Source organism: Acidimicrobiales bacterium, assembly GCA_035531755.1.
In the GTDB taxonomy this organism is placed as follows: Bacteria; Actinomycetota; Acidimicrobiia; order Acidimicrobiales; family UBA8190; genus DATKSK01.
In genome coordinates this window covers 57,672-112,431 of sequence record DATKSK010000042.1, presented here as the reverse complement: position 1 = coordinate 112,431, position 54,760 = coordinate 57,672, and the positions used below count along the sequence as shown (strand labels likewise).

At 70.6% G+C, this 54,760-nt stretch carries 58 protein-coding genes and 3 tRNA genes (1 of these 61 running past the window's edge); 33 read left to right on the top strand and 28 right to left on the bottom strand.

All coding sequences use genetic code 11. The annotated features are described in order from the left end of the window. Nucleotides 1-103 precede the first annotated feature (103 nt). From dnaG to VMV22_09265, 7 genes are all read left to right on the top strand, one after another. Nucleotides 104-2,047, top strand: a complete 1,944-nt coding sequence (gene dnaG / locus VMV22_09295; protein HUY22524.1) for a DNA primase — start codon at nt 104-106, stop codon at nt 2,045-2,047. A 43-nt stretch (nt 2,048-2,090) separates the two neighbouring features. Beyond that, nucleotides 2,091-3,491, top strand: a complete 1,401-nt coding sequence (gene rpoD / locus VMV22_09290; GenBank protein ID HUY22523.1) for an RNA polymerase sigma factor RpoD — start codon at nt 2,091-2,093, stop codon at nt 3,489-3,491. A 51-nt stretch (nt 3,492-3,542) separates the two neighbouring features. Further along, nucleotides 3,543-3,615: transfer RNA gene (locus tag VMV22_09285), tRNA-Asn, on the top strand. 124 nt (nt 3,616-3,739) lie between these two features. Next, nucleotides 3,740-3,812: transfer RNA gene (locus VMV22_09280), tRNA-Ile, on the top strand. A 32-nt stretch (nt 3,813-3,844) separates the two neighbouring features. After that, on the top strand, nt 3,845-4,213 hold the full coding sequence (locus VMV22_09275; protein ID HUY22522.1) for a hypothetical protein: 369 nt from the start codon (nt 3,845-3,847) through the stop codon (nt 4,211-4,213). A gap of 59 nt (nt 4,214-4,272) precedes the next feature. Beyond that, entirely contained in the window at nt 4,273-4,983 is a 711-nt protein-coding gene (locus VMV22_09270) for a hypothetical protein (protein ID HUY22521.1), read from the top strand. Nucleotides 4,984-5,227: 244 nt separating this feature from the next. After that, on the top strand, nt 5,228-6,685 hold the full coding sequence (locus VMV22_09265; GenBank protein HUY22520.1) for an aldehyde dehydrogenase: 1,458 nt from the start codon (nt 5,228-5,230) through the stop codon (nt 6,683-6,685). A 52-nt stretch (nt 6,686-6,737) separates the two neighbouring features. On the opposite strand, the gene VMV22_09260 is transcribed toward VMV22_09265, so the two are convergent. Beyond that, on the bottom strand, nt 6,738-7,187 hold the full coding sequence (locus VMV22_09260) for a hypothetical protein (GenBank protein ID HUY22519.1): 450 nt from the start codon (nt 7,185-7,187) through the stop codon (nt 6,738-6,740). Further along, entirely contained in the window at nt 7,184-7,744 is a 561-nt protein-coding gene (locus VMV22_09255) for a hypothetical protein (protein ID HUY22518.1), read from the bottom strand. Before VMV22_09255 ends, VMV22_09260 begins: the two co-directional genes overlap by 4 nt. A 68-nt stretch (nt 7,745-7,812) precedes the next feature. Between VMV22_09255 and VMV22_09250 the strand changes: the two genes are divergently transcribed. Both VMV22_09250 and VMV22_09245 read left to right on the top strand, forming a co-directional pair. Next, the gene (locus tag VMV22_09250) at nt 7,813-8,652 is read left to right on the top strand and encodes an inositol monophosphatase (GenBank protein HUY22517.1); all 840 of its coding nucleotides are present in this window, start codon (nt 7,813-7,815) and stop codon (nt 8,650-8,652) included. Next, complete coding sequence (locus VMV22_09245) at nt 8,649-8,882, top strand: hypothetical protein (protein HUY22516.1); 234 nt, start codon at nt 8,649-8,651, stop codon at nt 8,880-8,882. The genes VMV22_09250 and VMV22_09245 overlap by 4 nt, the downstream gene beginning before the upstream one ends. A gap of 149 nt (nt 8,883-9,031) precedes the next feature. Here VMV22_09245 and VMV22_09240 read toward each other — a convergent pair whose 3' ends face one another. Continuing rightward, nucleotides 9,032-9,472, bottom strand: a complete 441-nt coding sequence (locus tag VMV22_09240) for a universal stress protein (GenBank protein ID HUY22515.1) — start codon at nt 9,470-9,472, stop codon at nt 9,032-9,034. 125 nt (nt 9,473-9,597) lie between these two features. Further along, nucleotides 9,598-10,338 carry a maleylpyruvate isomerase family mycothiol-dependent enzyme gene (locus VMV22_09235; protein HUY22514.1) on the bottom strand — a complete coding sequence of 247 codons (741 nt, stop codon included), beginning with the start codon at nt 10,336-10,338 and terminating at the stop codon, nt 9,598-9,600. 217 nt (nt 10,339-10,555) lie between these two features. Between VMV22_09235 and VMV22_09230 the strand changes: the two genes are divergently transcribed. Beyond that, nucleotides 10,556-10,629, top strand: a tRNA-Val gene (locus VMV22_09230). A 133-nt stretch (nt 10,630-10,762) separates the two neighbouring features. On the opposite strand, the gene VMV22_09225 is transcribed toward VMV22_09230, so the two are convergent. From VMV22_09225 to VMV22_09195, 7 genes are all read right to left on the bottom strand, one after another. Beyond that, nucleotides 10,763-11,530 carry a methyltransferase domain-containing protein gene (locus VMV22_09225; protein HUY22513.1) on the bottom strand — a complete coding sequence of 256 codons (768 nt, stop codon included), beginning with the start codon at nt 11,528-11,530 and terminating at the stop codon, nt 10,763-10,765. Between the two features lie 71 nt (nt 11,531-11,601). After that, nucleotides 11,602-12,255: a hypothetical protein gene (locus tag VMV22_09220; GenBank protein ID HUY22512.1), complete on the bottom strand. Its 654-nt coding sequence runs from the start codon at nt 12,253-12,255 to the stop codon at nt 11,602-11,604. Between the two features lie 121 nt (nt 12,256-12,376). Further along, nucleotides 12,377-12,739 (bottom strand): peroxiredoxin, encoded by a 363-nt coding sequence (locus VMV22_09215; protein HUY22511.1) that lies wholly within the window; start codon nt 12,737-12,739, stop codon nt 12,377-12,379. Nucleotides 12,740-12,781: 42 nt separating this feature from the next. Further along, on the bottom strand, nt 12,782-13,204 hold the full coding sequence (locus VMV22_09210) for a nuclear transport factor 2 family protein (GenBank protein ID HUY22510.1): 423 nt from the start codon (nt 13,202-13,204) through the stop codon (nt 12,782-12,784). 63 nt (nt 13,205-13,267) lie between these two features. Next, nucleotides 13,268-14,836: an HD domain-containing phosphohydrolase gene (locus VMV22_09205; protein ID HUY22509.1), complete on the bottom strand. Its 1,569-nt coding sequence runs from the start codon at nt 14,834-14,836 to the stop codon at nt 13,268-13,270. 210 nt (nt 14,837-15,046) lie between these two features. After that, a complete protein-coding gene (locus VMV22_09200; GenBank protein ID HUY22508.1) occupies nt 15,047-16,291 on the bottom strand; it encodes an MFS transporter in 1,245 nt (414 codons plus the stop codon). 26 nt (nt 16,292-16,317) lie between these two features. Continuing rightward, entirely contained in the window at nt 16,318-17,652 is a 1,335-nt protein-coding gene (locus VMV22_09195) for a rhodanese-like domain-containing protein (GenBank protein ID HUY22507.1), read from the bottom strand. A gap of 134 nt (nt 17,653-17,786) precedes the next feature. On the opposite strand from VMV22_09195, the gene VMV22_09190 reads away from it, so the two are divergent. From VMV22_09190 to VMV22_09165, 6 genes are all read left to right on the top strand, one after another. After that, on the top strand, nt 17,787-18,455 hold the full coding sequence (locus VMV22_09190; GenBank protein HUY22506.1) for a metalloregulator ArsR/SmtB family transcription factor: 669 nt from the start codon (nt 17,787-17,789) through the stop codon (nt 18,453-18,455). A 5-nt stretch (nt 18,456-18,460) separates the two neighbouring features. Next, a complete protein-coding gene (locus VMV22_09185) occupies nt 18,461-18,811 on the top strand; it encodes a DsrE family protein (protein ID HUY22505.1) in 351 nt (116 codons plus the stop codon). Nucleotides 18,812-18,827: 16 nt separating this feature from the next. Then, complete coding sequence (locus VMV22_09180; GenBank protein ID HUY22504.1) at nt 18,828-19,010, top strand: hypothetical protein; 183 nt, start codon at nt 18,828-18,830, stop codon at nt 19,008-19,010. 127 nt (nt 19,011-19,137) lie between these two features. Next, a complete protein-coding gene (locus VMV22_09175) occupies nt 19,138-19,467 on the top strand; it encodes a hypothetical protein (GenBank protein HUY22503.1) in 330 nt (109 codons plus the stop codon). A 65-nt stretch (nt 19,468-19,532) separates the two neighbouring features. Then, nucleotides 19,533-19,856: a metalloregulator ArsR/SmtB family transcription factor gene (locus VMV22_09170; protein ID HUY22502.1), complete on the top strand. Its 324-nt coding sequence runs from the start codon at nt 19,533-19,535 to the stop codon at nt 19,854-19,856. Beyond that, nucleotides 19,853-20,335 carry an SRPBCC family protein gene (locus VMV22_09165; GenBank protein ID HUY22501.1) on the top strand — a complete coding sequence of 161 codons (483 nt, stop codon included), beginning with the start codon at nt 19,853-19,855 and terminating at the stop codon, nt 20,333-20,335. The genes VMV22_09170 and VMV22_09165 overlap by 4 nt, the downstream gene beginning before the upstream one ends. A gap of 410 nt (nt 20,336-20,745) precedes the next feature. On the opposite strand, the gene VMV22_09160 is transcribed toward VMV22_09165, so the two are convergent. The 6 genes from VMV22_09160 to VMV22_09135 all read right to left on the bottom strand — a co-directional run bounded on the left by VMV22_09160 (nt 20,746) and on the right by VMV22_09135 (nt 27,269). After that, nucleotides 20,746-21,054, bottom strand: coding sequence for a type II toxin-antitoxin system PemK/MazF family toxin (locus tag VMV22_09160; protein HUY22500.1), 309 nt, complete (start codon nt 21,052-21,054; stop codon nt 20,746-20,748). Between the two features lie 734 nt (nt 21,055-21,788). Further along, nucleotides 21,789-22,547: a sulfite exporter TauE/SafE family protein gene (locus tag VMV22_09155; protein ID HUY22499.1), complete on the bottom strand. Its 759-nt coding sequence runs from the start codon at nt 22,545-22,547 to the stop codon at nt 21,789-21,791. 235 nt (nt 22,548-22,782) lie between these two features. After that, nucleotides 22,783-23,748 carry a sulfite exporter TauE/SafE family protein gene (locus VMV22_09150; GenBank protein HUY22498.1) on the bottom strand — a complete coding sequence of 322 codons (966 nt, stop codon included), beginning with the start codon at nt 23,746-23,748 and terminating at the stop codon, nt 22,783-22,785. An 846-nt stretch (nt 23,749-24,594) separates the two neighbouring features. After that, nucleotides 24,595-25,179, bottom strand: a complete 585-nt coding sequence (locus tag VMV22_09145) for a hypothetical protein (GenBank protein ID HUY22497.1) — start codon at nt 25,177-25,179, stop codon at nt 24,595-24,597. Beyond that, nucleotides 25,179-26,105, bottom strand: a complete 927-nt coding sequence (locus VMV22_09140; GenBank protein ID HUY22496.1) for a sulfurtransferase — start codon at nt 26,103-26,105, stop codon at nt 25,179-25,181. The genes VMV22_09145 and VMV22_09140 overlap by 1 nt, the downstream gene beginning before the upstream one ends. Before the next feature lie 696 nt (nt 26,106-26,801). Further along, nucleotides 26,802-27,269, bottom strand: coding sequence for a hypothetical protein (locus tag VMV22_09135; protein HUY22495.1), 468 nt, complete (start codon nt 27,267-27,269; stop codon nt 26,802-26,804). A gap of 535 nt (nt 27,270-27,804) precedes the next feature. Here VMV22_09135 and VMV22_09130 point away from each other — a divergent pair. From VMV22_09130 to VMV22_09120, 3 genes are all read left to right on the top strand, one after another. Next, nucleotides 27,805-29,313 (top strand): carboxyl transferase domain-containing protein, encoded by a 1,509-nt coding sequence (locus VMV22_09130; protein ID HUY22494.1) that lies wholly within the window; start codon nt 27,805-27,807, stop codon nt 29,311-29,313. Nucleotides 29,314-29,432: 119 nt separating this feature from the next. After that, nucleotides 29,433-30,254 carry an SDR family oxidoreductase gene (locus VMV22_09125; GenBank protein HUY22493.1) on the top strand — a complete coding sequence of 274 codons (822 nt, stop codon included), beginning with the start codon at nt 29,433-29,435 and terminating at the stop codon, nt 30,252-30,254. Between the two features lie 321 nt (nt 30,255-30,575). Next, a complete protein-coding gene (locus tag VMV22_09120; protein ID HUY22492.1) occupies nt 30,576-32,996 on the top strand; it encodes a CocE/NonD family hydrolase in 2,421 nt (806 codons plus the stop codon). A gap of 273 nt (nt 32,997-33,269) precedes the next feature. Here VMV22_09120 and VMV22_09115 read toward each other — a convergent pair whose 3' ends face one another. Together VMV22_09115 and VMV22_09110 are read right to left on the bottom strand one after the other, a co-directional pair. Next, nucleotides 33,270-34,049, bottom strand: a complete 780-nt coding sequence (locus VMV22_09115; protein ID HUY22491.1) for a VOC family protein — start codon at nt 34,047-34,049, stop codon at nt 33,270-33,272. A gap of 230 nt (nt 34,050-34,279) precedes the next feature. Then, nucleotides 34,280-34,579 (bottom strand): hypothetical protein, encoded by a 300-nt coding sequence (locus VMV22_09110; protein ID HUY22490.1) that lies wholly within the window; start codon nt 34,577-34,579, stop codon nt 34,280-34,282. Between the two features lie 500 nt (nt 34,580-35,079). Between VMV22_09110 and VMV22_09105 the strand changes: the two genes are divergently transcribed. The 3 genes from VMV22_09105 (at nt 35,080) to VMV22_09095 (ending at nt 36,693) form a co-directional block, all read left to right on the top strand. Beyond that, on the top strand, nt 35,080-35,316 hold the full coding sequence (locus tag VMV22_09105; protein ID HUY22489.1) for a hypothetical protein: 237 nt from the start codon (nt 35,080-35,082) through the stop codon (nt 35,314-35,316). Nucleotides 35,317-35,482: 166 nt separating this feature from the next. After that, nucleotides 35,483-36,034: a heme-binding beta-barrel domain-containing protein gene (locus tag VMV22_09100; GenBank protein ID HUY22488.1), complete on the top strand. Its 552-nt coding sequence runs from the start codon at nt 35,483-35,485 to the stop codon at nt 36,032-36,034. Between the two features lie 44 nt (nt 36,035-36,078). After that, nucleotides 36,079-36,693 (top strand): hypothetical protein, encoded by a 615-nt coding sequence (locus VMV22_09095; GenBank protein ID HUY22487.1) that lies wholly within the window; start codon nt 36,079-36,081, stop codon nt 36,691-36,693. Here the strand turns inward: VMV22_09095 and VMV22_09090 are convergent. Both VMV22_09090 and VMV22_09085 read right to left on the bottom strand, forming a co-directional pair. Beyond that, on the bottom strand, nt 36,668-37,324 hold the full coding sequence (locus VMV22_09090; GenBank protein ID HUY22486.1) for a hemerythrin domain-containing protein: 657 nt from the start codon (nt 37,322-37,324) through the stop codon (nt 36,668-36,670). The two genes, VMV22_09095 and VMV22_09090, sit on opposite strands and share 26 nt — an antisense overlap. A gap of 164 nt (nt 37,325-37,488) precedes the next feature. Next, nucleotides 37,489-38,031 (bottom strand): ElyC/SanA/YdcF family protein, encoded by a 543-nt coding sequence (locus tag VMV22_09085; GenBank protein HUY22485.1) that lies wholly within the window; start codon nt 38,029-38,031, stop codon nt 37,489-37,491. Between the two features lie 67 nt (nt 38,032-38,098). Between VMV22_09085 and VMV22_09080 the strand changes: the two genes are divergently transcribed. The 4 genes from VMV22_09080 (at nt 38,099) to VMV22_09065 (ending at nt 41,958) form a co-directional block, all read left to right on the top strand. Next, a complete protein-coding gene (locus VMV22_09080) occupies nt 38,099-38,965 on the top strand; it encodes a hypothetical protein (protein HUY22484.1) in 867 nt (288 codons plus the stop codon). Between the two features lie 388 nt (nt 38,966-39,353). After that, nucleotides 39,354-40,109: a hypothetical protein gene (locus VMV22_09075; protein ID HUY22483.1), complete on the top strand. Its 756-nt coding sequence runs from the start codon at nt 39,354-39,356 to the stop codon at nt 40,107-40,109. Between the two features lie 664 nt (nt 40,110-40,773). After that, on the top strand, nt 40,774-40,941 hold the full coding sequence (locus tag VMV22_09070) for a hypothetical protein (GenBank protein HUY22482.1): 168 nt from the start codon (nt 40,774-40,776) through the stop codon (nt 40,939-40,941). 651 nt (nt 40,942-41,592) lie between these two features. Next, nucleotides 41,593-41,958: a rhodanese-like domain-containing protein gene (locus VMV22_09065; protein HUY22481.1), complete on the top strand. Its 366-nt coding sequence runs from the start codon at nt 41,593-41,595 to the stop codon at nt 41,956-41,958. A gap of 19 nt (nt 41,959-41,977) precedes the next feature. Here the strand turns inward: VMV22_09065 and VMV22_09060 are convergent, their stop codons facing one another. Next, nucleotides 41,978-42,424 (bottom strand): transcriptional repressor, encoded by a 447-nt coding sequence (locus VMV22_09060; protein ID HUY22480.1) that lies wholly within the window; start codon nt 42,422-42,424, stop codon nt 41,978-41,980. A 360-nt stretch (nt 42,425-42,784) separates the two neighbouring features. Between VMV22_09060 and VMV22_09055 the strand changes: the two genes are divergently transcribed. From VMV22_09055 to VMV22_09045, 3 genes are read left to right on the top strand one after another with little or no spacing between them, the layout of a single operon-like run. After that, complete coding sequence (locus VMV22_09055; GenBank protein HUY22479.1) at nt 42,785-43,645, top strand: ATP-binding cassette domain-containing protein; 861 nt, start codon at nt 42,785-42,787, stop codon at nt 43,643-43,645. After that, a complete protein-coding gene (locus VMV22_09050) occupies nt 43,632-44,528 on the top strand; it encodes a metal ABC transporter permease (protein ID HUY22478.1) in 897 nt (298 codons plus the stop codon). Before VMV22_09055 ends, VMV22_09050 begins: the two co-directional genes overlap by 14 nt. After that, on the top strand, nt 44,525-45,493 hold the full coding sequence (locus tag VMV22_09045; GenBank protein HUY22477.1) for a metal ABC transporter permease: 969 nt from the start codon (nt 44,525-44,527) through the stop codon (nt 45,491-45,493). The genes VMV22_09050 and VMV22_09045 overlap by 4 nt, the downstream gene beginning before the upstream one ends. Here VMV22_09045 and VMV22_09040 read toward each other — a convergent pair. Together VMV22_09040 and VMV22_09035 are read right to left on the bottom strand one after the other, a co-directional pair. Then, complete coding sequence (locus tag VMV22_09040; protein ID HUY22476.1) at nt 45,451-45,912, bottom strand: DinB family protein; 462 nt, start codon at nt 45,910-45,912, stop codon at nt 45,451-45,453. The genes VMV22_09045 and VMV22_09040 overlap by 43 nt on opposite strands. A gap of 155 nt (nt 45,913-46,067) precedes the next feature. After that, nucleotides 46,068-47,201 (bottom strand): site-2 protease family protein, encoded by a 1,134-nt coding sequence (locus VMV22_09035; protein HUY22475.1) that lies wholly within the window; start codon nt 47,199-47,201, stop codon nt 46,068-46,070. Nucleotides 47,202-47,334: 133 nt separating this feature from the next. Between VMV22_09035 and VMV22_09030 the strand changes: the two genes are divergently transcribed. From VMV22_09030 to VMV22_09020, 3 genes are read left to right on the top strand one after another with little or no spacing between them, the layout of a single operon-like run. Continuing rightward, nucleotides 47,335-48,075, top strand: coding sequence for an NUDIX domain-containing protein (locus tag VMV22_09030; GenBank protein ID HUY22474.1), 741 nt, complete (start codon nt 47,335-47,337; stop codon nt 48,073-48,075). Between the two features lie 16 nt (nt 48,076-48,091). Beyond that, the gene (locus VMV22_09025) at nt 48,092-48,856 is read left to right on the top strand and encodes a C4-type zinc ribbon domain-containing protein (protein HUY22473.1); all 765 of its coding nucleotides are present in this window, start codon (nt 48,092-48,094) and stop codon (nt 48,854-48,856) included. 7 nt (nt 48,857-48,863) lie between these two features. Then, a complete protein-coding gene (locus VMV22_09020) occupies nt 48,864-49,460 on the top strand; it encodes a histidine phosphatase family protein (GenBank protein HUY22472.1) in 597 nt (198 codons plus the stop codon). Between the two features lie 18 nt (nt 49,461-49,478). Here the strand turns inward: VMV22_09020 and VMV22_09015 are convergent, their stop codons facing one another. From VMV22_09015 to VMV22_09005, 3 genes are all read right to left on the bottom strand, one after another. Next, nucleotides 49,479-51,011 carry a sulfatase-like hydrolase/transferase gene (locus VMV22_09015; GenBank protein HUY22471.1) on the bottom strand — a complete coding sequence of 511 codons (1,533 nt, stop codon included), beginning with the start codon at nt 51,009-51,011 and terminating at the stop codon, nt 49,479-49,481. 76 nt (nt 51,012-51,087) lie between these two features. Then, nucleotides 51,088-52,008 carry a haloalkane dehalogenase gene (locus tag VMV22_09010; GenBank protein HUY22470.1) on the bottom strand — a complete coding sequence of 307 codons (921 nt, stop codon included), beginning with the start codon at nt 52,006-52,008 and terminating at the stop codon, nt 51,088-51,090. Further along, nucleotides 52,005-52,676: a TetR family transcriptional regulator gene (locus VMV22_09005; protein ID HUY22469.1), complete on the bottom strand. Its 672-nt coding sequence runs from the start codon at nt 52,674-52,676 to the stop codon at nt 52,005-52,007. Before VMV22_09005 ends, VMV22_09010 begins: the two co-directional genes overlap by 4 nt. Before the next feature lie 165 nt (nt 52,677-52,841). Here VMV22_09005 and VMV22_09000 point away from each other — a divergent pair, with 165 nt between their 5' ends. Further along, complete coding sequence (locus tag VMV22_09000; protein ID HUY22468.1) at nt 52,842-53,813, top strand: NADPH:quinone oxidoreductase family protein; 972 nt, start codon at nt 52,842-52,844, stop codon at nt 53,811-53,813. Here VMV22_09000 and VMV22_08995 read toward each other — a convergent pair. Continuing rightward, nucleotides 53,785-54,760: the 3' portion of an alpha-amylase family glycosyl hydrolase gene (locus VMV22_08995; protein ID HUY22467.1), read on the bottom strand. It continues 812 nt past the right edge of the window; the window shows 976 of its 1,788 coding nt (coding positions 813-1,788); its start codon lies beyond the right edge, outside the window; its stop codon occupies nt 53,785-53,787. The genes VMV22_09000 and VMV22_08995 overlap by 29 nt on opposite strands.

Genomic DNA, 54,760 nt, shown 5'->3' with positions numbered 1-54,760 from the left:
GCGCCCCGGCGCCGCCCGGAAGGCCACCAGGCGCACCCGGTAGGCCGGGGCGCCGGGGGAGCGCCCGGCCACCGGTGACACCCGGGCGCGGTACCGTCCGGACGTGGCCATCCCCGACGAGGACGTCGCCCGTGTGCGCAGCGCCACCGACATCGTGGCGCTGATCAGCGAGCACGCCGCCCTGAAGAAGCAGGGCACGCGGTGGGTCGGCCTGTGCCCGTTCCACCAGGAGAAGTCCCCGTCGTTCAGCGTCAACGCCGAGATGGGCGTCTTCCACTGCTTCGGCTGCCAGCGCTCGGGGGACGCCATCACCTTCGTGCGCGAGACCGAGCACGTGGACTTCCCCGAGGCGGTGCGCCGCCTGGCCGACCGGGCCGGCGTCACCATCACCGAGGACCCCTCGGCGACGGCGGATCGCCAGCAGCGCGCCCCGCTGTACGACGCCGTGGCCAAGGCCGTCGCCTTCTACCACGAGCGTCTCCTGTCGGCCGCCGACGCCGGCAGGGCGCGCGACTACCTGCGCTCGCGCGGCTACGACGGGGAGGTCGTGCGGCGGTTCAGCCTCGGATGGGCGCCCGACGACTGGGACACGCTGGCCACGCACCTCAAGGTGTCGGAGAAGGTCCTCGTCGATTCGGGCCTCGGCTTCGTGAACCGCCGGGGCCGCCAGCAGGACGCCTTCCGGGCGAGGGTGCTCTTCCCCATCTTCGACCCCTCGGGTCGGCCCATCGCCCTCGGCGGCCGCATCCTCCCCACCACCGACGTCGACGTTGCGACCGGGGCCGCCGGCGCGGCGGCGGGGCCCGGACCGGGGCCCAAGTACAAGAACTCGCAGGACGGCCCCATCTACTCCAAGCGCCGCACCCTGTACGGCCTCAACTGGGCCAAGCAGGACGTCATCGCCAGCGGCGAGGTCATCGTGTGCGAGGGCTACACCGACGTCATCGCCTTCTTCCTCGCCGGCATGCCGCGTGCCGTGGCCACCTGCGGCACCGCCCTGGGCGAGGACCACTTCCGGCTCCTGCGCAACTTCGCCTCGCGCGTGGTGCTCGCCTACGACGCCGACGCCGCCGGCCAGGCCGGCGCGGGCCGCGTCTACGAGTGGGAGCGCCACCACGAGGTCGACGTCGCCGTCGCCGCCCTCCCGCCCGGGGCCGACCCCGCCGACCTGGCGCGCACCGACCCCGACGCCCTGCGGGCCGCCGTCGCCGCCGCCCAGCCGTTCCTGGCCTTCCGCATCGACCGGGTGCTGCAGGCGGCGGACCTGCGCACCGCCGAGGGCCGGGCCAAGGCGGCCGAGGCGGCTCTCACCGTCGTGGGTGAGCACCCCAACGAGCTCGTGCGCGACCAGTACCTGATGCACGTCGCCGACCGCTGCCGGTTGGAGCCCGCCGCGCTGCGCGCCCTGGCCGAGCGGGTGGCCGAGGGGGCGCGGGCGGGCGCGGAGGACGGGGCCGCCCGGGCCGGGGGTCGCGCCGGGGCCGCGGCCCGCACCGGGCCCACCGGGGGTCGTGCCGGTGGTCAGGCGTCGCCGTCGCGCCCTCCTCTCGGCGGGGTCGCCGGGCGGCCGGGGGCGGTCCGGGCCCGTGCCGACGGGGACGCGTCGCGCCCGGGGCTCGAGGCGCTGCGCCTGGCCGTGCACAGCCCCGAGCTCGTGGCGGCCCGGCTCGAGGCCGTCCTCTTCCCCGACGAGCTCCAGCGGGCCGCCTTCGAGGCGCTCGCCGGGGCCGACGACCTGCACGAGGCCGTCGAAGCCGCCGAGCACCACGACCCGCGTGTGGCCGCCATGCTGCGTCGCCTGGCGGTCGAGGAGCCGGCGTCGGATGCCGATGACGTCGTGGTGACCCTGGTGCGCAACGCCTCGCGTCGGGCGCTCGCCGTCGCCGAGGCGCAGGCCCGCCTGTCCCCGGACGCGGTGGGCGAGATCGCGCCCGTGATCGCCCGCGTGCGCCGTGACCTCGACGAACTCGACGAACGCGAGGGCGGTCTCGCAGCCGCGGACCGGTTGCTAGCCTGGCTCGTCGGAGGGGACGATTCGCATGAGTGAGGTTCACCCGCCAGCCGGCTCCGTCCGGCCGGCCCCAGACGGCGTGGCGGTCGAGGGGTTCGAGCAACTGCTCGCCGTCGGCCGCCGGCGGGGGTACCTGACCCAGGACGATCTGATCCTGGTCCTCCAGGCCGTCGAGCTCACGCACGACGTCATCGAGGACGTCGTGGCCCGCGTGCGCCTCGAGGGCATCGAGTACGTGGAGGAGACGCGCAGCGGCGCCGCCCCCGTCGTGCTCGAGGAAGCCGTCGCCGAAGCCGTCGCCGAAGTGGTGGCGGAGGAAGTGGTCGAAGCCCTGCCCGCCGATCTCGCCGCCGCCAAGCCGGCGGCGGCGCCCGAGGCCGGCGACGGGGACGTCACCGCCGACGGCGAGGACGGCACGGGACCGCTGCAGCGGCTGCGCCGGCGTGCCTTCAAGCGCGAGCCCGTCGACGAGGTCATGGACCGCCAGACGCCGCGCCCCGGGCGCGGCCGCATCGCGTCCTACGCGTCGCCCGACCACGGGGGCGGCACCGCCGCCGACCCCGTGCACACCTACCTGAAGGAGATAGGCAAGGTCCCCCTGCTCACCGCCGAGCTCGAGGTGGAGCTGGCCAAGCGCATCGAGGCGGGGAACGCCGCAGTCGAGGAGCTCGCCGGCGCCGAGGCCCCCGCCGGTGGGGGCAAGCTGCCCGCCGAGGAGCGCACCCGCATCCGTATGCAGGTCCGGCGGGGCCAGCAGGCCAAGGAGGCGCTGATCGAGGCCAACCTGCGCCTGGTCGTCTCGATCGCCAAGCGGTACCGCAACCGCGGGCTCGCCTTCCTGGATCTCATCCAGGAGGGGAACCTGGGCCTCATGCGGGCCGTGGAGAAGTTCGACTACACCAAGGGCTTCAAGTTCTCGACCTACGCCACGTGGTGGATCCGCCAGGCGATCACCCGGGCGCTCGCCGACCAGGGCCGCACGATCCGCATCCCCGTGCACATGGTGGAGACCATCAACAAGGTGGTGCGCGTGCAGCGGGGACTCCTCCAGGAGCTCGGCCGCGAACCGACAGTCGAGGAGATCGCCAGCCGCGTGGAGTTCCCCATCGAGCGCGTGCGCGAGATCCAGCGCATCAACCAGGATACGGTGTCGCTCGAGCAGCCGATGGGCGACGAGGAGGACTTCAGCCTGTCCGACCTCATCGAGGACCAGGGCGCCGAGGTGCCCGACGACGCCGCCACGCGCTCGATGCTGCATGAAGCGGTGCGCGATGCGCTGGCGACGCTGCCCCGGCGCGAGCGCGAGGTCATGGAGCTGCGCTTCGGGCTCGAGGACGGACGCGTGCGCACGCTCGAGGAGGTCGGCAAGGCCTTCGGCGTGACCCGCGAGCGGATCCGGCAGATCGAGGCCAAGACCCTCGCCAAGCTCCGCCACCCCAATGCGGCCCAGCCCCTGCGGGACTTCCTGGACGAGGTCTGAGCACCCGCGCTGCTATCTTCACGAGGCCGGACACCACCCGGCCAGCGCCATTCCGGGGTAGCTCAATCGGCAGAGCAAGCGGCTGTTAACCGCTAGGTTGAGAGTTCGAGTCTCTCCCCCGGAGCCGGGCCTCCAGCAGTCCTCCACGGCCGTGCCGACGCCCCCCCCAGCTGAAGGGCGCCCACCGGTCCAACCGGGGCCAGCTACGCTCCCACCGCCTGGCTGGCACCCCTCCGGGGGCAGGCAACGGGGCCGTAGCTCAGTGGTCAGAGCAGGGGACTCATAATCCCTGGGTCGGAGGTTCGATCCCTCCCGGCCCCACGGCGGGTCGTGTGGTCGCCGACGGGAGGGTCATGGACATCGAGGAGTTCTACGAGGCCGACGAGCGCCGCCGTCGGTCCGAGGAGATCGAGCTGGGTACCGAGTGGCACGACGCCCAGGGCGTTCGCTACGAGGTGTCCTGGGTCGCCGACACCGGGGAGCTCTACGTGATGCGCGAACCGGCGGGGCGCAGCGCCGAGGACCCCTTCGGGGACGTCTTCTCGGGGTCGGTGCCCGTGGACGCCCTGACCGTCGCCGTCGTGGGGTGGGTCCCCGACCGCGACCGGTTGGACCAGGTGCTCGCCGGATGGCAGGACGCCATGACCGGTGACGACAGCGTGTCGTGGCTCGCTTCCCGCCTGCGCGACGAGGGCGTGCTCAACGCGCCGCCGGCCGGCTGAGCGCCCGGACCGACACGATGCAGCCGACGCAGACAGTGCCGACGACGCCGATGCCGCCGATGCCGCTGACGACCCAGACGACGCAGACGAAGCAGCGGGCGCTGCCCCTCGCCCTGGTCGGGCTCCTCGGCCTCCTCGCCGTCGGCGCCATCGCCTTGTCGCTGGCGACGGCCCCGCCCGTCGACCAGCAGAACCTGCGCATCGCGGCCAAGGCCACCATGGCGGCGTCCGGGTTCGTCCTCACCGACACCAACTCGGTCACCCCGCTCTCCGGCCGTATCGGCGCCGCGTCCCCGCGCCAGGTGGTCCACGTCCTCTACCAGGCGCCCGACCGGGTGCGCGAGTCGGGGACCGGCCCCACCGGCACGCCCGTGACCGTGATCGTCATCGGACCGGTGGCGTACCGCTCCACCGGGTCGACGTGGTCGGCGAGCCCGCCGAGCGCGACGTTCGGGGCCCAGGCCATCGCGACGGTGCTGTCCCCGTGGGCGGCGGCCGCGGGTGCGACCACGGCCATCAAGCACGGGGACACCTTCGACTTCGTGCCGGCCGAGCTCGACAGCTACATCACCTCGGTCCTGGGCATGCCCCCCTCACAGCTGTCGTCGCTGCGGCTCACGGCGACGGTCCACGGCGACTTCGTGACCGACGAGAAGATCACGGCGGTGTACCGGGGCCAGCGGCTCACCGTCGATCTCGCCCTGTCACAGATCGGCTCGGCCCCGCCCGTGGTGGCTCCCCGCGCCTCGGCGTCGGTGCCGGCCCGCTGAGCACGGGGAGGGCCGGTCGGCTCTCCACCGGCCCGACCGGGGCCACCCTCCCGACCCGGCTCCGTATCTGACGCCCCGGCCCGTCGCCCCTCCCGCCGCCCCGACCCGGCGCCGCATCTGGCGGCCGGGCCCTGCACTGCATCTGGCGGCCGGGGCCCCGGTGAGGGTGCCCCCGGCTGTCGAAGCCCCCGGTGGATGGCTAGCATCGGCGGGAACGGAACAGGTTCCACTCGGAGGTGGGGACGTGAAGGTTTTCGACCGGCTGTTCATCGGTGGCGAGTGGGTGAGCTCTTCGGGCACCGGCACCATCGACGTGATCAACCCGACGACCGAAGAGGTCGCCGGTCGCGTCCCCGACGCCACCGAGGCGGACGTCGACAAGGCCGTCGCCCTGGCACGCGACGCCTTCGACAACGGCCCGTGGCCGCGCATGACCCCGGCCGAGCGGGCCGAGATCCTCACCAAGGTCTCCCAGGCCGTCCAGGCCGACATGCAGGGCTTCGCCGAGCTCATCACCATCGAGATGGGCTCGCCCGTCGCCTGGGGCACCATGGCCCAGGTGTTCGCGCCCACGATGATCATGGACTACTACGCCGGCCTGGCCTCGACGTTCCAGTTCGACGAGGTGCGCCAGGGCCTCATGGGCGAGGTCCTCGTGGCCAAGGAGCCGGTCGGCGTGGTGGCGGCCATCAGCCCGTGGAACGTGCCCATGTTCATCGCCGCCGCCAAGCTCTCCCCGGCGCTGGTGGCCGGGTGCACGGTGGTGTTCAAGCCGGCGCCGGAGACCCCGCTCGACGCCTTCCGCCTGGCCGAGCTGTTCGAGGCGGCGGGGCTGCCCAAGGGTGTGCTGAGCGTGCTCCCGGCCGGTCGCGAGGTGGGCGAGCACCTCGTCCGCCACCCCGGCATCAACAAGGTGTCGTTCACGGGCTCGACCGTGGCCGGCAAGAAGATCGGCGCCATCTGCGGCGAGCAGCTGAAGCGCTTCAGCCTCGAGCTCGGCGGCAAGTCGGCGGCCGTGCTCCTCGACGACGTCGACCTCGCCCAGGCCCTGCCGATGCTGCTGCCCAACGCGCTCATGAACAACGGCGAGGCGTGCATCGCCCAGACGAGGATCCTCGCCCCCCGCGACCGCTACCAGGAGGTCGTCGACGCCCTGGTGGAGTCGGTGTCGGCCATGAAGGTGGGTGACCCGCTCGACCCCACCGTCGAGGTGGGGCCGCTCGTGGCCGAGCGCCAGCGCGACCGGGTCGAGGGCTACATCAAGCTCGGGCAGGAGGAGGGGGCCAAGATCGCCATCGGCGGCGGGCGCCCCGCCATGGACAAGGGCTGGTTCGTCGAGCCCACGGTGTTCGTGAACGTGGACAACTCCATGCGCATCGCCCAGGAGGAGATCTTCGGGCCGGTGCTGGCGGTGATCCCCTACGACGGCGGCGACGCCGAGGCCGTGGCCATCGCCAACGACTCCAGCTACGGGCTGTGCGGCTCGGTGTGGACCGGCGACCCCGAGCGCGGCCTGAAGGTGGCCCGCGGCGTGCGGACGGGCACCTACATGCTGAACAGCCCCATCCCCATCGACTTCTCCACGCCCTTCGGCGGCTACAAGGAGTCGGGCATGGGCCGCGAGTTCGGCCCCGACGGCCTGGAGCTGTTCCTCGAGAAGAAGTCCATCAACCTGCCGGCCGGCTTCTCGCCCTCGGTCTGAGGCTCCGCCGGGTGGCCACGCCTGCGCGGCGGTCACCCAACCGGCGACGAGGTCAGCGTCCGGTAGGGGGCGGCCGGGTGGCCGGTGTCTGCGCCGTCGTCGTCGGGCCCGGCAGCGGCGCACCGCCGTTCTCGGCGGCGGCGCACTGCAGGCTCAGCGCGTGGACGAGCAGCGACTCGGGCAGATGGGCGCTCTCGGCCAGTGTGGACATGAGGCCCTGGTACTGCCCGGCCTCACCGGCGGCCGTGGCCGCCATGGGCAGCGCGTCGCGCAGCTGGCCCAGTGCTTCGGACTGCTCGGCGGCGGCGGCCTTGGGGTCGGCGGTGGTGAGCGAGGCCCGGTAGAGGGTGAGCGAGCGGTCGACGTGCTGGCAGGCCTGGCGGGCCAGGGCGGCGGCGTCGTAGCCGGCGCAGGCTGACAGCACGCCCGCCAGCACCGCCGTCGTGCACAGGGCGGCCGAGGCCCGGGCCACCCTCGCCGTGGCGGGGCGGCGGCGGGTCATCCGTCGAGCCAGCCCGGGGCGGCGTCGAGGAGGAACCGGCTGACCGCCAGGCAGCGGTCGAAGACGTCGCACAGCAACTCCTCGCCGCCGAGGACCCGGGCGAGCGAGACGGGGTAGCGGGCCACGATCGACAGCCGGCGCTCGGGGGCATCGGTCGCCGAGGCGAAGGAGTCGATGGCCGACACCTCGAGCGGGAGGTCGATCCCGCCCACCCCGGCCAGGTCGATGGCGAGGCGAAGGAGGTCCGGGCCCTTCGGCAGCGGTGGGAGGCCCCAGGTGAAGGTGAGCGGGAAGTGGTACTCGTCGGGCGGCTCGACCTCCTCGGGGAGGTCCACCACGGCGTCCTCGAACGACAGCAGGGTCCTCGGGTCGACCTCGAGCGCCAGATGGAGGTCGAGCGGACCGCCACAGCCCTCCTCGGGGTGGAGGTCCACCTCCCAGGTCTGGCGCAACGAATAGGTCTCGACGAAGTGGCGCTCGTCGTGCACGTGGAACCCGTGATCGACCGAATGGTCCTTCAGGTCGGCGACATACCCCGCCACGTCGATGACGGCCACAGGGGCCAGATCCTACCGGCTCGGCCGCCGGGCCCGATCGGCGGTCCGGGTGCCGATATGGTCGTGACGTGGACGATGACGCGCTCCTGGCCCTGTGCCACCGGGTGGCCGACGCCGTCCCTCCGGCTCTCGCCACGGTCGAGGACTGGCGGCCGGCGGGCGAGCGCCCCGGGCAGTACGCCATCGACCTGACCGCCGACCGGGCCGTCCTCGACGTGCTCGACGACGCCGGGATCGGCGTGGTCTCCGAGGAGAGCGGGGTGCACCGGCCCGACGCCGCGCTGGTGGCCGTGGTCGACCCGGTCGACGGCTCGACCAACGCGGCCCGGGGCATCCCCTGGTACGCCACGAGCATCTGCATCCTCGACGACGACGGCCCGCGGGTGTCGGTGGTGGCGAACCTGGCGAACGGCGTCCGCTACCACGCCGTGCGCGGCGGCGGGGCCTGGCGCGGCACCAGCCGGCTGGTGCCGTCGGGGTGCGACGCGCTGCGGCGCGCCGTGGTGGGGATCGCCGGGATGCCGGGCCGCCACCTGGGATGGGCGCAGTTCCGGGCCTTCGGCGCGGCCGCCCTCGAGCTGTGTGCCGTGGCCGACGGCACCCTCGACGCCTTCGTCGTCGGGACCAGGGCGTCGCTGGCGCCGTGGGACTACCTCGGGGCCCTGCTCGTGTGCTCGGAGTCCGGCGCCGTCCTCGGGGACCTGCGCGGCGACGAGCTCGTGACCACGGACCACGGCGCCCGCCGGGCGGTGGTGGCGGCTGCCACGCCGGTGCTGCTCGACGAGCTCACCCGGGCGGCCACCGCGGGGGCCGGCGGGGCCGCCGGGGCCGGCTCCGCCCCGGGCCCGTCGCGTCCGGGCGAGGCCGACGACCCACCCGGACAGGGCCCGGCACCGCCGGCGCCGTGACGTCGCGCGGGCGCCGACGCGGGTCGCGGGGACGGTCACGCCCGACGCCCCCGCGCCGGCCGCGCCTGGCGCACTGGCGGGCCGACGGCCAGCCCAAGGTGCGCTTCGCGTCGGAGCAGGACGCCAACCGGGCTGCGTTCGGGTATCGACTCGAGCACGGCACCGACCTCGCCGCCTACGAGTGCACGTTCTGCGGCGGGTGGCACCTCGGCAACAGCCCCGACGACTGAGTCAGCGGCGCACCGGACCTTCAGCGTCGACGACGCGAACGTGGCCGGCTCGCCCTACCCGGTGGGCCTTCGGGCCACAGAAGTGATGGCGGGTGTTAGTGGCCCGGGGCCCCCCGCCGCCCTGTGCGGTGCCCGGCGGTCGAGCCCGCTCAGGCGGTCTTGGCGATGAGCACGTTGCAGGGGGCGCGGTGGGCGATGCTGTTGGGCACCGACCCGATGATGCGCCGGGCGCCCTTCATGCCCTTGGAGCCCACCACGATCAGGTCGGCCCCGACGCCTTCCGCCACGGTCACGATGACGTCGGCGGCGGCGCCCGGCACGGCGTGCGACTCCACGGGGATCCCGTGCGCGCCCTTGGCCACCTCGGCCAGCAGCTCCTCGGTGGCGCTCTTCACGGCCGCGGCGCTCAGGGCGTTGTCGGCCACGGCGACCGCGCCGGCATGGGCCACGGCGATCGTGGTGGAGGGGTCTTTGAAGGCGGACACCAGGTGCAGCGTGGCGCCGCTCTGGCGTGCCAGCTCGATGGCCAGCGCCACGGCGGCCCCGGCAGTGCCCGATCCATCGGTTCCCACGACGATCTTGGAAAACATCAGGTGATCTCCCTCCGCCTGCGGCCGGGCTCAGTCTGGTGCCGACAGGGGCGGAGGGCAAGACGCACGGGCGCCGGCGGCGCCCGGTGGAGAGCCCGGGGCGCCGGCGGGGGCGTGAGCGCGCCCTACGGCGTCAGCGACAGCGCAGCCGCCACCTCGTCCGCGACCGCCCCGTCCGGGACGGGCCGACCGGCGACGGCCTCGACGAAGACGGCGTCGTCGAGGGTGTGGTCGACGCCGTTGACACGGACCGTCGTGGAACCGTCCCGGGGGCCCACCGCGACGTCGCCACCCGACTCCTTGACGGCGAACCGGCTGAAGCGTGCCCGCCACGCCCACCGGGCGCCCGCCTCCTGGGCTGTGATGGGGACGTGCATGTCGTCGGCGTGGATGGCGAGCTCGCTCGCCACGTGAAAGGCCTGCAGGCGGACCGGGTAGGGGCCGACGCTCGAGTCCATGTCCCCACCGTCGCGCCCGCGCATGCGATGCCGGGTGTCGGCGTCGGCCGTCCGCCACTCGGCGACGACCTCGTCGTTCGGGACCCCGTCGCGGTCGCGGACCCCGAGCTCGTTGGCCTCGCTGAGGCCGCTGACGCCGCGCGCCGCCATGGCCTCGAAGAGCTCGCGGGCTCGCCCGTCGAGACACGCATGGTGGTAGGTCTCCGTGGCGGCCAGGTGCGCGGCCACGTCGCGCACCGACCATCCGGCACAGCGCGACGGCCGGGCCCATTCGCCGGTGGGCAGTGACGACAGATAGGCGTCGATGCGCGCCGCCTCGGCGTCGAGGAGGTCGTAGGGATCGAGCCCGTTCAGATCCGATGTGTCCACCATGTCCGGTATCTCCTGGTCGCTGAGCGTTCTGCGCACAGCATGGTACCGAGTGGCCCTCGTCGAGCGCGTCGTGTCCGCTCCCACGCTTGCGGGAGCACGATCTCGATGCCGACCTGCTTGCGTGGGGCCCGGACAGCCTCTCCAAGGCCTGTTCTCACCGGCGAAGTCAAGTCACCTGTCAATCAGCGTAGCCACGCGTTCACGGCTCGGGGCAGGGGAGTAGGGCGCACCGCCAGCTAAACTCGCTCGCCTCGGGCGCTTAGCTCAGCTGGTTAGAGCAGCTGGCTTACAACCAGCAGGTCGGGGGTTCGAGTCCCTCAGCGCCCACTGGCTGGTTGTCGAAGACACAACGTTTCCTCTGGTCAGAGGCCCTTTTTCGTGTCTCATCGCTGAGGCAGGTTTGTTTCCTTATTCAAACCCCCGGGACAAATGAATTGGCCCACGAGGTGCTCGGGGATCCCTAGGACTTGCAAGCCAGGACCGAGACGCTCTTCACACCGAAGGTCTCTGTGGCTCCGTGCGCCGAGTCCGAAATGAAGTGGTATTCGGGATTCTCCTGCAGCTTGACGACGCCCAGCCCGGCATCCTCGATCGCGCGTCGGTAGTCGTCCTCCTGAATCGCACCCCCGATGCAAGACGCCCACAAGTCGACGTCGCAAACGATCGCCTCGGTGAGCTGTCTCTCCGTCACGATGTCGGAAATAGCCATCCGGCCTCCAGGCTTCAGGATCCGCGCGATTTCCCGGAAGACGGCCGCTTTGTCGTCGCACAGGTTAATGACCCCGTTGCTGATCACGACATCGGCCCACCCACCAGGGACCGGAGACTCCTCGATGTAGCCCCTCTCGAAGCGCACGCCGGGGTAGCCGTCCCGGGCCGCGAGGCGTCGCGCCTTGGTGAGCTGCTCAGCGGTCATATCGATTCCGGTCACTTCGCCGTCGGATCCTGCCTGCCTGGCTGCGATGAAGGCGTCCATGCCCGAACCACTCCCGAGGTCGACCACTCGCCCGCCCGCGGCGATGGCGGCCAACTCCAGGTGATAGCCCACTCCGGCGAACGACTCGATCGCTTCCGGAGGCACCCCGTCCAGATCCCCGGTCGGGTAGCCGAGGCGCTGCGCCAAGGCTCGTCCCATTTCGAAGTGGAAAGTGCCCTGCGGTTCCTCCGCGACGGCCTTGTACATGACTTTGACCTTGTCCCTGAGCTCACCGACGTCCACCTGTGCCATTGGTCTCCCTCCTGTGCGTTCCATTGCGACGTGTGTCACCAACCCAATGAGTCCTTCCAGATTCCGGCTGCTCAGCCCTCTGACAGCGTCTCGGCACGCGTCCGCGCGTACTCCTCGTGGTCGAGTATCTTCCACGCACCCTGGCCGACCGCCAGCACCCCGCGGGCGGGGAGCGCAACCTCTCCGATCTTTGGATTGGGGTTGACCTGAGCCGCATGACCGAGGTCCTCACCGTCGAAAATGGCGGTCGTATTGTCGATGAAGTACATGCGCTCGGGCATCAGGATCCCGGCGTGGCCGCTGGGCATCGATCCCGAGAAGCCGATGTCGCCCATGCCGAGGAGTCTTTGAGCCAACAGTCTGCGGGCCTGCACGAGGGAACTAGATCGCCATGTCCACATGGGCAGCAGCGGACTCATCGCGTTGAGGACGCGCAGGGTACGGGTTTCCGTGGCCTCGACGCTCCACTCGAGGTCGGGTTCGTCCATCATCACCCGCAACGACGTCGGCCCGGACCATTCGATATCGATGCGGGCGTGGCCGACGTGGCTGCAGGCGGGGCCGTAGTACCGGGGGCACGCGGTGTCGAGTCGCGAGCCGTCCACGAAGATCGACCACCGACCCTCAGGGTCGCGGTGCCAGAGAGTCCGGTACGGCGAGAAGTCGTTCTCGGGGAATACCCGCAGTGCCAGCACGTGCCCGGAATCAAAAGGCAGCCCGAACACTCCCCACCCCTTGACGTACTCGAAGCCTGGCCATGGGGGCTCGCCACGAAGAGCCGGCAGGTCACGCAACCTCGTCGCCAAATCGACCATCGTCGTTCACCCGACAACCCGGGGCTCTTGGCTAGTAACTGAAGGTCGTGGCGCCGTCGCCGATCCACTCCCACAGCTGCACGCTGCCCCCGAGCTCGGCGTTGGGGATCAAGTCTCCCTTGTCGAGCTGCTTGGCGCTGAAGCAGACTGGGCAGACGAGCAGGCGGCCCCCTGCCGTCGCATAGCGGCCCATGAGGTCGGGGATGCTGGGGCAGCCGTCGCACGCGGTGCCCACGGCGGTGCCACTCAGCGCCAGCCGGACGGCCTCCTTGGTGAGGAACGTGAGGGTGGGCCGTCCGCTTTCGGCTGCACCGACTGCCACGAGCAAGGCGACGGTGACGAGCTCGGCGTCCGCGAGCCCGGTGGTGAGGCTTATGGCTGCTTTGTTGCTCATGGTCGTCTTCCCTCTCTTGTGTGGTGGAGTCCGGGAGTTCCCTCAGCGCTGGCCGTCGAGCATGAACCCGGAGCACAGCAGGTCGAGGACGTCGATGCGCTCGGCTGCCCGCAGGTAGGCCTGCTGCTCGACGACGTGCCAGCCCTCGTTGCCCGTTGGCGGTGGGTTCAGCCGCAGCCGCCAGGAGACGTGGAGACGATCGCCGACGTCGCCCACGGTGCCGTCGAGGACTTCGAAACCCTGCGCGCCTCCGAACCAGAGCCGGAAGGCGTCCACGATTTTCGCCGGGCCCTGAAACTCATCGGGCCCGTACGGGAGCAGCGCCCGCATCGTCGCCTCTGGATTGAAGCAGCCGCCCATCTGGTCGAAGTCACGCTGGGCCAGGGCTTCGAGAAAGAGCCCACCGACCGCCCACTTCGTCGTCGACGAGACGCCCTGTAGCGGCTGTCGGGTCGTTTCACTCATGGGACCCGTTCTACGACGTCGCCGCCCGGGGTCGCATCGGGTCTTCGCCCTATTTCGCGGGCCTCAGTCGGTGACCTCGCCCACGGCGATCAGCCCATGGCGCATGGCGAACAGGGCGGCCCCGCCCCGGGAGCTCACGCCGAGCTTGGCGTAGATGTGCTCTACGTGGGCGCTGACCGTCTTGGTCGAGATGGTCAGCGTCGCCGCGATCTGCTTCTTGGTCATCCCCCGGGCGAGCAGCACCAGCACCTCGACCTCACGGGAACTGAGCCCGCCGGCGTGGCCCGCCTGATGCCGCACTCGGTGCCCGGCTGCCTCCAAGACGGCCCGGACTGCGTCGCCGTCGAGGCGCCCGGCGGTGACCTCGGCAGCGAGCATCTCCTGCGCTTCCCCCGGTGTCCACGCAGTGCGGTGAGGGCGGGGTTCGAGCAGTGCATGATAGACGTCGGCCGCCGCTATCACGCGGGCAGTCACGGGCAGGCTGTCGCCGGCAAGACCTGACGGGTAGCCGGACCCGTCCATCCGCTCGTGATGCATGGCGGCGAGCTGCCCGATGGCGGCCAGTGTGGCGGGTTTCGAGAAGGTGCGCGCCGTGAGATACGGGTGGGTGCGGACCCGTTCGAGTTCGGCCTCGCTGAGCCGCCCGGGCCGATCCAAGATGCCGGCAGAGACGCCGATGGTCCCGACATCGTGCACGAGGGCCGCTCGCCGGACGAGGGTGACGTCGTCACTCGGCAGGCCGACGGTGGCGGCCGCAGCGGCGGCAAGCCCCGCAACTCCACGGGAGTGCCCGAGCATGAACGGCGACTTCACATCCGCATAATCGGCAAAGGCCTCGAGCGCCTCGTCGAGTTCCTGGCCGGTGAGCACTTGCCCCAACTCGTCGCGCCCGCCGATGAGCGTGCTCCAACCGTCGAGCTCCTCGACTGAGGCCAGCAAGTCGCCGGCGTGGGCGCAGAAGTCGTCGACGAGGTCGGGGTCGAACTCCGTGCCTCGCCTCGAGCGGAGCATCTCCACCGCGGCGTCGACCCCTCCGATCCGGTACAGCATCTCCACGTCGTTGGCGACGTGGATGATCCGCATGATGCGGGCGATCTCCGGGCCCGCCAGCTGGGCCGGGGACCCCTTGCCGTCCCAGCGCTCGAACGCCTGCTGGAGTGGGTCGCGGACCTCGGGGCCGAGCCCGAGACGCAGCGACAGCTCGCCGGAGGTCTCGCAGTGCGACGCCATCGACTGGCGCACCTCGTTCGACCCGCCGGCGAGGAAGCGACCGATCATCGTGAGACGTCGAATCGGCGAGCTGCCGGCGGCAACGTGACCGATCATGAAGCGCATCATGGGCAGGCCCGTCATGTCGATCAGGTAGCTGTCGGCACGTATCGCCATGTCGTCGCCGAACCACTTGCCCATCTCGTGTGCGTCGGCGATGCACCCGACCCAGGCGAGGAGCGACACGTAGAAGATGGCCGCCAGCTCGTCGTCGGACAGACCCTCGAGCTCCGCCATCCGCATGGCGATGAGCGTCTGGCGGATGATGTGCTCCTGCGGTTGGCCCAGTCCCAGGTCCGTCGCCAGCGAAAGCGCCGACACCAGTTCAGCCAGCCGAACCCCGCTGCCTCCCGCGCCGGTCACTTCCCCAGCATACGGAATGGGCTCGAGTGCCCGCAGCGTCTATCGAGTTCAACCGGCGACCGGGAGCAAGGATCTCGCACCACAGCGGTGGACGACAGCCGGTAGCCTCCCGACCATGGGTGAAGCTCCTAGTTCCGGCACACGCGACCGAACCCCAGTCGTGGGGTCTCGGTAGATCGTTCATGGATCGACCTCAAGAGACGCTTGTCGTCAGCCTTTGGCGAGGACTTGATCAGACGTCGAAGCTGTTATGTGCGTCTCGTACATCCGGATGGCCACGACAACGCCGGAGACTGCGGTGATGGCCGCCACGACCCAAATGGCAACGGCCAGGCCGAAAGCGTCGGCGACGATCCCGGCGAGTAGTGCGCCCGCGGCGAAGCCGGCGTCTCGCCAGAGCCGGTAGATGCCGACAGCGGACGCCCGCCAGTTCGGGTGCGCTACATCCCCCACGGCGGCGAGGAGGGTCGGATAAACCATGGCAGTGCCGGCGCCGAGGAGGAGCGCGCCGCCGGCCCAAGGCCAGAAACCGTGCACCGCGGCGATGAGGCCGATGGCGACGGCCTGGGTCCACATACCCGTCGCGATGAGCCATTTCCGGCCAAGACGGTCCGACAGGGCGCCGGTTGCCAGCTGTCCGACGCCCCACACCGCCGGGTAGAGCGCGACGAGGATGCCGATGCGGCTGACCGACAGTCCCGCGGCAGCGAAATAAAGGGGAAAGATGCCCCACGCAAGCCCGTCGTTGAGGTTGTTGACAAGCCCGGCCTGGCTGGCAGACGACAGGGCCTTCTCCTTGAAGCTCGTGAGGAGGAAGACCTGGCCGGTGGTGAGTCCACCGTGCAGGTGGTCGGCGCCGAGGTGGCCTCGTGCTTCATGGCGGGCGTGCCCTTGGGTTTCGCGGACGAACAGGGTGGAGAGGCCGAGGCCGAGACCGGCGAAGGCGATCCCCAGGAAGAACGGATCGGGACGTAGCCCGGCGTGCGCCGCGATGAACCCAGTTGCAAGAGCGGTGACTGCCACGGCGCCATATCCGGCGGCCTCGTTGAATCCCATGGCCAGGCCACGCCGCTGTGGACCGACGAGGTCGATCTTCATGATGACGGTGGTCGACCATGTGAGTCCCTGGCTGACGCCCAACAGGACGTTGGCGACGATGATCCACGCCCACGCCGGTCCCCAGCCGAGCAGGAATGGGACGGGAATGGCGACGAGCCAACCGGTTACCAGAACCGGTTTGCGCCCTACCCGTTCGGAGAGGGTGCCGGCGAAGAAATTGGTAGTGGCCTTGACCACCCCGAAGGCGACGATGTAGGTGAGCGCGGCGCTGTAGGCGTGCAGATGGAACACCCGGGTTGCGATGAGCGGCAGGACGGTGCGCTCCTGGCCGAGCATCCCGCCGACCAGCGCGTTCACTCCTACGAGCAGCGAGAACTGGGCGAGGTTCTCTCGCATGCCGAGACGAAGCGGGCCTGTCGCTTTCATCGACCAGTGTGCAGGGGGTGGTGGTGGGCAACGGCCCAGTCGTCCGGTCCGCCAAGGGCGACGACGACTCCCCGCCGACCGGCCCGGGCGAGCAGGCTGGCGCCGGTCATGGCCCGCTCGCCGTGGCCACACATCACGGTGATCCCGCCGGCGTCGAACGCGTCGGTGAGCGCGCCAAGCTCGACGTGGAGGGCACTGGGCACGTGTCCGGCTTCGAACTCACTGTTCTGGCGGAGGTCGAGAACGGGGCCGGTCATCTCAGCGGCAGCCACCAGGGAGATCCGGTCGACCGGAAGGCGGGCGGACTCCCAGGCGGCCATGCCTCCGGCCAACTCACCAACGAGGCGTTCGTAGCCGACATTGTGCGCCTGGCGCACCAGGTCGACCCGGTCCTGGTCGGGATCGAGCACGAACACCAGGTCGCGCTCGGGCTCGGCGAGCCAGCCGAGCCAGGTGGCAAACGCCGGGCGCAGCTCAATGGAGAGGGCTCCGGGGATGTGGCCGCCGGCGAAAGAGGCGATGGGCCGGACGTCTACGAGGGTGGCACCTGCGTCGAGGAGCGGGCGGACTTGGTCGACCGAAAGAGCGGGGAGCGCGCAGGTCACCGGACCGTAGACCGTTGGCCCTTGGCGGTTGACCTCCCGCATGCGGAGGAAATAGGTCGGATAGCTGCCCAGCCCGGCGAGCAGCAGTTTCACGAAGGCGTCTTCGTCGGGTGCCGCGAGCAGCGGGTTGGCCCTCTTCTCGGCGCCAATGGTTGTTGTGCGCTCGCCGCCGACTGGTGCCGAGCAGAACGAGCCCGCCCCGTGCGTCGGGTAGACGGGCAGGTCATCGGGCAGGGTGAGAATGCGTTCGTGCAGCGAACGCCACAGCGCTCGGGCGAGGGACTCGGTGCGCTCGGGGGCGATGAGGTCAGTACGGGCCACGGAGCCCACAAGCAGCGACCCGCCCGAGAACAACCCGATCGGTCGCCTGTCGTCGAGGAGCAGGTAGGACAGGTGCTCCGGGGTGTGTCCCGGCGTGGCCAGCGCCCGCAGCGTCAGCCCGCCGAGATCGACCTCGTCGCCGTCGTCGAGACCCCGGTGCGGGAACTCGATCCCGCCCGCTGCTGAGGCCAACACCTGCGCGCCACGGGCGGCGAGTTCGCGGCTGCCGGAGACGAAATCGGCGTGGAGGTGGGTCTCGACGCTGTAGGCGATCGCCAGACCGTGCTGTTCGGCTGCAGCCAGATACGGGCCAGGATCGCGTTCGGGATCAAGCGCCAGCGCCCGGCCGTTGCCGAGGTCGACCAGGTACGAGGAGTTGCCGAGGCCTTCGTCGACCAGGGCCACGGGCTGAGGGTCTGAGGGCATCGCGTCTGTCCTTCTCCGTCAGGGGACCTTAGTTCTCTAGTGTTCCATAGATTGATGGAGTATTCTAGGAAAAGTTCGGCGCACTCAACCGGACGAGCGAAGGAGTGAGGGACGTGGATGGACGGGAGGCCAAGGATCGCTTGTACGAGCAGTTCGCCCGGACCGCTAAGGCGGCGGCCAGCCCGAAGCGGATCGAGCTGATGGAGGTGTTGGCCCAGGGTGAGCACACCGTTGAGGCGCTGGCTGAGGCGACCGGGATGGGCGTGACCAACACCTCGGCGCATCTGCAGGTCCTGCGTGGGGCCCGGCTGGTCGAGACCCGGAAGGACGGGACCAAGGTCTTCTACCGTCTTGCCAGCGACGAGGTCGCAGCCTTCGTGGTGACTCTTCGAGACCTCGCCCGCTCACGGTTGGCCGAGGTCGACCAGGTAGTGCGCGACTACTTCACCGCCCGGGACGCTCTGGAACCGGTGAGCCGGGACGAACTGATCGATCGGACCGCTCGCGGGGATGTTGTGATCCTCGATGTCCGCCCACCCGAGGAGTTCGTAGCCGGGCACATTCCTGGGGCGCTATCGGTTCCCCTCGACCGTCTCGACGCCACCCTGGTGCGGTTGCCTAAGCGGGCCCAGATCGTCGCCTACTGCCGCGGGCCGTACTGCGTGCTCGCTCCCCAGGCGGTCGAACAACTGCGGGCCAGGGGCTACAAGGCACGGCGGCTGGCCGAAGGGATGCCCGAGTGGCGCCTCGCCGGCCTCCCCGTTGCCGTGGGAGAGGAGTGAGACCTATGAAGACGCTGTTGATCCTCAACGATCCGGCCTATGGCACCGAACGGTCCTGGAACGGCTTGCGCCTGGCCGGTTCGCTGGCGAAACGAGACGACTCCGAGGTAAGGGTGTTCCTGCTCGGTGACGCGGTGGGCTGCGCGGTGTCGGGGCAGAAGGTTCCGGACGGCTACTACCACCTGGACCGCATGATCGAGTCCGCGTCGCGCCATGGCGCCGAGGTTGGCTGCTGCGGAACCTGCATGGATGCCCGGGGGATCGACGACGAGCATTTGACCAAAGGCGCCCACCGCTCCACCCTCGACGAGGTGACCGACTGGATGCTCTGGGCCGACAAGGTCGTCACCTTCTGATCAGAGGAGCTGCGTCATGACCGATCGCACAGTCGTCGTTCTCGGTGGCGGCACTGGTGGGCTTGTCGCCGCGAGGAGCCTGCATCGCCCCGGCGCAATCCCGGGCCTCGAGCGGATCGGTCCCGTCCTTGAAAATCTCGGTCGCGCCTGCCCCAGGTTCGCGGCATTCCAGGTGCTCGTCATCGACAAGGCGCCGTGATTGCTGCCGAGGAGAACCGGGCCATGACTGCTCCCGCCACCATGGGACGATTCCCCTACGTGACAGAGGTGTTGGCCGTAGGCGCCCACCTGACGACGAATCGTTCGGTCTGGGCGCCCTGCTCGCCATGTTCGTCGACCGGGGGAGCACGCGCCCAGGCATCTTCGCTCTGGCCGATCCAGTGAGCATCCGATCCTTGCTCGCTGATGCAGGCCTGGCCGGTGCGGTCCTGGCGCCGCTTGCCGACGCGATCCTCCTCGGAGGTGGAGGCTCGCTCGCTGAAGCAGTCAAGTCCCTCCGCGAAGGCAGCATGGGCCGCGCTGTGTTAGCCGGTGCCGATGAAGCAGCCCAAGATCAGGTAGTTGCGGCCGTCAGCGACGCACTGGCGCCGTACGTGACCGCCGAAGGCGTGCGGATCGGGACCGGGGCCTGGCTGGTCACGGCTCGCCGCCCGTGATCGTCGCCGCTCCGTCAGCCGGCGGGGCTTGACAACGTCAACCCGTTAGGCTGAACTAACGGTTCGTGAGTACTTACCAAGCGGACCAGGTATGGGGTGCGCTGGGAGACAGGACCCGACGAGCGATCGTCCTGCGCCTCGCCGAAGGGCCGATGGCCGTCGTCGAGCTCGCCGCCGACCTGCCGGTTAGCCGGCCCGCAGTGTCCCAGCACCTGAAAGTCCTGAAGGACGCGGGGCTGGTGGTCGAGCGAGCGGTCGGCACGCGCCGGATCTACCGCCTCAACGAGGCCGGGGTCGCTGCCCTGCGCGATCAGCTCGACACCTTCTGGACTCGGGCGCTGAGTGGCTACAAGGACCTCGTCGAACAACCACCGGAGGTGATGTCATGAACATGGCCGATGATGCCGTCGTCAATCACCAGATCGTTGTCGACATGTCGATCGAACGGGCCTTTGCGACATTTGTCGAGCGGTTCGGTGACTTCAAGCCTCCGGAACACAACCTTCTCGGCGCTGAGATCACGGAGACCCGGTTCGAGCCACGGGTTGGGGGTCACATATATGACCGTGCCGCGGACGGGAGCGAGTGTCGATGGGCCCGCATCCTCGCGTATGAACCACCAGATCGAGTCGTCTTCAGCTGGGACATCAGCCCGCAGTGGCAGCTCGAGGCAGACGAGAGCAACACCAGCGAGGTCGAGGTCAGGTTCGTCGCGGAGACCCCGGAGCGGACGCGTCTGGAGCTCGAGCACCGCCACCTCGATCGGCACGGACCGGGCTGGGAGTCTCTTCGCGAGGGCGTCGATAGCGATGGGGGATGGCCGCTCTACCTGGCTCGCTACGCGGACCTCGTCGCCGGGGATCGCTGAGTGCCGCCGATCACTGCCAGCATCGATGTCGACCGCCCGGCCGAGGAGGTGTTCGCTTACGCCACCGACCCGAGCCGCTTCTCGGAGTGGCAGAAAGGCGTCGTGGGCGGTCAGATGGACAGCGCCGGCGCCCCGAAGGTCGGGGACCACTGTCTCACGACGCGGCGGATCGGTTTCGCCAACCGACCGGTCGCTTCTGAGCTCGTTCGCCTCGATCCGCCGCGTCAATGGGGAGTTCGTGGCCTGAGCGGGCCCATTCGGGCCGTTGTCGACGTCACCGTGGAAGCGCGCTCTGACACCAGTGCACACCTGACGATCGCCCTCGACTTCTTGTCGTACGCGACGACCCACCTCGCTTGTGTGCCCGACGGGGACTCTCACACCCCACACCCCTCACCCCACACCTCACATCAGCAACCAAGCGCGTAGCTGACCGCCGAGCAGACCTTGCGCATGACGTCATCGCCGACTTGTCCGACCGGACCGGTGAGCGATGCCTGAGTGACCGTGTGAAGGCCGTCGCAGTTGATGACCGAGGGCCGGTCCAGGCCAACCTCGACGTGGTCGATGGCAACCTCCGCGGCCAGACCCCGGATCGATGTGGTGATCTCGGCCACGGTAACGAGCTCGCGGACGTCGAGGACCTCGGATCGCGTGAGCAGGAGAACGGGTCGCCTCTTGCGACCGACCTCCGCCAGCCAAAGCTCGCCGCGCCTCATGGCTCGCCCCACGCTTCAGCTTCGGTCCAGAAGGTGTCCGCACGTTCGGGGTGCCGTAGGTACGCCTCTCGGTCTGACCGCTCCAACGCGGCGCGCACCGCATCAGCGACTCCCTGGCGTGCTGCTGCCGAGATGTTGACGCCGAGCTGATGAGCCCGCTCAGCCAACTCCTCGTCCAGCGTGAAGGTGGTTCTCGATGAAGCCATACACTAATGCTATCAGCTAATGATAGCAATCGGTGTTGACGGCGCCGCACGCGGAGACGAAGCGGCTACCACAGGCCGAGCTGTTCGAGCTCCTATTGTCGATGCAGGGACATCGCAGGAGGTGACCGCCGCGGTCTTCGAAGAGCGCGTGGTGCTGGTCGGGCCGTTCGACGAGGTGCTGGCCCAGGTGAATGCGTCCTTGGCGGCTGAGGGATTCGGAACGCTCACGAGATCGACGTGCGAGCGACGCTCGAGCAGAAGGTCGGCAAGGAGATGGCGGACTACGTCATCGTGGGCGCGTGCAATCCCGATCTGGCCAGCCGGGCCCTCGATGCCGAGGCTCACCGCAGGCTGAGCACGAAGGATTCGATTCGCCTGGTATCACGGCTCCTTCACGAACGAGGTGGTCCCCGCGTGCCGAAGAGCCGAGCTCTGGCCGCGACTCGGACGAAGTCGGAATTCACCTCGTGCGCCGGGAGTAGGTGTTCGGCTCAGACTCCATCGAGCTCCGGGCGACGCCTGACGTTCTCAGCCGGCAGCGAGCCGGTAGATGACGAAGACGGCACCCGAGGCGACCAGGAACCAGCCAAACGCCTCGCGCACCGCACTCCCCGCCACGTGCTGGGCCAGGCGCCCGCTGATGGCGCTGGCCGGGACCGCGCCGAGAGCGAAGGCCCCGGCCACGGTCCAGTCGATGTGGCCAAGCGCCCAGTGCGTCGCCATGGTGGGAGCCGAGAGCACGGCGATGACCAGAAGGCTCGTGCCTGCCGCCTCACCCATGTCGAGCCCGAACACCAGCAGATACATTGGCACCAGGAGAAATCCCCCACCGTTGGCCAACAGGCCGGTGAACAGGCCCACACCGGCCGATGCCGCCATCAGGAGTGGGCGGTTCTTGCGTCGAGTCGCTCCGGCGCGACGCGATGCCTCCTTGATCGGCCGGACGACCCGCAACCCGATGATCACGAGCGCGACGCCCGAGGCCACCAGCAGCTTGGGCCCACCGACCACTCGGGACAGCAGCGCTCCGGCCACGGTGGCCGGGATGCCACCGACGAGTGACCACGCCGCGGCTTTCGGACGGGCCGTTCGGTTGCGGATATACGGGATGGCGGCGGCGAGCGCAGAGGGGATCGTGGCGGGAAGCGGTGATGCGATGGCGAGAAGCCCGGGCACGCCCAGGAGGGAGAGGAGCGGCGTGGCAATTGACGACCCACCGACGCCGAAGAACCCGGTCAGCAACCCGACTGCGGCTCCTGCCGCCACGAAGACGGGCCACGGTGCCACGGACGAAGACCCTAGTGCTTGCCGCGGCCATGAGCGTGGGGCTCTCGACGTACGGTGTGGCGAGGAAGCTCGCGAGCTCGATCGGCGGAAGCGGGATTTACGGCACCCAGGTTCGCACGGCTCATCTCAGGTTTCGCGGCGGTCAGCTGCTTGGACCGTCTTTTCCGACGCATAGCCTCATCAGCCTCGGCGACCGTGCCAACGCGTCGAAGGCCACGTGGGAAGCCCTCGTCGGTTACGAGGTGGCGGCCCCAACGCCGGGTGGGGGCTCGTCGCAGGGCTCCGCCTCCGGCGCGGGAAGATGGCGCAGCCGCTGCACGGTGCGAGTCACGACGACGATGGCGACAACGACGACGAGGACCACGAGCAGGGTACCGACGTTGATCTGGTCGAGGTTGTGGACGTGGATGCCGGTTGCGATTCCCGCTGTCATGACCGAGGGTGCCACCAGCCCGGCGGCACCGGCGGCGAGGAACAGAATGCCACCGCCGAGCAGTGTCCAGCCCGCCCCCTCCTGGGCGACGCGTTGGGCGACGCCCTCGGGCAGGCGCTGGTGGCGGATCAGCGAACCGATGACCGCTCCGGCGAGGACGAGCATGGCGGTGGTGCCGAGCCCGAACGCGGCCCCGGGCACCCAGCCGAGCGCGGCAGAAGGCATGGCCGGGGCCAGGACGGTGGCCATGATCAGCGCGAAGGCGCCGAGCCCCCACCCGGCGACAAAGCCATGGACGGCGGCCATGGCGGGAGTGGGTGCCCGCGCTGCCCACTCCGTGGTGTCGATCTGGCGATGACACCCGCCAAGGGAGGGAGGCCACAGGTGTAAATGCAGCGCGCAGCGCAGGCGCAGCACGTAGAACGCGGCCAGCACCATCACCGCCCCGACGACCACGTAGATCGCCGCGTTCCACGTCGCGTTGCCAGTTATCTTGAGCAGGCCGAGGTAGGCGAGCTCGGAGAGCAGCGCCCGTTGTGCCGTGAACGCCAGCGAGAAAGCGAGCGCCGAACGCATCCCCCGTCGGGCTGAGAACGATCCGAGCGCGTAGGAGAAGGTGATCGGCCACGTGTGCTCGTCAGGGGTGACCCCATGGACCACTCCCAGCAGGAAGGCGGTGAGGACGACCATTCCGAGCGAGAGTCCGTGGTGGGGACTCCACAGGTTCACCACTACCAGCACGTTCACGGTGCCTCCGGGCGCGACCAAGCTTGGTGCGGTCCGATCCTCCCCATCGCGACAGCGCCGAGCGGCTCGTCATCCCCTTGCCTTTTGGGGCCCTGCTCGGAGTCGACACGGCGACGCACATGATCTGCGCGCACGATTCGCAGCTCGTCCAGATCGTTGGCCACCTCCTCGGAGGTGACCAACACGGAGGGATCTTGCGGGCCCCCACAACCGTGAATCAGGTTGGTGGTGTCGTGGCCGACGACGAGAAGGGTGCCTCCGGGGGCCACGGCGCCCTGGGCGTGGCCAGCTCCCGGCGCCGCTCCGCTGCCGGCAGGGCGTTCGTCCACGTCGCGCTGTCCATGAGACCTACTTCGAGGTCCGTGCTGATGTCGAGGACCACCGCGCGCGGATCGGCTCTTGGGCCAACGCCTTGACGTGGAGAATCTGAACGTCGGGCCGTGGCAAGCAGGTCGTACTTCCATCAGGGTGGTCGGCGGACATCATGACCGACCCACGCGGCGCAGCGGTACGTGGAGCAGGGGAGCGACGAAACACACACCTGCCGACCCAGCGGCGAGCGGAACGAGTCCCACGACAACCAATGCCAGCCAGACGCCACCCAGCCAGGCGCCGGCAGCGATCAGGCCTGCGCCTACGAGAATTCTCGCAATCCTCCCGGCCGGCGCCTGCAGCAAGCGAACAAGTCCCATGGCCTGTCTCCCTCATGAATACCCTCGGGGGTATATAGGTGTAACGGCGCGGGGCCCTGGCCCATTCCCGTCCCCATCCACGAGTAGTGACTGACTGTCGTGCCATCACGGAGAGCAGGCGGAACCCGCGTAGCGCATCCGGACCAGCCTCGCCCAGTGACTCCCGGTCGGCCTGTTAGCGATCGAGCCGATCGAGGGGAACCCCGCAACTCACCCCGACACCTTCCATGGCCACTTCGAGAGGCACATCGAGCGCACTGGCGATCGTGGTCGTATAGCGCATGAGGGCCACCGCGGCCACGATCTCCACGATCTCCGCATCGGTCCAGCCCAGCCCCCGTAGCGTGTCGGTCATCTCGTCAGTTACCCCCGCTGGTCGCCGGCCGACGATCCGTGCGAAGTCCACCGCGGCGTTCTCCTTGTCGGTGAGGCGTGGAGATGGCTTGCCCTCGATGATGTCGACGCACTCTTTGCGGCTCCACTTCTTGCCCATCAGATCGAGCATGTGGGCAGCGGTGCAATACTCGCATTCGACCTCGTAGGCGGTGACCGCAAAGAACACCCGCTTCAACTCCTCGCGGATAGTCCCTTCCATCGCCGTGTTCAGGCTCAAGGTCCACAACGCGTCGGTCGTCTCCGGCAGATAGTTCAACGCTTGCTGGAGCCCGGGCACCATCTTGTAGTACGCCTTCACCCGCTCGAAGACCTCATGGCTCCGTCCCTCGGCCTGGTTGGGGTCGATCAGCTTCACGCGCGCCATCACTGTCTCCTCGATTCCTTCGGTTGATCACGATCATGCGTCGCACTTCTCGGGCCGGTCTCCACCGGCCGGCGGAGGTCGGCGCCCCATTCCATCCACGAGGCGTCGTAGAGGGCGGAGTTCTCGTGGCCCATGACGTAGAGGACAAAGAGCGCGAAGGCCGCGTACACCCCGCCACCGCAGTAGGTGATGACGCGGCGCCCGGGTCCCAGTCCGATCGGTTCCCACAGCCGGGCAAGCTCCGTGGCGGGCAACAGGGTCTGGGTGGACGGACTGACATTGGCCGGCGCGGGCACGTTGTAAGCGGTCGGGATATGACCGGCCCGGTGGTTCGGGTACAGGCGGGCCTCCCCTGTGAAGAACACCTCGGGTAACGCGTCGACGATGCAGATGTCGTCATCACCAATGGCTCGCATCACCTGGTCGGCGTCGACCCGCAGCTCGGGACGGACCCGCGCCCGAAATTCCGTTGGCGAGGGCTCGGGTATCTCACTTTCCATCGGGCGCCCTTCCGCCTCCCAGCGGGTGAGGCCGCCGTCGAGCAGCCGCACCTGCTCATGGCCGTAGTAGCGCAGGGCCCACCAGAGCCGCGCCGCCCAGGTTCCGCCTTTGTCGTCATAGACGACGACGGTGCTCTCATTGGCGATCCCGAGGCGGTCCATGAGGGCCTCGAAGCGTCCGGGTGGCACCACGACCACCGGGTCCTCGGGATCGGCGAGGTCGCCCATCACGTCGACGAATACCGCCCCCGGGATGTGAGCCTCGCCGTAGGCGTCCCGTTCGGCGACGGCCACCAGCACCCCCTCCGAGGTGGCCCGCAGGTCGAAGCGGGCATCGACCACCCGGACCGACGGGTCCTCGAGGTGGTCGGCGAGCCACTGCGGCGAGGCCAACGCCTCAGGATGTCGGTAGGTCACGACGGGCATCACCCACCTGGCACCCTCGGGACCGAACCGTGCGATTGGACCAGCGGCTCCGCCCCCATGTTGCCGGCCCGGGGTGGTACCTGGTCATGGTGGAAGCCCATGGGTGCACGCTAATCGCCCACCGATCCAGGCACAGCGTCGCCGTGCGGCCCGCCCGCTGGACATGCTCAGGTTTCGCGGGCGGCCTCTTCCGCTCGTGCTTCCTCGAGCTCCTGGCGGATTCGGGCGACCTCCTCTTCGAGGTCCTCGAGAGACTCCTCGAGGTCTCGCACGCGACCCCGTCGGCGCCTGCCTGCAGGGCCGCGCATTGCCCATGGGGGCGGTCCGTACCCGTACCCGTATCCCTGGCCGTAGCCACCACCTGGGCCGTGTCCATGACCCGAGTGGCACCACGGACCATGACCATGATCACAGCAACAACTCATCACGCACCCTCCGATCCCTCTGCGGGGAGGATCGCCGCAAGCGTACGAGCAGGCCCGGTGCGCTGGCTAGGGTCCAACGTCACCTGATCGCCGTCCTGGCATCGATCGCCCGTAGCACGGGAAACATGGGGCCTACAAGGACGGCATCGTGCAGGTTCGTGTGCCGCTGCCGGCCAGAGGCAGCGCAAGAGCCGACGCGCGCACCATTCGGGTGAGCCGTGCAAAGGCACAGACCTACTTCACTTGGAATGCATTCGTACCAAGAGTGCAATCAAGCAGCGACCACTGGCACGAAATCCCAGTGTGAGCAGTAGGCGATTGAGTGTGCAGCATGCATGCGCAGAAGCCGGGCCACTTCGTCTGCGACACCTTCATCCTTCACCCGGACTGCAATAACGACATGTCCGCGGTGAAGTGCCTCGTCAAGGCATCGCAGATACTCGAAGTCACTGCTCATCGCGAACTGGGTCATGCGAAAGATCCTGCCCCAGAACCCGTGCGCCCACCCACTGCGATCGAGCCGCTTTGAACCCTCTTCGCCACAGAAGACCCAGATGTCCTTACCATCATCGAAGCCCTCGAAACGGAGCGCCTCGACAGCCTCTTCTCCGGCGTCGGGATCATCGAAAACGGCGAAGAGGTGATGTCCATGAGCTCCGACCAACTCGTGAAAGTCGATCGGCGCGTTTGAGCATTCGCGTGCTGAGGTGGACATGACAACCTCCCCGTCCACAATCACGTCTACACCCTCAGTGTCCTCCAAGGCCGTCGGCCAGACCAGGGACCTTCGACCCGTCTGCCAGCAGCACGCATCGGCCTGAACGTCGCGTTCGGGGTCGAAAGGGCCCCACGTGTCTGACAGCGGCAACGAAAGCGAGAACCCGGTAGTCCCCGCCCCGGCTCCCAAGCCGACTCGGCCCAGGTCGAACCAGGACTGGTGGCCGAATCAGCTGGACCTGCAGATTCTGCACCAGCACTCGCCCCAGTCCAATCCGATGGGTGAGGACAACGCGACCCTCGACAAGGCGCGAGTGTTGGCTTGCGCGAGCATCTGACAGGTGCGCGGTACCTCCGGTGATGGGCGGTGTGCCGGAGGAGGCCCTGCGGGCCGGGGCGAGCGTTCTCCCGCTGGACCGTGATTATGGATCGGTCCGGCCGAGGCCAGGACGCTCACCCCCGTCACCCGTGACGGTGACAGCCAACGCCGATCGATGGGCAACGTACAAGAAACGCGAGGTGGCGCATATAGTCCTCGTCGCGAGCGTGCCGAAGGGATGGTGATGGACGAACAGCTCAATGGGTGGGGTCCGGCGCTCGAGGAGATTGCGCGTCGCAAGGCCCAAGCTCGTGCCATGGGGGGCGAGGCCCGTCTGGACCGCCAGCGGCAGCGTGATCGGCTCAATGCTCGCGAGCGTCTGGCCGCGCTGTTCGACACCGGCACCCTCTTCGAGATCGGCAATCTGGTCGGCACCACCCACGAGCCCCCGATTCCCGGCGATGCCCTGGTGGCTGGATTCGGCCGGGTCAACGGGCGCCCGGCGCTGGCCGGCGCCGAGGACGTGACCGTGCTCGGCGGTTCGATCGGCTCCGGCGCGTCGGACAAGCGCTACCGCTTGTGCCAACTCGCCCTACAGGAGCAAGTGCCGCTGGTGATGATGCTCGAAGGTGCCGGCCACCGGGTCACCGACTCGGCGGCCGGTCGCCGACCGGGTGACCTCATGGGCTTCGCTGAATTGTCGGGAAGAGTACCAATGGTGTGCCTGGTGCTGGGCGCCTCGGCCGGTCACGGGGCGCTGACCGCCCCCTTGTGCGACTTTGTGGCCATGACCGCAACAGCGTCGATCTTCGCCGCCGGACCCCCGCTCGTGAAGTCGGCAACAGGGGAGGACGTCAGCAAGGAGGCGCTCGGCGGCCCCCAGGTAGCAGTCGATACCGGGGGTGTGGTGCACAACGTGGTACCCGGCGACGTCGAGGCAATCGGTCTCGCTCGCCGTTACCTCGCCCACTTTCCCCTCAACGCCTGGGAACAACCACCGTCGCGTGATGGTCCGGATATCGGCCAACGCCAGGTCGACATCCTCGAATTGGTCCCACCGGACTCCCGCCGCCCGTATCCCATGAGGCCCGTGCTCGAACTTCTGGTCGACAACGGCGAGCTGCTCGACGTACAACCCAACTTCGGTCGCTCGATCGTGACGGCCCTCGCTCATGTCGGCGGGCGCAGTGTTGCCATTGTGGCAAACGACCCGAGCGTGTTGGCCGGCACGGTCGACAGCGACGCCGCCGACAAGGCCGCCCACTTCCTCGACGTGGCCGGTGCGTTTGGACTGCCGTGCATCTTCTTGGCCGACAATCCGGGCGTGCTGGCCGGCACCAATGCCGAGCGGCAGGGCATCCTTCGTCACGCCGCGAGGATGTTTGCCGTGCAGCACCGGCTGCAGGTACCGAAACTGCACGTCACGATCCGCAAAGCTTTCGGGTTCGGCTCCTCGATCATGGCCATGAACCCCTTTGACGGCCAAACGATCACCTTGGCCTTCCCTTCGATCACGCTCGGTGCTTTCCCGGCCTCGTCGGAAGCCAGCGCCATCGAGGATCCCGAGGAGCGGGCGCGTCTGGCCGCAGGGCAGGCCCAGGCATCAGTGACTGCTGGCTCACGACTCGCCTACGACGACGTCATCGATCCTCGCGAGCTCCGCAATGCCCTCATCGCCGGCCTCGAGCTCGCCGAAGGTCGCAATGCGGTACCCCGTAAACCTCGGCCGATGGGAATCCTGCCCTGAGAGGCGGCGTCTCCCACCGCCCCTTGGCGTGAACTGCGATCGATCGGCAACGTAGGCGTCCAGTCATCGACGATGCAATGTGTGAGGAAGAGATGAATACAGGTAACTCAGAGGATGGTGTGCGCAACTCCGTCGTCGCCGCGGTGCCAAGTTGCTTCGCGTCTGACGTGCTGGAAGGTCAGGTGGCGTTTGTGACCGGGGGTGCCACCGGGATCGGCAGAGAGATCTGCCGGGTCCTCGGTGCCCATGGTGCCCGCATCACCATGGCCAGCCGTACGCGCGAGAACCTCGAAGGTGCCGTCGCCGAGCTCCGGGCGGAGGGTGTCGACGCCACGTTCGGCGTCTGCGACGTCCGAGACGCGCGGGCGGTGCAGGCGGTAGTCGACCAGGTCGTAGCCGACCACGGCCGGCTCGACATCGTGGTCAACGATGCCGCGGGCAACTTCCCCGCGCCAATGTCGAAGATCTCGCCAAACGGCTTCAAAGCAGTGGTCGACATCGACCTGCTCGGGACCTACAACGTGACCCGGGCGGCCTTCGACGCGTGGTTGCGGGACCACGGGGGGAGCATCATCAACATCAGCGCTCCCTTCGAGCAGAGGGGTGTCGTCTACCAGTCGCACGTCGCCGCCGCGAAAGCGGGGGTCGACTCACTCACTCGAACGTGCGCCGTCGAATGGGGTCCATACGGAATACGGGTCAACGCGATCGCGCCTGGTTCGATTAGTGCCACGGAGGGTGTCCGTCGCTTCGCCGAGGCAGTTCCATCAGGGCAGGATCGTCCTCCGAGCCCGCTCGGCATGCACGGCCACGGCTCGGACATTGCCTACCTGGCGCTCTTTCTGTGCAGTCCGGTCGCCCGCTTCGTGTCGGGGCAAGTGATCGCCGTGGACGGCGCCAGTTCGGCCGACCTGCTGAAGATGCGCGCCGGGCAGATCTAGGCCCCTTGAGGATCCACTCCTCAGCGCCCGCGAACCGCTGGCACGACCGGACAGACGCATTTCGGCGACCCACGGTCATGCCCGTGCGGTGGACCACTCAGCTGCGGAGCTCCCGACGAATCCTCATAATCGGCTCGTCACCGGTGGGCCCCTTCTCCCTGCCCTGTCGGGCGCGCACCCGTGGCTTGCCCGGTCCAGCGGCGCCGAGGGCCTCGCGGTGGCATGATCTACCGCTAGCGGGGTATGCGGCGCTGCGGCCGGGTGCCGACATCAGGGGAGGCGAGGGGAACCATGCGGAGCCGTCGTGGATACGCGTCGTGGGTGGTCGGTCTGCTGGTCATCTGCCTGGGTCTGGGATCGGCCCTGGTGGCCGGGGTGTCGGCCGCCGGCGCCTCGGGCGCAGGGGGGCTCCAGGGCAACGGCTCGGTCGACGAGGCGTGGTTGACCGGGGCCGCACCCGGCGACGCCATCACCCTGTTGCAGAACGGCGTCACGGTCTCCAATGCGGCCAACCCGGGCACCGCCGACTCGCTCGGCTCCCTGGTCATCCGGGACCTGGCCCCCGGGACGGGCTATGCGTGGGACGACACCACCTCGGGCAACGAGACCGCGATCTTCTCGGTGCTCGCCCCCGGGGACAACCCGGGGACCGGCTCCGCGCTGTACACGGCTCAGTCGATGCACCAGGGCCTCAACTACATCACCATGCGCGACGGGATCCAGCTCGCCGCCACCGTCCGCTATCCCTACGGCACGACCTGCACCGCCAGTGCGCCGTGCCCCACCGTGATCGAGTACTCGGGGTACGGCACCGCCGGGCCCACCGACCCGATCCCCTACCTTCTGGCCCAGGCCACCGGCACCACGTGCACCGGGTGCGGTGACCCGAACCTCCTGCCCGACTCGTCGACGGAAGTCGGCGGGGTCGTGGCCCGCGTGTCCGGCTTCGCCACCGTGAGCCTGCAGATGCGGGGGACCGGCTGCTCGGGCGGCGCGTACGACCTCTTCGGGTACCCGTCCGACTACGACGCCTATGACGCCGTCGAGATCGTCGCCCATCAGAACTGGGTGGCCAACCACAAGGTCGGCATGGTGGGCATCAGCTACTCGGGCCTGTCGCAGCTCCCGTCCGCGGGCACCGACCCACCGGACCTGGCCGCCATCGCCCCCATGAGCCCGACCGACGATCTCTTCTCGACCGGCTACCCGGGCGGCATCTACAACGAGGGCTTCGCGGCGAGCTGGATCGCGCAGCGGATCAACGACGCCAAGCCGGCCGCCACCCTCGTCGGTGGGCAGCTCGCCCCGTTGGCGTCGACGCCGGTCTCGGGCGTCGGCCAGCCGTGGACCTACTACGAGATCGACGCCGAGCTGACGGCCAGCGGCGGCTCGTCCTCGACCTGCCTCGCCAACCAGGCGCTCCACAACCAGTCCCAGGACCTCGCGGGTCTGGTCGGGCCGCAGATGGTGGCACCCGGCACCGGCCCCGGCCGGGACCCGTCGCTGTTCGACCGTCGGTCCATGAGTACGTGGGCCGCCCACATCACCGTGCCGGTCTTCGTGTCGGGCGCGCTCCAGGACGAGCAGACCGGCCCGCAGTGGCCGGCGCTGCTCGACGCCCTGCCTGCCTCGACGCCGGTGTTCGCCAACATGGTCAACGGCGGTCACATCGACTCGACCGATCCGCAGATCATCAGCCGCTGGCTCGAGTTCCTCGACATCTACGTGGCCCGCAAGGTGCCCACCGCCCCCGGCTTCTTGGCACAGACGGTCCTCGACGACTTCACGAGTTTTGCGTCGGGCACGACGGCCCAGGCGCCGCTGCCGGCCCTCCGGTTCACCAAGGCCAAGACGCTGGCCAAAGCCCAGGCGCAGTTCGCCAAGAAGACCCCGCGGGTGGAGGTCCTGTTCGACAGCGGCGCCGGGTCGGTCGGCGCCGGCGACCCCCAGTCGACCTACTCGGCCGGATTCAAGGCGTGGCCGCCGAAGGGCAAGGCCCTCACCTACTACTTCGGCAGCGGTGGGTCACTGGGCATCAAGGTCCTCAAGACGTCGGGGAGCTCGTCGCTCGTCCTCGACCCCACGGTGCGTCCGCTCACCGACCTGCCTTCGGGCAACGCGTGGGCCGCTGCTCCCCCATGGGACTGGACGACGGTGCCCGCGGTCGACGGCCTGGCGTTCCAGACCACGCCGTTCACCAAGACCACGACCTTCGTGGGCCCCGCCACCGTGGATCTGTGGGTCAAGTCGGCCACGCCGGTCGAGGACTACCAGGTCACCGTCACCGAGGCCCGGCCGTCCGCATCCCAGGAGGAGTACGTCACCTCCGGGTTCCTGCGCAGCTCGAATCAGGTCGATCTCGCCGCCTCGAAGCCGCCACTGTTCACCGATCCGTCGTACCTGGCGAGTGACGCCGGCACGCTGGTGCCGAGCGCGTACAAGCTCGTCAAGATCCCGGTCGACCCGATCGCGCACACGTTCCGGGTCGGGACCGAGCTGCGCATCGTGATCTCGGCGCCCGGCGGCGACCGGCCGTCGTGGGAGTTCGACACGCTCGACAGCGGTCAGTCGGCGACCGTCGGCCTCGGCGGGGTGGCGGCGTCGACGCTGGTGGTCAACCGGGTGAACGGCGTGAAGAACACGGCGACCCTGCCCGCGTGTGGCTCCCTGCGCGGCGAGCCGTGCCGCGCGCTGCAGGCCGAAGGGAACCAGGGTCTTCTGTCGGGCGTGACGAAACGATAGGGTTCGGCACCGTCGCACCGTCGCACCGTCGCACCGTCGCACCGTTGCACGCGGCCCTGAGACGCCGGAGGGTCACCCGCCCGTCGTCGGTGTCTGCCCAAGGCGTCCCCGCCATTCCCCGGGGAATCCTCAGCAGGATCAGGCTGTCTCCCTGCGAATGCCCTCCGGCGGGGCTCGCCGCACCCGACTGCGGCCGAGGGGGGATGCCCCCCGGCCTGCAGATCGGGGAGCAGCGTTCCTCACGGGAGGAGGGGGACCGAGGGTCCGCCTCGCCTACGCGTTCGGTGTGCGCAGCTTGAACTGGGCGCCCGCCGGGTCCGTCACGACGGCCAGGCGGCCGTAGGGAGTGTCCTCGGCGTCCATGACGACCGAGCCCCCGAGCGCCTTGACCTTGGCCACGGCGGCGTCGGTGTCGCCGACCTCCCAGTAGACCGACCAGTGGGCGGGTACACCCTCGGGGAGGAAGCCGGCTGCATCCATGATCCCCGCCAGCTCGCCCTCGCCGCCGGGGTCGCGCATGGTGGAGTACCGGAACTCGTCGCTGTCGCCGACGGTATCGGTGTCCCAGTGGTACACCGAGCGGTAGAAGGAGAGGGCGCCGGCGTAGTCCCTGGTGTGCAACTCGAACCAGCTCGGCGCGCCGTGCTCGTTGAGGACGGTGAAACCCGGGAAGGTGCCGGCTTGCCAGGCGCCGTGGTGGGCGCCCGTCGGGTCGATCAGGATCGCCTGGATGCCGAGGTCGGCGACCGGCATGGCCGGCGAGACCACCTGGGCGCCCTCCGCCTCGGCCGCCTGGAGCGTCTTGGCGATGTCGTCGGTGTCCAGGTAGATCTTCCAGGTGTTGTCAGCCCGCATGTCACCCATGTCGCCCATGCCTCCGGCCGTCGGGGCGCCGTTGCGGGTGAACATGAAGTAACCGCCGAACTCCTCGCTCGGCTCCTGGGCCTCCCAGCCGAAGAGCTCGCTGTAGAACGTGCGGCTTCCCTCGACGTCGGACGTCCACAGATCGACCCAGCACGGCGATCCGATGGGGGCACGGTCACGGACGGGCATGGCTCCTCCTTCGGTCCGGTGGATCATTCACCAGGTTCGACGGCCGCGGGGCACTCGAGTCATCGGTCTCCCCGAGATCTTCGCGCCATCGGGAGTGTGCAGGAGTCCCTGCTGAGGAGGGAGTCCTTGGCGCCCTTCCGGCGTGGCGGGAGCAGCAGGGGCGGGGAACGTTCCTGGAGCCCGAGCACCGCGTCTCGGGGCGGCTCACGGGGTTACGGACGCGGGGCGGCTCACGAGGCGGCTGAGGTGGCGTTCTCACCCTCCGGGTCGGGGATCGGCAGGTTCTCCATGCCGTCGGTGATGGCGTCGCTCGCCGTCGTCCTGATGGTCTCGAACCCGCACCAGCACCGATGGGGACGAGCAAAGGCGGGCTCACCGAGATTGGTGACCGTGTAGAAGAGCTCGCCGGCGGCGAGGGCCTTCAGGACCGAAGCGACGGACCAGGCATCGACGAACCCGGGTTTCGGCGCCGTGCCGATGGCCGTGATGTGCCGGTGGCCCCAGTTCGTCAGGGTCCGAGTGACGCTCACAATCTGAAACGCCTGTGCCATGGCCACGACCTCTCAGAGCCGTACCGTCATCATACGACGGCACCCCACCACAAGACCCCGGATCGTGCCAGTGTTGTGGTGACGGGCCGACGGCCACGCTCGGAGGACGCCCAACCGGTGGACAAATCTCGCGGCGCGAGCGTCGTGCCGGCATGCGACCGCTCGTGGAGACGGTTGGGACGCTGCGGACGTTGTCGCGCCGTTGGGGAGCGGTGAGCATCCCGGCCCCGGCTGCATCGGGCGGCCGACCCGGTTCTGGTCGAGTGGCGCCACGCGCCGGTGTCGCCCGACCGCCTGGTGGCCGTGACGGCGGCCGTTGCCGACCGTGCCGTCTCGGCCCGTACGTGAGCCTCTCGGAGCCCGGGCCGTCCCACCGTGCCATCCCGCCCGTGCCCGGGCTGTACGGCCACGGTCGTCCCGTCGGCCTTTCGGGACCTTGGTCTCTGGGCACCCGGGACGGCCGGGCGTAGGTTGCTCCCATGAGGGTGCACACGCCGATGCAGCGAAGTGACGACGAGGCGATCGGTGGGCAGATCGTCGGCGGCGACGCCCACCGGGTGAAGGCGTTCCCGCGTGACCGGGTGTGTGAGCACGAGGGGTGCTCGACCAGGCTCTCGGTGTACAACCACGGCTCGAGGTGTGCGGCGCACGACCGACTGGGCGCAGCCATGGCGTCGCGCCGCCGCCCCCGGTCGCCGCATCGTCAAGCCGCCTGAGCCGCCTGAGCCCCGGAGCGTCCCCGTTCGGCGGAGGCTCCACCGCCGCCGTCAGGAGGTGACGGCCGTAGGCCGGCGGCGATGTGGGTCTCCACCGGGGAATACAGGGCCGCGGGCGGTCGTTATCCTGGCGACACCGGGCTGCACGGCGGATCGGGAGCGAGTGATGAGCAGTGAGTGGGGCCCCCTCGGGGGGCTGGCCGGAGAGTGGGAGGGTGCGGGCGGCCTCGACACGGCGTTCTCCCATCTCGCCGACAAGGTGCTCGGCACGCCGTATCTCGAGAAGTGCACCATGAAGCCATTCGGTCCGGTCGACAACGGCGTCCAGCATCTGTACGGCCTCGACTACAAGACCGCCATGTGGCGTGGCGACCAGGAGAACCCGTTCCACACCGAGGTGGGCTACTGGCTCTGGGACGAGGCGAGCGGGGAGGTGCTCCGGGGATTCGTCGTGCCGCGGGGCATCACGGTGCTCGCCGGCGGGACCGCCGCCCCGGACGCCACCTCGTTCACCATGAAGGCGGCCCGAGGCGACGCCCGGTTCGCCATCGGCGAGAGTTCGTACCTGGCCGAAAACGCCACGACCCTGAGCTACGAGGTCACCATCACCGTGGGGGCCGACTCGTGGGCCTACGACGAGACCACGATGCTCCGGATGAAGGAGCTCGCGGAGCCCTTCGCGCATACCGACCACAACACCCTGCGCCGCGTCGGATGAGCCCGCACGGACGCCGCCGCGTGCGTCGGGCCGGAATACGTGACGTGGAGCCCTCGGTCGTCGCCAGCGCGTTCGGGTACTTCAATCCTGCGCTCGTCGAGCAGTTGTGGAATGCCGGTCGCGAGGTCGTGGCGCCGCGCGAGGCGGGACGCGCCGACATGGCATGCTCCGCCCAGTTCGGCCGGGCGAGGTTCGCCGACGCCCCCGGGCTCGAGGCGTTCTGTGTCGCGGCCGGCGCCGTCAACGACGCGGCAGACCCCGTCGGCCTCGCCCTGTCCTCGGGGATCCGGGCGGAGCGCCTGGAGGACCCGCCGGCGCGGGCGATGCAGCTCATCACGGTGCTACGCGAGTTCCGGGGAAGCGCCCACCGCGTCGCCGTGCGGGCATCGGGGCTCGATGCGTGTACCGCCCACTTCCTGCGCCGTCCCGGTGACATGGGCATGTTGGGATGGGGCCCCGAGGACACGCCGGTTGTCACCGACGACGAGCGCGTCAAGCTCGACGCCGCCGAGGAGCTCACCGACCGCATGGTCCCTCCGGCATACTCGCTGCTCCACGCACAGGGCGCCGCGGCCCTGCTCGACGGCCTCCAGGCGCTGGAGGCCGTGCTGCAGGTGGGGTGGGGCGCCGGCGTCAGTTGGGTCGTCGCACCTGCGTGATGAGGTCGTTGAACGATGCCTCGCCCATGGTCTCCCACATCTGGCGGGCGGGCGGCGGCATGTGGGTGAGCATCAGGTCGCGCTGCTCCTGCGTGAGGTTCTCCCGGATCAGGCCCAGGACCAGCCAGATCTTGTCGCCCGCAAAGTTGCCCATGGCATGCCCGGGCAACATGCCCCACTCCTCGGCGGTGAGGTGCTGCGCGGCCAGGGGGACGATCTCCGCCTCCTCCTGGTCGAGGTGAGGAGACAGCACGTCGTCGAGCGCCCGCAGCGAGCCCACCACGTCCTGCGCCCGGGCATCCCCGCCGCGCTCCCACGAGCCGATGCTCTCCCTGACCGCTCCGATGAGTCCGAGCACGTCGGCGTGCTGGCCGGCGGCTGCCTCGACCAGTGCCCGCTGGTCGCCCGCCCGCTCGGCGAGCAAGGGGAACACCAGCCGCTCTTCGCCGTCGTGGTGCACCTCCAGGAAAGAGAGAAGGTTGACGTAGTAGTTGACGATGAGGGCGCGGCGCTCGTCGTCACCGGCGGCGCTGCCGACGAAGTCGGGGGCCGACGCCAGGGAAAACCTGAAGACCTTGTGCACCGCGGCCATGTCCGAGGTGTCAGGGCGGGTGGGGATGGACTCGGTCACCTGTCGTGCTCCTTGCTGGCGTGCTGGCGGGCTGGCGGGCTGGCGGGCTGGCGTGCTCGGGCCGGAGGTCGGTTCCGGCACCGAACGCGCGCAGAGTAGCAAAAGCGACCACGGATCGCTCGAACGGAGGATGGCCCACGTGGACCGGTGGGACAGGGGCCGGCTCAGCAGGACCGACGGACGACGAGGGCCTTGGCGAGTGCCCCCCACTCGTAGGCGACGTCGTAGGGAAGGTGTGAAGTCGGGTCGTTGACGGGGACCATAAGGAGGTGGGCGGTCGTGCACCGTTCGAAGAGCATCCGGGCGCGCGTGGCCTGACTCCGTTCGGAGACCACGATGAGCCGGGTCCAATGGCGCCGCGCCGCCAGGTCCGCCACGTACTCCGCCTCACCCCGGGTGTCCAACGGGTCGGCGCGGAAGCAGATCACCTGCACGTGCCGAGCGGAGGTGCGCGGGCAGGGCACCGGACGCGTGCCGCCGAGCGAGATCACCGCGACGGGCGCGAACCCCGACGTGGCCAGCGCGAGCGCCGCGTGGGCGCGGTGTTGCCCGGGGTCCCCGCCGAGAGCCACGACGGCGTCGACGCGCGCCGCGCGGTCCGTCGGCGGCCAGACGAACAATCGCGCCGTCGCCGCCGCGAACAGCACGATCACCACCCCGACGACGGCGAACGCCCGTCCCCGCGCCGTCGACGGGACGACCTTCATGTCCAGCGAACATAGCCGTGGCGGAGTCGCGGGGTCCGTGAGTAGGATCTCGTCAAAGGGGCCGTGCATGGGGGGAAGCAACCAGAGTCGTCGCTGGTCGACGCCGGTGACGGTGGCCGCCGTGGGCGCACTCGTCCTCGGGTCGTGGCTCGTGGTGTCGGCGGCCGCCGCCCCCGCAGCCCCCTCGAAGGCCGCCGCGGTGACACCGACACCGACGACACACGCCACCACGGGGCCGAGCCCCGCCCTCGAGGCGCCGGGCACGGCGGCTGTCGGGTCGACCGCGCCGCCGACGCAATCAGTCGGCTCGGCCCAGGCGCCCGTCGTCCCGAGCTCGGCTCCGGCGACGACCACCGCGCCGGCTGCGCCGTCGACCGTCCCGCAACCTCCGGCCGCGCCTGCGACGGTCGCCCCCACTCCGGCGCCGGTTGCCGCGCCGACACCGCGCGCCATCCGGTCACCGGTCGCCGCGCCGTCACCGAGCGGGTATGGGCCCGTGGCCGCACAACTGATCGCCGCCATCAACCAGAAGTCCGGCGCGCGGGATGCCATCCCCGCGACCGCCGACAACGTCGGCCTGTTGGGGCGGTGGATCGCCAACGAGGGGGGCATGTGGGCCGACAACCCCCTCAACACCTCACTGGGATCGGGCTCCTACCCGCACCAGTTCACGTCGGGCGGTGCGGACACGGGGATCCCGATCTTTCCGAGCCTCGCGGTCGGTCTCGCAGCCACGGCCACGACGCTGCTGTCGAACCCGTCCTACGGTCGGATCCTGCGGTCGCTGCGGTCGGGGTCGTCGCCGTGCCTCACGTTCGCCCGGGCGGTGATCCAGTCGCCGTGGGCGTCGAGCCATTACGGCCATGATCCCAGCCGCTTCTGCTCGGGCGTCGCCCCGGCACGCCGAGGGCGTGGGCACCACCACCCCAGGTAGTCCCGACACCGACCGGCCCGCCGCCGCCGGATCGGGCGATCCACCGCAGGAGGGGCCCGGCACGGGTGGGGCGGTGGTCACGGGCCGACCGCAGACGACCGGACGACGGGCCCCGCTGCGCTGACGGGCGCGCTGCGCCTCGTCGCGCCCCGGTGCTCCGCCCCACGCGGGCGGTAGACCGACCGGAGCCCCCGGTCGCGGCGTGTCGGAGCCCATGGCCTGCATCGTCCGCCCCGCGCCCCGATCGGTAGGACTTTCGTCCTTTCGGAGAAGCGCCCATGGTCCCTATGGACCGCGGCTGGCAGGTGCGACGCTCGTTGTCGGACGGAGAGCGGTCGGTTCGACCACTCGCCTGTCACTCCGTGCGAATGGTCACGCAGGAGGTTCGATGGCCGGGAGGCGTGTGACGCTGGCCACGTGTGCGGTCGTCCTGCTGTTGACAGCAGCAGCCCCGGTCGCGATGGCGGCTCCCCACAAGCCCAAGACGGCGGTCCTGTACGGCGACTCGCTGCTCTGGGAGACGACCAAGGCGCTCATGAAGGACATCAGGAAGGACGTCGGGTGGCGGGTCGTGGTGCGAGCGGTTCCGGCGACAGCCCCCTGCGACTGGCTCCCGCAGTTGCAGCGGGATATTGCGCGTTTCCGTCCCACGCTGGTCGGGCTCGAGTCCGCCGGAGCGTCGTGGACGCGCTGCATGATCGATCCTGCCACCGGTGGGCACTACATCGACACGACGCCGGCGTGGGTCGACAAGTACACCTACGACCTGGATGCCTTCTTCCGCACCGTCACGGGCAGTGGCGTCCGCATGATGTTCATCGCCCCTCCCCCGACTGCCCTATTCACCGCGGTCTCGGACGACCTTGTCGCGATCGCCGACGTCGAGTCGGCGAAGTTCCCCGGAGCGAGCGTGGCGAGGGCACCGGCACTGGCCGTCACGGTCGGCGGGAAATTCACCTGGACGCTCCCGTGCATGGGCGACGAGGGTACGAGGAAGGGCTGCGAGTCCGGTCGGATCGCCGTGCGGAATTCCGATGGGCTCCACTTCTGCCCGCGACCGTGGGGTCGTAACGTGTGCCCGGGCTACTCGTCGGGGGAGATGCGGTTCGCCGCCGGCATCGCCGCCTCCATCGGGACGTCGTAGCGGGATCGCCTGACGTCGTGGACTCGCCGATACCTCACAGGTTGTACGCCGCCTGTGGACGGCCCGCCCGAACTCGCGGGAGGTGAACGGCATGTGACGATCAGGCCGTCGTCACGTGAAACGCGTCATCGGCGTCTCCGGACGCGCCTACGAACGGCTCGCCACGGCCGTGCCGCTCTCGGCGACGTCTAGCGAGTTCTTGCCGGACGAGAAGGATCTGCTGCTCACGGTGAAGGCGGCGTGGAGGGGCACGCGGTCGGGCTCGTGGACTGAGCCGGTACCGCGGCCACCGCGGTGACCTCGCACCACGTTCAACCCGGGTGACGTCGCGCCCTTCACCGTCGCGCGCCCGTCGGGCGCCGTGGCGCTGGACACACTGACCCGGGGGGGTCACCGCCGGCGTCGGTGCCGGAGCTGACGGCATGGCAAACCGTCGCCGAGGCCACCGTGCGCTGAGAGCGGTGCCGAACGCAAGCAGCGGATGTGCCTGGTGTCGACGCCTCGTGGTCGGACGTGCCCACTGAGAGTGATGAGAGTCAAGTCCGGCACCGTGTCGCCCGAGAAATGCGACATGGGATCACGATCAGCTGGAACGGTGGCGGCGAGCCGCCCCACGCGGCGGGTGCACAGGAAGGAGCCGGGCGCTCCGGCCCAGAAGCAAGTGGTGGCTGTGATCGTCGAGCGGGCCGACAAGACGTGTGCGGTCGTCGGCCGGGGATCCGGTGCGAGTTGGCCGTCGTTGCACGAGGCCAAGGAGGCGGTCGCCACGATGGCGGCGGAGGTGGTGTGGCGCGAGACGACATCCGGCGTGTGGGTGGCCCGCGTCGCCTGATCCCGGCCATGGCCGCCCGGGGGGCCTCTCGTCCGGTTGGGACGAAACTTTTCCCCGTTGGGATGAATCCCCAACGTCTTCCTCTTGTTATCCCCAGGCGGGAGCCATCAGAGTGACGTCGTCGGTCATGGTCTGGTCACCGTGGCCGACCGACGGGAAGTCCGAGTACCGGCAACTTCGACCACCCTTCGAGGAAGGGCAAGGGAGGAGTTGTACCAATACGTCATACGGATTGGGCGGGAACGGGTGTTGGTCGCGGTCTCTGCGCCAACCCGGGGGGCTTTCCGTGTGAGGGTGTTGTCGTCCGGCGACCTGGTGGCCCCCCCTTCAGGTCGCCGGGCCGACACCTCTCGGCGCCTCGAGGCGAGTCCTCCCCTCGACGCGACCGTGCCGCCCCGTCCGCCCCGACCGCCCCGACCGCCCGGTCCGACCGAGTCGTTGGCCGTGGCCATGGCCATGGCCGTGGCGAGCGGCGAGCTCGCGGGGACCGCGCCCACCCCCGGGTCCGGCGGGCGGGGCTGCAGATGCGCGCGAGGCTGCTCGCGCCGGGCTCGTCGATCGCCTTCGACGCCCACCACGTCCACGAGTGGTGAACCGAGGTCCCGCACGGCGCTCAGCGTGCATGGCTGCGCTCCACGGCGGATCGGCCGGGTGGAGCCCGACGAGCTCGAGGCCGTCGCGGCAGAGGGCGCCCTCGTGGTCGACATCCGCCCGGCTGCGCAGCGCCATGAGGAAGGCGCGCTGCCCGGTGCCGTCGTGATCGAGCGCAACGTGCTCGAGTGGCAGCTCGACCCGACCGGGGCGCACCGGATCGCGCAGGTGCGTGCGCACGATCAGCCGGTCGTCGTCGTGTGCTCGGCGGGTTACGCCTCGAGCCTGGCGGCCGAATCGCTGGCCGACGTGGGCTTCACGCGGGCCGCTGACCTCGTCGGTGGGTACCAGGCCTGGCGGCAGTGGTCCGAACATCGCTCGGCGGGGACCGCCGAGGAGTCTGCCGGGCCCGGGTCGGGTGCCTGACAGCCAGGGGTGCGGGCCCTCAGCCGGCCTGGCCGCCGGCGAGGCGGGCACAGCGGGGGCAGGTCCCGAACACCTCGACGGAATGACGGACCTCCGAGAACCCATGCTCTCGGCCGACCGCTTCGGCCCAGCGTTCCATCGGCGCCGACTCGACCTCGACCGCCGTCCCGCACGACACGCACACCAGATGGTGGTGGTGCTGTGACGCCTCGCACCGCCGGAAGAGCTGTTCGCCGGCGTCGTCGCGTACGACGTCGACCTCCCCGGCGTCGTTGAGCAGCCTGAGCGTCCGGTAGACGGTGGCGAGCCCGATCCGCTGGCCGCCGCGGAGGATCGAGCTGTGGATCATCTGGGCGCTGCGGAAGCTCCCCATCTCGCCGAGGGCGGCGAGCACGGCGCGGCGCTGACGCGTGTCGCGTGGCGCGCCACCGAGGGCTTGCTCATCGGGCGCCCCCCGCTGTGCCATCCGCTCACTATGCCATCGGGCCACGGTCGCCCCCTCGCCCCCTCCCGCGAAATCGCCTGGTCCGGTCAGCCCGTGTCCGTCCGGTCCGCCGCTGCCGGTCCGACGCCACCCGCCCGCCCCGGCCGCGGTGTCCGCGACCCGGAACCTGGCCGTGGGCCAGGCCCGGCGCACGGGCCCAGCGCCCCTCCCCGCCCCGGCCCGGGCCGGCCCGGCCCGCCCCGGCCCGGCCCATCGTATCTTGTAGTGAGAATCACTATCGTATTACCGTCGGCGCCGGCCCCGCCGGCCCCGCCGGGTGCCGGGCGGCTGGGGGACGGCCCCCGGGCCCGACGCCCGGCGACGATCAGGAGGGGATCCCACGTGCACACCCCGGGCGGCTCGGCCAGGGAGGTCCTGCGCCTGCGAGGCGCGTCGGTCCGCATCGGCGGCCGGACCCTGTGGTCGGGGGTCGACCTGGCCGTGGAGGCGGGAGAGCTCGTCGCCGTCCTCGGGCCCAACGGGGCGGGGAAGTCGACACTCGTGAAGGTCGTCCTCGGATTGGTGCCTCCGTCGGGTGGGACGGTCACGGTGCTCGACGGCCGCCCGGGCGAGCACAACGACCGCATCGGCTACCTGCCGCAGCGCCGCAGCTTCGAGCCGTCGCTGCGCGTGCGGGGGTTCGATCTCGTGCGGCTCGGGCTGAACGGTGACCGGTTCGGCTTCCCACTGCCCCTGACGCCCGGAGCCCGGCGCCGCAGGCGCGACGACGAGGCACGCGTGCGCGACGTCGTCGACCTGGTGGGTGCCTCGGCATTCGCCTCCCGGCCCATCGGCGAGATCTCGGGTGGAGAGCAGCAGCGCCTGCTCATCGCCCAGGCACTGGTACGCCGCCCCGAGCTGCTGCTCCTCGACGAGCCCCTCGACAGCCTCGACCTCCCCAACCAGGGCTCGGTCGCCGCCCTCGTCAGCTCCATCTGCCGCCGCGCCGGGGTGAGCGTCGTCATCGTCGCCCACGACGTCAACCCGATCCTGCCGTACCTCGACCGCGTCGTGTACATCGCCGAGGGCGGTGTGGCCGCCGGCACCCCGGCCGAGGTGATCACCGGCGACACCCTGAGCCGCCTCTACCGGACGTCGGTCGAGGTGCTCACCACCGCCGACGGTCGCCTGGTGGTGGTGGGCCAGCCCGAGGCGCCCGCGTACCACGCCGATCGCCACGGAGGGGCCCATGGTCCTCACTGACGCCGGACCGGGGCTCAGCTGGGACGTGGTGGGCGACGTGCGCCACGTCCTCGACTACGCGTTCATGGTCAATGCCCTGCGGGCCGGCACCGTGGTGGCGGTGATGGCGGGTGTCATGGGGTGGTTCATGGTCCTGCGTCGCCAGAGCTTCGCCGGGCACACGCTCGCGCTCGTCGGCTTCCCCGGTGCGGCCGGGGCCACTCTGGTGGGCGTCAGCGCCCTGCTCGGGTACTTCGGGTTCTGCGTCCTCGCCGCGCTGTTGATCTCTGTGGTCCCGCATACGCGCGGCCGTGCCTTCAGTGAGGAGAACGCCGTCACCGGGACCGTGCAGACCCTGTTGCTCGCGTTCGGCTTCCTCTTCGTCAGCCTCTACGGCGGCAACCTCAACGGCATCAACGCGCTGTTGTTCGGGAGCTTCCTCGGGATCACCGGCACCCAGGTCGTCACGCTGCTGGCGGTGGCGGCCGTCGCCCTCGGCGCCATGGCCGTCCTCGGCCGCCCCCTGTTGTTCGCCTCGATCGACCCCGACGTGGCCCGGGCCCGCGGCGTCCGGGTGGGCCCGCTCTCGGTGGCCTTCCTCGTCCTCCTCGGCCTGGCCGCCGCCGAGGCCAGCCAGATCACCGGCTCCCTCCTGGTCTTCGCCCTGCTCGTGATGCCGGCCGCCACCGCACAGCGGCTCACCCCCCGCCCGCTGCTCGGTGTCGCCGTCGCCGTCGCCATCGCCCTGTCGGTCACGTGGCTCGGGCTCGTCATCGCGTTCTACTCGCCGTACCCGATCGGGTTCTGGGTGACCACGCTGGCGTTCGGTGCGTACGTGGCAGCCGGGTTGGCGGCCGGGACCCGGCGGCGGTGGCGGGGGCGCCCGGAGGTGACCGCGGCGTGAGCGGCGTCGTCCTGCACGTCCTGGCCCACCTGCAGGGTCTCGGTCTCGAGGGCCTGTTCACCCAGCCGTTCATGCGCAACGCCTTCGTGGCAGGGACGTCGATCGCCGCCGCCGCGGGCCTGGTGGGCTACTTCGTCGTGCTGCGCAGCCAGGTCTTCACCGGCGACGCCTTGAGCCACGTTGCGTTCACGGGCGCCCTGGCAGCGCTGGCGTTCGGCGTCGACCTGCGCCTCGGGTTGTTCGTCGCCACCATCGGCGTCGGGATCCTGATGGGGACGCTCGGCCCCCGCGGCCAGGCCGACGACGTGGTGGTGGGGAGCGTGTTCGCCTGGATCCTGGGCCTGGGCGTCCTGTTCCTGTCCATCTTCACCACGTCGCGCAGTACGGGGAACGGCACCGCCGGGGTGAGCGTCCTCTTCGGCTCGATCTTCGGCCTGGGCGCCGGCCAGACGATCGTGGCGGCGGTGGTCGCGGCGGCGGTGGTCGCGGCGGTGGTCGTCATCGCCAGGCCCCTGTTCTTCGCCAGTATCGACCCTGCTGTGGCCGAGGCGCGCCGCGTGCCGGTGGTGGCCCTCGGCCTCGGTTTCCTGGCGCTCGTGGGCGCCTGCGCGGCCGAGGCCACGCAGGCGGTCGGCTCGCTGCTGCTGCTCGGGCTCCTGGCCGCGCCGGCCGGCACGGCGCTGCTCCTCACCACGCGACCGTTCGGCGCCCTCGCCCTGTCGGGCGCACTGGCGGTGGCCGACATGTGGGTCGGGCTCGTGGCGAGCTACGAGCTCCCGGATCTTCCACCGAGCTTCTGCGTGATCGCCGTAGCCGCCACCGTGTACCTCGTCGTCCTGGCCTCCACGCGTGCGCGTCGACGACGACGCCGCGGCCCGGGCCGGGTCGGAGGCCCCCGCGCCGGCAGGGGCCCCGACGCCGGTTACGACGACAGCCCGAGGGCCGCTTCGAGCTCGGCGCGGTGACTGTCGGCGTGCCGGGCGGCGATCTCGGCGAATCGGAGGACCCGTCCGCGGTCCCCGGCGACCTGCTCCGGCGCCAGGGACGAGATGAGCGCCACGATGGCGTCACCGCTGCGGGCGAGGTGTGCCGTCACGGCATCACGTGTCGGGGCCGTCACCGCGGCGGCGTGGCGTGCGTTGAGGTCGTCGACGACGTCGCGGTTTACCTCGGGCGTCTCGCCCCGTGCCAGCGCGTCGATCCACCCGGCCAGGTATTCGTAGGCGTCGGCCACGTGGTCGACGACGACCGCCACGGTGCGAGGGTCGTCATCGCCGGCGAGTGGGGCCGAGGCCCACTGCTCCTCGGAGCACGCCTGTACGAACCCGAGCAGCCGCTGTCGGGCCTCGGCGACGGCGCCCGCCAGCTCGCCTCCGTCAGTCACGGCCGTCCGGTCCTCCCACCGTCGTCGCCGCCATCGCCACGCACCGCGCCGCAGCGAGGCGGCGAGGTCGTCGGGCACGGGCGACGGCGTCGGACTCGGGCCGGGCCATCGGCCGACGTTACCTGAGCCCGGCGCGCCCGCACCTGAGCCGGCGCTCAGACCCGGCCCGCGCCCTGGTGCTGACGACGGCCGGCGCGGACCACGTCGTCCAGGGTGACGATGCCCGCCAACCGGTTGTCGGGGTCGAGCACCACCGCCGGCCGGCCGCCCGACGCGTACATGCGACCGAGGAGGTCGGGCATGGGCTCGTCGGGCCGGCCCACGGGCGCCGCCCCGATCGGCACGGCGATGTCGCCCACGGTCGTCGTGGTCCTCCGGTCGGGCGCCACGGCATTGACCTGCGCGAGCGTCACCACGCCGGCGAGCCAACCGGTCGGCCCCACCACGGCGGCGGCGGTGCCGTGCCACCACGGCAGGTGGACGGCGACGAGCTCGGCGACCGTCGTGCCGGCGGGGACGACCGGCGGGTGGGGGATCATGACCGACCCGACCGACGCGCCCTCGATGCCGCCGCGCTCCTTGGCGGCGGTCTCCTCGGCCCGCGCCGCCATGAACAGGAACCACCCGAGGAAGGCCGGCCACAGCCCGACCGCCGCGCCCATGGCGAACTCCACGATTCCCAGGCCCATGAGCACGATGCCGAAGCCGAGCCCCGCACGCGCGGCGAGGACCGAGGCCCGGGTGTGGTCGTGCGAGACGCGCCAGATGCCGGCGCGCAGGACGCGCCCCCCGTCGAGGGGTGCCGCCGGGATCAGGTTGAACACCGCCAGGAGGAGGTTGATCTCCCACAGCCACGTGGCCACGTCGACGACCAGGCCGTGCGCCCCCGCCCGTTCCAGCAGCAGCTGCGCCGACGCGAACACCCCGGCCAGCACCACGCTCGTGCCGGGCCCGACGATGGCGATCCTGAAGTCCGCGCCGGGCGTGCGGGCCTCGCCGTCGAGCTGTGCAACGCCGCCGAAGAGCCACAACGTGATCGACTGCACGCCCACGCCGTTGCGGCGGGCCACCAGGGCATGGGAGGCCTCGTGCGCCAGGAGGGACAGGAAGAACAGCACGGCGGCCGCCACCGCGGCGCCCCAGTACTCGGGGCGGTCGCCGGTGCCGTACGCGTCGGGGAAGACGATGGTCGCCAGCTGCCAGGTCACGAGGCCGAAGATCACGGCCACGCTCCAATGCACGCCGACGGGGACGCCGGCGACCCGGCCGAGCCGGATGCTTTGCCTCACCGTCTCATCATGCGGCCTCGTCGGCCCGAGGTGTAGTCACCTTGGTCACTTCCTGGTCCGTACCACCAACCGGCCGGCCGTGCCGGGTGAGCCACCACCGGCCGCCGCTGGCGGCGTGTGCTAGGGATGGGACGTGTCGCGAGGCGCCGGGCGGCCGGTCGATGGCTGCGGCTCCACCCCGGACCTCGTCGACGCGGTCCGGGCCACGGTCGACGCGCATCGGCCCGCCGACGAGCGGGAGGCCGAGGCGATCGGGCAGGTGGCGGCCGCCCTCGGGATCCTTGAGCGGCCTTTCGACGAGCATGCCGCCCCAGAGCACCTGACCGGCTCGGCCGTGGTCGTGGGTCCCAGGGGGACGGTCCTGCACATGCACAAGCGGTTGCACCGGTGGCTGCAGCCCGGCGGTCACATAGACGTCGGCGAGGCGCCCTGGGAGGCCGCCCTGCGCGAGTCGCAGGAGGAGACGGGCCTGGTGCTGGCCCACCCCGCCGGCGGCCCGCGGCTCATCCACGTGGACGTGCACCGGGCCGCCAAGGGCCACACCCACTTCGACCTGCGTTACCTCCTGCTCGCACCGGACCGGGACCCTGCGCCGCCGCCCGGCGAGAGCCCGGAGGCCCGGTGGTTCGCATGGGACGAGGCGGCCGGGGTGGCGGACGAGGCCCTGGCGGGCGCGCTGCGTGCCGCACGGCGCCAACCCGAGTTGCGCCCCCGGGACGCCGCCGTGGGGGAGCCGCACCGGGGTCCCGGTGACGACGGCCGCTCGCCTTCCGGCGCCGGCGCGGTCGGGACCACCCCCGTTCCCGGCAGAATGGTGAGCGACGACCACGCAACAGTCGACACGGGTCGACACGAGGAGACAGGCGGCAGATGACGACGACGGGCGGCGTATGACGACGGCGGACGGCAACCCCGAGGCGGCTGACGAGGCCGCCGCGCCGGCGACTCCACTCCAGCGACTACTCGAGGTCCAGCACCACGACACGGTCCTCGACCAGCTCCGTCACCGGCGCGCCGCCCTGCCCGAGCGAACCGCGCTGTCCGAGGTGGACGCCAAGCTCGGTGCCCTGGAGGCGCGCACCAAGGAGGTGCGCGTGCACCGTGACGGGCTCGGTGCCAAGCAGGCCGCCCTGGAACAGCAGATCGAGGCGTCGCGCACCCGCCGGGAGGCCCTCGAGAAGCGCCTGTACGGGGGCCAAGTGGCCGCGGCCCGCGAGTTGCAGGCCATGAGCGAGGAGGTCAAGCACCTGGCGCGCCATATCGCCGAGCTCGAGGACCGGGAGCTCGAGATCATGGAGGCGCTCGAGCCGTTCGACGGCGAGCTCCAGGAGGGCGACGTGGCGCGCGGCGCGCTCGAGGACGACGCCGGCCGTCTCCGGGCCGCCATCGGCGTCGCAGAGGCCGCGCTCGACGAGGAGATCGCCGGGGAGGCGCAGGTGCGCGCCACGACGGCGGCGGGCGTAGGCGACGACCTCCTCGCCCGCTACGAGCAGCTGCGCACCCGGCTCGGCGGCACGGGGGCGGCCCGGCTGGTGGGCGGCTCGTGCGGCGGCTGTCACCTGGCGCTCCCCGCCATGGAGATCGATCGCATCCGCCGGGCACCGCCCGACGCCGTCGTCACGTGCGATCAGTGCGGCCGCATCCTGGTCCGCTGAGGTCGCCGTGCTGGTCCTCGTGCGTCATGGCGAAGCGGCGGGGAACGCCGCCGGCCTCCTGCTCGGCCGGACCGACTCTCCGCTGACCGACCGCGGCCGGGCGCAGGCCGCTGCCCTCGGGGGCGCCGTCGGCGCCGTCGGCAGGCTGGTGACGAGCCCCCTGGGACGGGCCGTCGACACCGCCGGCGCGCTGGGACTCGACGTGCCCGCCGAAGTCGACGAGCGCTGGGTCGAGGTGGACTACGGCGAGTTCGAGGGACAGGCGCTCGGGTCCGTCCCGGCCGAGGTCTGGGCGCGCTGGCGCGGCGACCCCGGGTACCGGCCGCCCGGCGGCGAGTCGCTGGCCGAGGTGGGCGTTCGTGTACGCGACGCGTGCGACGAGCTGTTCGCCCGCCCCGGTGCGGGGGCGCGGGCCGACACCGACGTCGTCGTCGTGAGCCACGTGTCGCCCATCAAGGCGGCCGTGGCGTGGGCCCTCGGTACCGGGGACGCCGTGGCATGGCGGCTCTACCTGGCGACGGCGTCGATCACCCGGATCGCCTGGGGGGTCGACGGCCCCGTGCTGCAGCGCTACAACGAGACGGTTCCCGCCCCCGCGCCCTGACCGGCGCGACGACCCCGGTCAGACCGGGGCCTCCACGGCGAGCGGCGGCTGGCGCTGCTCGGGCAGGTTGTCGTAGAGATCGGTGACCAGCTCGTCGCGCCGGGCCCGATAGGCGGGGTCGTCCCACAGGTTGCGCCACTGCATGGGGTCCTCCGCCATGTCGTAGAGCTCGCCCTCGGTCCCCTGGTAGAGGGGGCCGGGCTCGTACGCGGTGCACAGCCAACCGTCGCGGTAGATCGACCGCAGGTGCATGCCGATATGGGCGAACTGGCTGTCCCACTCGGTGATGGCCCAGTGGCGGTCCGAGCCCGGCGCCACCGGCAGCATCCGGCCCTGCGCCCAGTCGGGCACCGCCGCCCCCGCGATGTCGCAGAAGGTCGGGACGAGGTCGACGTGGCCCACGGGCTCGTGCACCTCGGCAGGGGTGACGCCCGCGCTCGGGGCCGGGCGCCACACCAGGGGCACGCGCATCAGCGCGTCGACGTGGTACGGGCCCTTGAACAGCAGCCCGAAGTCTCCCTGGAGCTCGCCGTGGTCGGTGGTGAACACGACGTCGGTGTCGGGCCCCCAGCCGCGCTCCTCGATGCGAGCCATCACGCGGCCCAGGGCCTCGTCGATCAGCTCGTTCTCCACGTGGATGAGGGCGCTCACCTCGCGCACCTGGTCGTGCGACATGGTGCCGGGCACGAAGCGCATGGGCCCGCCCTCCATGTTCTGGAACCGCCCCTCGTACCAGTCGAGCCAGTGATGGGGCTTCTGGGCCAGGATCTCGACCGCCTTGTCGATCGAGCCCGGGTGCCCCGGGGGCAGGTCGAGCTGGCGCCAGTCGATGCGGCGGCGCACCTCGTCGACCGGGGGGTCCCACGGGTGGTGGGGGTCGGGGAAGCTCATCCAGCAGAACCAGTCCTCGTCCGCCGGCAGCGAGTCGAGCCAGGCGATGGCCCGGTTGGCGACCCAGTCGGTGTGGTACATGCCGCGCGGCATCGGGTTGTGCTTCACCTCCGGCGCGTCGGTGTCGCCGCCGCCCTCGTCGTTGAGGCCCATGCTGGCGAAGTTGATGAGGGGGTAGTAGGCGTCGAGCCACTCGGCGCCGTTCGCCTCGAGCCATTTGTCGTAGTGCCAGCGCCGCAGGTAGCCGTGCATGGCCAGCTCGACGTGGTCGAAGCCGCGGTAGGGCCCGGTCGAGCGGTCGCCGGCCAGGCAGTTCTCCGTCCACTTGCCGTCGGGGTCGAACGCCGGCTGGAAGTGGGCCTTGCCGATCAGGGCCGTGCGGTAGCCCACGGTGTCGTGCAGGTGCGCCGCCACCGAGGGCGCGTCGGTGGGAAGGGGGATCCCGTTGGAGACCACGCCGTGGGTGCGCACGTACTGGCCGGTGATCATGGTCGAGCGCGCCGGCGTGCACACCGTGTTCTGGTTGTGGGCGCGGTGGTAGACGACGCCGGCCGCTGCCAACGCGTCGACGACCGGGGTGCGGGCGATGGTGTTGCCCGTGCACCCGAGCGCGTCGTAGCGCTGCTGGTCGGTGGTGACGAAGAGGATCTTGCGGCCCATGGTGCTCCGTTCGGTCGGACGGTGAGGCGGTCGGACGGTGCGGCGGTCGGACGGTGCGGCGGTCGGACGGTGCGGGTCAGGCCGTGGTCGCCGCGACGAAGGCGACGACGGTGCGGGCGAGGTCCTCCCCCTTGTCCTCCTGGAGGAAGTGGCCCCCGCCGGCGATGGTGGTGTGGTCCCTCCCGGCGGCCCCGGGGACCTGGTCGAGGAACAGCCGATCGGCGCCGTGGGTGATGGGGTCGCGATCGCTGAACGCGCACAGGAAGGGCTTGTCGAACCGGCGCAGCACCTCCCAGGCGCGGCGGTTGGCCTCGGCGGCGGGGTCGTCGGGACGGGTGGGCACGAGCACGGGGAACTGGCGGGCCCCCTCCTTGAACGACTCGTCGGGGAACGGGGCGTCGTAGGCGGCGACCACCGCGGGCGCCACGTCGGTGACGCACCCGCCGCGCACGATGCGGCCCACGGGGAGCTCCGGCACCTCCTGGGAGAACTTCTGCCAGGCCATGAAGGCCTCGCCCATGTCCGTGTCGCCCGTGGGCAGGCCGGTGTTGGCCGCCACCACCCGGCGGAAGCGGTCGGGATGCTCGGCGACGAGCCGCAGGCCGATGAGGCCGCCCCAGTCCTGGCCCACGAGCGTCAACCCCGTCAGCCCCACCTCGTCGAACAGCGCGGCGCGCATCCACTCGACATGCCGCGCGTAGGTGTAGTCGGTGCGGCTGGCCGGCTTGTCGGAGCGGCCGAAGCCCACCAGGTCCGGCGCGATCACGCGGAAGCCGGCACCCGTGAGCGGCGCCACCATCCTGCGGTAGAGGTAGCTCCACGACGGCTCGCCGTGGAGCAGGAGGATCGTCTCCGCGCCGGCGGAGGGGCCCTCGTCGACGTAGTGCACGCGCAGCCGGCCCTGTCCGTCGCCCGACGCCACCTCGACGTAGTGCGGGGCGAATCCGTAGCCCGGCAGGCCCTCGAACCGTTCGTCGGGTGTGCGCAGTACCTTCATGTCCTACCTCCGGTACCGGTCGGTCCGCCGACGGCGGCCGTGGCGAGCAGTTCCATCGTCCGCCGGCAGGCGGCCGCCCCCCGACCCATGCGCTGGAGCTGCTCCCATGTCTCCCACGAGGTCGCAACCTCCAGCACGTCGAGGCGCGACGCGGCCGACGGCGTCGTGCCGCGATCGAGCTCGGGCGCGAACGTGGCGCGGAGCTGGGCGCGCAGCCGGGAGCGGGCGCGGGCCAGCTCCCCGGCGATGGTGGGGGAGCTGTCCGCCATGGCTTCGGCCGCCCGGCGTACCGGCGCCACGGCTTGGAACACGCCGGTGCGCTGACGGACGACGCCGGCGACCCGCTCGGCCAGGGGGAGGGCGGGCTCGACGGGCCGGATGTGGCGCCAGTGGCGCTGTTCCTGGATCGCCACCGCGGCGCGCAGGATGGACTCCACGTCCTCGAAGTGGTGGTAGACGAGGCGCAGCGACACCCCGGCGCGCGCCGCGATGCGCCGAGCCGTGGGCCGGGCGTCGCCCTCTTCGAGCAGACCGATCAGGGCCTCGGCCAGGGCGCGCCGGGTGCGCTCGCCCCGGGCCAGTCGGCCGTCCGCCGCCTCTGCCGCCCCGTCCGAACCGCTCGCCGGCTTCGCCGCCGTCGCCACCGTGGGCCCGCTCTCCGACGCCATGGGTGGATGCTAGGAAGGTTGCACTGTAAATGCAAGGAGTCTCCGCCGGGCGGAGGGCCCCTGACGGTGGTGCGCACGGTGTCGTGGTGCGCACGGTGTCGTGGGGCGCACGGTGTCGTGGGGCGCACGGTGTCGTGGCGCGCACCGGTGTTCTAGTGTCCGGTCGTGCGCGTCGTGGTGTGCAGGGAACTGGGCTCCCTCGACAACGTCGTCGTCGAGGAGCGCGACGAGGTGGCCCCCGGGCCGGGCCAGGTCGTCGTGGACGTGCGGGCCGCCGGGGTGAACTACGTCGACGGTTTGATCTGCCAGGGGCGGTACCAGTTGAAGCCGGCCGTGCCGTTCGTCCCCGGCGGGGAGGTCGCGGGTATCGTGCGCGCCGTCGGCGAGGGCGTGACACGCGTGTCGGTGGGGGAGCGCGTCATGGCCATGATCGGCTTCGGCGCCTTCGCGGAGCAGGTGGTGGTGCCCGCCCGGTCCCTCGACTCGATGCCCCAGGCGCTCAGCTTCGGCCAGGCGGCGGCGTTCATCCAGAGCTACAGCACGGCATGGTTCACGCTGACGCGACGGGTGACCGTCAGCGAAGGTGAGTGGGTGCTCGTCTTGGGCGCAGGCGGCGGCATCGGTCTGGCCACCGTCGACGTCGCCGTGAGCCTCGGCGCCCACGTCGTGGCGGCGGCGTCGACCGAGGACAAGCTCGACGCTGCCCGGCAGATGGGCGCCGAGGCGACCGTGGCGTACGAGCACGAGGACCTGAAGTCGCGCGTCCGCGAACTCACCGGCGGCGGTGCCGACGTGGTCGTGGACCCGGTCGGGGGGCACCACAGCGAGCCCGCCCTGCGCGCCACCCGGACGTTCGGGCGGTTCTGCGTCATCGGGTTCGCCTCCGGCCCGATCGCCTCGGTCCCGCTCAACCACGTCCTGCTGAACAACCGCACCGTGGTCGGCGTCGACTGGGGCTCGTGGGCCATGAGCCACCCCGACGACAACCGGGCGATGCTCGACGAGCTCATCGAGATGGTCGACGACGGCCGTCTGCACCCGGTCGAGGCGGTCGAACGGCCGCTCGGCGAAGCGGCCGCGGTGATGGCCTCGCTGCTCGATCGGACCGTTACGGGGAAGGTCGTCCTCGTCCCCTGAGGGGCGCCGCCGACACGGCCCGGCCCGGTGTGGCGGGCACGGGTACCCCTCGTTCCACTCGACCCGCGCCGACCTGCTCCGGCGGCCCGGGCGCCCCGACGCCACCGGTGCCGGTCGGTGTGGTGCGGGGGCGAAGCCGACCGGGCTGTGCCGTCTCGATGACGACCCCTTCCCAGCCCAGCAGTCGGAGCTTGCCCCGGACCGGCCGCCCGTCGCGGTCTCGGTCCGTGCCGATGCGCACGCGGCCGTGGACCGCGTCGACGGTGGCGTCGTCGTCGGAGAGGTTGAGCACCACGACGACGCCGTCGCCCCGGCGCCACGCCCACACGCCGTCGGGCGCCTCGATCGTTTCGTAGCGACCCGTCTGCAGGGCACCGGACTGCCGGCGCAGGGCGATCAGGTCCCGGGCCAGCGTGAGCACGGACCCGGGGTCTGCTCGCTGGTCCTCCACGTTGCACCCGGCGACGTCCCCCAGCGGCAGCCACGGGCGTGTGCCCGGCTCGGTGAAGCCACCGCCGGGCATGTTGCGCCACGGCATGGGCGTCCGCATGGCGTCGCGCCCGGCGTAGGCCGGCCAGTACCGGACGCCCAGAGGGTCGCGCAGGTCGTCCCGGGCCACCGGGACGTCGCCCAGGCCGATCTCGTCGCCCTGGTACAGGACAGGCGTGCCGCGCAGGCACAGCAACACGACGAGGGCCACCCTGACCTTGCGGGGATCGCCGTCCGCCCAGCGCGACGCCAACCGCGACATATCGTGGTTCGACCCCGTCCACGCCGGCCACGCACCCGGTGGCAGGCGCTCCTCCGTGCGCTCGACGATCTGTCGCATGGCGTCGGCCTGGAGCGGTGCGGTGATGAACGGGAAGTTGAACGCCAGGTGCAGTTCGTCGTGGCCGTCGCCGTAGTAGTCGGCCATCACCTCGACCTCCACCGGCGTCTCCCCGACG

What these genes read in the sequence shown, in the direction of transcription:
- VMV22_09275 (HUY22522.1), top strand. Translation starts at nt 3,845, where the DNA reads ATGGACATCGAGGAGTTCTACGAGGCCGACGAGCGCCGCCGTCGGTCC.
- VMV22_09270 (HUY22521.1), top strand. Translation starts at nt 4,273, where the DNA reads ATGCCGCTGACGACCCAGACGACGCAGACGAAGCAGCGGGCGCTGCCC.
- VMV22_09260 (HUY22519.1), bottom strand. Translation starts at nt 7,187, where the DNA reads ATGACCCGCCGCCGCCCCGCCACGGCGAGGGTGGCCCGGGCCTCGGCC.
- VMV22_09240 (HUY22515.1), bottom strand. Translation starts at nt 9,472, where the DNA reads ATGTTTTCCAAGATCGTCGTGGGAACCGATGGATCGGGCACTGCCGGG.
- VMV22_09225 (HUY22513.1), bottom strand. Translation starts at nt 11,530, where the DNA reads ATGGCACAGGTGGACGTCGGTGAGCTCAGGGACAAGGTCAAAGTCATG.
- VMV22_09215 (HUY22511.1), bottom strand. Translation starts at nt 12,739, where the DNA reads ATGAGCAACAAAGCAGCCATAAGCCTCACCACCGGGCTCGCGGACGCC.
- VMV22_09210 (HUY22510.1), bottom strand. Translation starts at nt 13,204, where the DNA reads ATGAGTGAAACGACCCGACAGCCGCTACAGGGCGTCTCGTCGACGACG.
- VMV22_09200 (HUY22508.1), bottom strand. Translation starts at nt 16,291, where the DNA reads ATGCGAGAGAACCTCGCCCAGTTCTCGCTGCTCGTAGGAGTGAACGCG.
- VMV22_09185 (HUY22505.1), top strand. Translation starts at nt 18,461, where the DNA reads ATGAAGACGCTGTTGATCCTCAACGATCCGGCCTATGGCACCGAACGG.
- VMV22_09180 (HUY22504.1), top strand. Translation starts at nt 18,828, where the DNA reads ATGACCGATCGCACAGTCGTCGTTCTCGGTGGCGGCACTGGTGGGCTT.
- VMV22_09175 (HUY22503.1), top strand. Translation starts at nt 19,138, where the DNA reads ATGTTCGTCGACCGGGGGAGCACGCGCCCAGGCATCTTCGCTCTGGCC.
- VMV22_09165 (HUY22501.1), top strand. Translation starts at nt 19,853, where the DNA reads ATGAACATGGCCGATGATGCCGTCGTCAATCACCAGATCGTTGTCGAC.
- VMV22_09160 (HUY22500.1), bottom strand. Translation starts at nt 21,054, where the DNA reads ATGAGGCGCGGCGAGCTTTGGCTGGCGGAGGTCGGTCGCAAGAGGCGA.
- VMV22_09145 (HUY22497.1), bottom strand. Translation starts at nt 25,179, where the DNA reads ATGGCGCGCGTGAAGCTGATCGACCCCAACCAGGCCGAGGGACGGAGC.
- VMV22_09140 (HUY22496.1), bottom strand. Translation starts at nt 26,105, where the DNA reads ATGCCCGTCGTGACCTACCGACATCCTGAGGCGTTGGCCTCGCCGCAG.
- VMV22_09130 (HUY22494.1), top strand. Translation starts at nt 27,805, where the DNA reads ATGGTGATGGACGAACAGCTCAATGGGTGGGGTCCGGCGCTCGAGGAG.
- VMV22_09115 (HUY22491.1), bottom strand. Translation starts at nt 34,049, where the DNA reads ATGCCCGTCCGTGACCGTGCCCCCATCGGATCGCCGTGCTGGGTCGAT.
- VMV22_09105 (HUY22489.1), top strand. Translation starts at nt 35,080, where the DNA reads ATGAGGGTGCACACGCCGATGCAGCGAAGTGACGACGAGGCGATCGGT.
- VMV22_09100 (HUY22488.1), top strand. Translation starts at nt 35,483, where the DNA reads ATGAGCAGTGAGTGGGGCCCCCTCGGGGGGCTGGCCGGAGAGTGGGAG.
- VMV22_09085 (HUY22485.1), bottom strand. Translation starts at nt 38,031, where the DNA reads ATGAAGGTCGTCCCGTCGACGGCGCGGGGACGGGCGTTCGCCGTCGTC.
- VMV22_09080 (HUY22484.1), top strand. Translation starts at nt 38,099, where the DNA reads ATGGGGGGAAGCAACCAGAGTCGTCGCTGGTCGACGCCGGTGACGGTG.
- VMV22_09075 (HUY22483.1), top strand. Translation starts at nt 39,354, where the DNA reads ATGGCCGGGAGGCGTGTGACGCTGGCCACGTGTGCGGTCGTCCTGCTG.
- VMV22_09060 (HUY22480.1), bottom strand. Translation starts at nt 42,424, where the DNA reads ATGGCACAGCGGGGGGCGCCCGATGAGCAAGCCCTCGGTGGCGCGCCA.
- VMV22_09050 (HUY22478.1), top strand. Translation starts at nt 43,632, where the DNA reads ATGGTCCTCACTGACGCCGGACCGGGGCTCAGCTGGGACGTGGTGGGC.
- VMV22_09025 (HUY22473.1), top strand. Translation starts at nt 48,092, where the DNA reads ATGACGACGGCGGACGGCAACCCCGAGGCGGCTGACGAGGCCGCCGCG.
- VMV22_09015 (HUY22471.1), bottom strand. Translation starts at nt 51,011, where the DNA reads ATGGGCCGCAAGATCCTCTTCGTCACCACCGACCAGCAGCGCTACGAC.
- VMV22_09010 (HUY22470.1), bottom strand. Translation starts at nt 52,008, where the DNA reads ATGAAGGTACTGCGCACACCCGACGAACGGTTCGAGGGCCTGCCGGGC.
- VMV22_09005 (HUY22469.1), bottom strand. Translation starts at nt 52,676, where the DNA reads ATGGCGTCGGAGAGCGGGCCCACGGTGGCGACGGCGGCGAAGCCGGCG.